Below are 57,550 nucleotides of genomic sequence, written 5' to 3' on the forward strand. Positions count from 1 at the left end.
AACCGGCCGATCTCGCGAATGAAACGCTGCTGCGCTCGTACCGCACCGACGAATGGCTCGGCTGGTTCGACGCCGCGCAGCTCGAGCCGTGGGCGGTCAACGGGCCCGTGTTCGATTCGTCACGGCTGATGGTCGAGGCCGCGATGCAGGGCGCGGGCGTCGCGCTCGCACCGGCCTGCATGTTCGCGCGCGAACTGCAGCTCGGCCTGCTCGCGCGGCCGCTCGACATCGACGTGCGCGCCGGCGGCTACTGGCTCACGTCGCTGAAGTCGAAACCGCTCACGCCCGCGATGACGCTCTTTCGCGACTGGATCGCGGCCGAGGCGGCCGACACGGGCGACACGGCGCCGGCCGAGTAACGCGGCATTTGTCCACAGAAAGTGTTGGCAAGGATGTGGATATCCTGGGTACCCGGGACCTAACTCCTTGATCGCGCACGAATTAGCGTGCCGACGCAGACTTCGGGCAGCCCGTATGCACGGGCTTCGCACGCCGGCCGCGGAGGGCCCGATCCTCAACTGTCGCGACGCAATCAATTGCAAGTTGTCCACAGATTTTGTTGGCAAGCCTGTGGATATCCCATCCGCCCGGCGCGTAACATCCTGATACAAAAGGAGATTTGATACGCGGACCTTGACCGGTCAACCGCGCGGCACCACAAGGCTTTCGCGCGGCACGCGCCGCGCACCCGGCCCAAGGCAGGCCGGTTCTCCACAGATTTTGTTGGCAAGCTTGTGGATATCTTGCGCAACAGATGCCTAACTCATTGAGCACACGGGGTTTTATGCTTCGTCCGCAGGATCGGGCAGCGCCGGCCCGTGCGGCAAGCGCCGGCGCAATCCGTGCATCAATGCCGGTCGAGCCCGCCGCGCAATTCGCTCGCCTTGTCGCGCAGCGCCTCGTAGCCCGAACGCGCATGCTCGGGCAGGTCGGGATCGCCGATCAGCGCGCCGAGCGTTTCGATCAGGCTGAACAGGATGCCCTTCGCCGCGCCGACCGCGATGCTCTGCGATTCGATCGACTTGTGCAGGTGGTCGACCGCCGCTTCCAGATTCTCGAGCTTCTGCTCGCCGTCGTCGGGCCGGTTGTCGGTCGTCATCGTCTACCTCCGCCATCGTCCAAGGGTCATGTCACGATTCTATGCCGCCGCGCGCGAACGTGGCGCGACATCGCGCCACGTTCGCGCAACGCCGCGCGGCACTACAGCACCGCGACCACCCTCACGCGGCCCGGCTGCTCCGCCGACGCGACGACCTGGCCGTCGACGCGGCGGAACGTCAGCGATACGGTTTCGTCGCCGACGCTCAGCGCGTCGATCCGCAGCCAGTCGACGCCTTCCGGCAGCGCCGGGCGCTCGACGCGCACCTCGTGGCGCGCCGCGTCGATGCTCACGCCGAGGCACGCCTGCAGCATCATGAACGGCGCACCGGCCGCCCACGCCTGCGGCAGGCAGGCCACCGGATACGCGGTCGGCGGTTCGCCGCGCCGGCGCGGGAACCCGCAGAACAGCTCGGGCAACCGCATCTCGAAGCTCACCGCCGCCTCGAACAGCGCGCTCAGCAGGTTCACCGCGGCCGTCTTGTCGCCGTAGCGCGCGAGCCCGCGTGCGATGAGCGCATTGTCGTGCGGCCATACCGAGCCGTTGTGATACGCCATCGGGTTGAAGCGCGGCTGGCCGGCCGCGAGCGTGCGGATGCCCCAGCCCGTCTGGAACAGCGCGGAGCCGAGCACGCCGGCGACCGCCGCGCCGCGCTCCGCGTCGGGCAGGCCGAACGCGAGCAGGTGGCCCGCGTTCGACGCAAACACGCGGCACAGGTCGCCATGACCGTCGAGCGCGATCCCGTAAAAATCGCCCTCCGGCATCCAGAACAGCGCGTCGACCTGGTCGCGCAGCGTCTTCGCGCGCGATGAATAGCGCGCGGCGTCGGCCGCATGGCCGCGCCGGTGCGAGCACGCCGACATCGCCTCGAGCGCCGCGCACGCATAGGCCTGCACTTCGACGAGCGCGATCGGCCCGTCCGGGAAGCGGCCGTCCGCATGGAACACCGAATCGTGGCTGTCCTTCCAGCCCTGGTTCGCGAGGCCGCGCTCCGACGTGCGCTGGTAATCGAGCAGTCCGTAAGGATTGCGGTCGCACTTGTCGATCACCCATTGCGCGGCGCGCTCGAGCGCGGGCCACAGCTCGTCGATCAGCGCATCGTCGCCGGTGCGTTCGACATACGCGCCCGCGAGCACGATGAACAGCGGAGTCGTGTCGACGCCGCCGTAGTACAACGCGAACGGCACCTCGCCCGTCGCGGCCATCTCGCTGCGGCGGAACTCGTGCATGATCTTGCCGGGCTCGGCATCGCGGAACGCGGAGGTCTCGCGCGCCTGATGCTCGGCCAGGAACCGCAGCACGCCGCGCGCGAGCGACGGCTGCAGCCACAGCATCTGCAGCGACGTGATCACCGCGTCGCGGCCGAACGGCGTCGAGAACCACGGGATGCCCGCATACGGGTACGGCCCCGTGTCGAGCTGCGTCGTGAGCAGCCCGAGATCCGCGAGCGAACGGTCGAGCCACGCGTCGAACAGCGGATTGCCGGTGTTCACGCGCGCCATCGATTCGCGCCGCGCGCGCATCTCGCGGTGCACGCCGACGAGCGCGGTGCGCAGCGCGACGCGGCCGCACCCCGGCCCTTCGCCGTGCGCCGGGCCGAGCGTCGCGTCGACGGTCAGGTAGATCGACACGCATGCCTGCGCGGCGATCGTCAACGTGTAATCGGCACGATCGACCGACAGCGCGTCGGGCGCCGGCGAGAAATGCACGGTCACGTTGCGCTCCACGCTGTCGAGGCCGTCGTAGCGCAGCCGCACCGCGCCCGCGTCGACGCGCGGCGCCACCACGGTGCCGCGCTTCGGGCGCGGCGTGCCGCGTACCTCGAACATGTCCTTGAAATCCGCCGCGAACGACAGCGACAGCGGCACCTCGGCTTCGCTCGAGCCGTAGTTCGTCAGCGTCAGCGCTTCGTAAAGCACGTCGCCCGCGAGCACACGCATCCGCTCGATATGGATCACGCCTTCGGGCGTTTCGTGGCCGCCGAGCGGCGGCAGCGGGCGGTTCGTCAGGTGCGCGGTGAACGATGCGTTGTCGGCGCTCGTCGCGCCCGACAGCAGCGACGGCGCGCGGCCGCCGAACGTCAGGCGCCACGTCGACAGCACGCGCATGTCGTCGACGAACAGGCCGTCGTCACGACCGCCGATGTCGCCGAGCGCGTCGCCGACCACGAACGCGTCGCCGGATTTCAGTACGTACTGGTTGTTGCGCGCGAGCGCCTGCGGATCGGCTTCGGGCGCGATGAATGCGGGACCCGATGCTGGGGTCGGGGAAACAGGCGCGACTTGCGGCGCCTGCGTCGTCGTGGCTTCGGCGTGATTCGGCATCGATGCTCCTGTGTCGAGGCGCAACGCGCGGCGCGCGTCGCGTGTTTCGCACAGGATAGGACAGAACGGGGGGCGCGCGCAGCGACGAAAAAGACGCGACACCCTGCGACGTTGCCGTCGCCGCATGGCGTCGCGCACAGGCACATCAGACGTCGGTCAGAACTTCCACAGGATATTGCCGAGGATCGCGTTGTCGCGCACGCCGCTGCCGTACTGGCCGCTGTACGTGAGGCCGAGCGTCAGGCGCTTCGTGATGTTCGCGTCGATGCCGGCCTCGAGCACCGCGCTGTCGCGAGCAATCGGCACGCCCGACACCTGGAACGACGTGCCGCCGTTCGCGAACGTGAACGCCGACGACGGCCGCACGTTGCCGAACGCATGGCGCCAGCCGACCGTCCCGCGCGCGGTGAATGTGCCGCTCCCGATCGAGCCGAGCTGCGACGCCGCGCGCAGGCCGAGCGTCGAGAAGCCGACGTGGGTCGTCTCGCCGCCGGCGCGCAGTGCCGCCGCACCGCCGCTTTCCGTATAGCCGTCGGTATGCAGGTTCACATACGCGAGGCCCGCGAACGGTTCGATCGCGACGGACCCGACCGGCAGTGCGTAGCCGACTTCGCCGAACACCTGCGCCGAATTCGCGTTGTAGCCGGCCGAGTCGTGATCGGAGAAGCCCGCGAAGCCCGGATACCGGTCGCTGTTGATCCGGTACCACGTGTACGACGCGCCCCCGCGCACGCCGAGCGCGCCGTACTGCGCGCCGCCGTACAGCGACAGGTAGTAGCTGTTCACCGCTGCCGACGAACTCTGGTCGTTGTCGAGCGAGCTGTGCGTGACGCCTGCTGCCAGACCCGCGCGCCACTTGTCGTTGAGCGCCATGTCGGCGCCGGCGATGAAGCCCGTCATGCTGCGCTTGATCGTCGATGCGTTGCCGTCGCCGGTGAGCCGGCTGCGGCCGCCGAATGCCTGCCCCCAGACGACCGGCTGGTACGGCGTGCCGCCGTAGCAACCCTCGCGCGAACCGATCCGGCGTTCCGGCGGCAGCGTCGGGTCGACCACGCCGGCCGTGTTGTCGCCGCACAGCGCCGCGCCGCCCGACGACAGTGCGGCGAGCGGGCCCGATCCGGGCGCGAGGCCCTGGCGGACGCGATCGGTCACTGCGTCACGCACATAACGGCTGTCGAGCAGCAGCATGCTCTTCAGGCTCGCCTGCAGTTCGCCGTCGAGCAGCCCGTACGCGCGGCGCGCGGTGGGCGCGTCGGTCGTCAGCACCGCGTCGTACAGCGGGTTGCCGGTGCCGAGGCCGCCGAGCGCGGTCGCGACCGAGCGCTGGTTCGGCGTCGTCGCGACCGAGGGCAGCGGGTTGCCGTTCGCGACCAGTTGCAGGTACACGTGATCCGGATCGTAGGTGAGCTTCGGCATCAGGAACGCGTAGTTCGCATTCACCTGGCTGAACGCACCCTGCACACCCGACGACGCGGTGAGGATCGTGTAGGTCGTGCTCGGCTGGTAGCCGCTCTGGTTCGCGAGCACCTGCACGGTGCCGCCGTTCAGCGTCGCCGTGCCGGTCGCCGCGAGGCTGCCGCTCTGCTGCGGCGTGGCTGCGACCTGGAACGTCGAACCCGGCTGGAACGTGACGTTGCCGCCCACGTTCAGCGCCGCGCCCGGCTGCGATGCGGCCGCCGTCGCGCCGCCCTGCACCACGAGGCCGCCGATCGTGCCGGTGCCCGTCAGCGTCGCGCCGTTCTGCACGGTCACGGTCGACTGGCCGAGCGAACCGTTGACGGCGAGCGTGCCCGCGCCGACCGTGGTCGGGCCACTCAGCGTGCTCGTGCCCGTCAGCGTCAGTTGCCCGCTGCCGGCTTGCGTCAGCGAACCCGTGCCGGACAGCACGCTCGCGATCGTCACATTGCCGGATTGATTGACGATCAGCGCGCCGTTGTCGACGACGTCGCCGGCGATGCTGCCCGACGTACCGCCGTTGCCGAGTTGCAGCGTGCCGCCGGCCGCGACCGTGGTGCCGCCCGTGTACGTGTTGCCGCCGGTCAGCACCTGCGTGCCGCTCGCCACCGTGACGCCGCCCGAGCCGCCGATCGTGCCACCGAACGTACTGTTGCCGCTGCCGTTCAGTGTCAGCGCATTCGCGCCCACATTGACGTTCGTGCCGGCCACGCCCGACAGCGCGCCGACCGTTTGTGCGCCCGTCGCGCCGCTTACGTCGAACGTCGCACCCGTGCCCGCGAGATTCACCGCGCCCGTCGATGCGAGGCTGCCGCCCGCGCCGAGGGCGAGCGTGCTGCCGCCGTTGATCGTCGTGCCGCCCGTGTACGTATTCGCGCCCGTCAGTGTCTGCGTGCCGGTACCGGCAACCGTCACGCCGCCCGCTCCGACGATTGACCCGCCGAACGTGCCATTGGTGCTGCCATTCAGTGTCAGCGCGTTCGTGCCGAGGTTCACGCTGGTGCCGGCCGCGCCGGCCAGCGTGCCGATCGTCTGCGCACCCGTCGCGCCGCTCAGGTTGAACGTCGCCCCCGTGCCCGCGAGATTGACCGCGCTGCCCGACGCGAGACTGCCGCCCGCGCCGAGGGCCAGCGTGCTGCCGCCATTGATCGTCGTGCCGCCCGTGTACGTATTCGCCCCCGTCAGCGTCTGCGTGCCGGTGCCCGCGAACGTCATGCCGCCCGTGCCGCCGATCGTCCCGCCGAACGTCCCGCTGCCGCTGCCGTTCAACGTCAGCGCATTCGCGCCGAGATTCACGTTCGTGCCGGCCGTGCCGGTCAGCGTGCCAAACGTCTGCGCACCCGATGCGCCGCTCACGTCGAACGTCGCGCCCGTCCCCGCGAGGTTCACCGCGCTACCCGACGTGAGGCTGCCGCCTGCGCCCAGCGCGAGTGTGCCGGCGTTGATCGTCGTGCCGCCGGTATACGTGTTCGCGCCCGTCAGCGTGGTGGTCGCCGCACCGTTCTTCACGAGCGCGCCCGCGCCGGAAATCGCGCCGCTCAGCCCGAGCGCGTTGCTGCCGCCAAGCGTCAGCGTCGCGCCCGTACCGACCGTCATCGCATTGCCGACCGTCAGGCTCGTATTCGTATCGAGCGTTGCCGCACCGCCGACGTTCACCGTGCCGGTGCCCAGCGCCGCATTGTTGCCGAGCACCACTTCACCGCTGTTGAGGTTCGTGCCGCCCGAATAGCTGTTCGCGCCATTCAGCGTCTGCGTGCCGGTGCCCGCGAGCGTCAGGCTGCCGGCGCCGCCAATCGCGCCGCTGAAGGTGCCGCTGGCGGTCCCGCCCAGCGTCAGCGCGTTGCCGCCGAGGGCGATGTTCGTGCCGGCCACACCGGACAGCGCGCCGAGCGTTTGCCCGCCCGTCGCACCGCTCAAGTCCAGCGTCGCGCCAGCGCCCGCGAGGTTCATCGCGCTACCCGACGCGAGACTGCCGCCCGCGCCCACCGCCAGCGTGCCGGCGTTGATCGTCGTGCCGCCCGTGTATGTGTTCGCGCCCGTCAGCGTGGTGGTCGCCGCACCGTTCTTCACGAGCGCGCCCGCGCCGGAAATCGCGCCGCTCAGCCCGAGCGCGTTGTTGCCGCCGAGCGTCAGCGTCGCGCCCGTGCCGACCGTCATCGCGTTGCCGACTGTCAGGCTCGTATTCGTATCGAGCGTCGCCGCGCCGCCGACGGTCAGCGTGCCGGTACCCAGCGCCGCATTGTTGCCGAGCACCACTTCGCCGCTGTTCAGGTTCGTGCCGCCCGTATAGGTGTTCGCCCCGTTCAGCGTCTGCGTGCCGGTGCCCGACAGAGTCAGGCTGCCGGTGCCGCCGAGCGCGCCACTGAACGTGCCGCTGGCCGTCCCGCCCAGCGTCAGCGCGTTGCCGCCGAGATTCACGTTGGTGCCGGCCACGCCGGACAGTGCGCCGAGCGTTTGCCCGCCCGTCGCACCGCTCAGGTCCAGCGTCGCGCCGGCGCCCGCGAGGTTCATCGTGCCGGTCGATGCGAGGCTGCCGCCCGCGCCGAAGGCCAGCGTCCCGGCGTTGATCGTCGTGCCGCCCGTGTACGTGTTCGTGCCCGTCAGCGTCGTGGTCGTTGCGCCGTTCTTCACGAGCGCGCCCGCGCCGGATATCGCGCCGCTCAGCCCGAGCGCGTTGCTGCCGCCGAGCGTCAGCGTCGCGCCCGTGCCGACCGTCATCGCGTTGCCGACTGTCAGGCTCGTATTCGTATCGAGTGTCGCCGCACCGCCGACGTTCAGCGTGCCGGTGCCGAGCGCCGCATTATTGCCAAGCACCACTTCGCCGCTGTTCAGGTTCGTGCCGCCCGTATAGGTGTTCGCGCCGTTCAGCGTCTGCGTGCCGGTGCCGGCCAGCGTCAGGCCGCCGGTGCCGCCGATCGTGCCGCTGAAGGTGCCGCTGGCCGTCCCGCCCAGCGTCAGTGCATTGCCCCCAAGGCTTACGGTCGTGCCGGCTGCGCCCGAGAGCGCGCCGATCGCCTGCGCGCCGCCCGCGCTGATGTCGAGCGCGGCGCCCGGATTGACCAGATTCACCGTACCCGTGGACGACAGGCTGCCGCCCGCGCCGATCGCCAGCGTGCCCGCGTTGATCGTCGTGCCGCCTGTATAGGTGTTCGTGCCCGTCAGCGTGGCGGTCGCCGCGCCGTTCTTCACGAGGCTGCCCGCGCCGGAAATCGCGCCGCTCAATCCGAGGTTGTTGCTACCGCCCAACGTCAGCGCGGCGCCCGTACCGACATCGATCGCGTTGCCGACCGTCAGGTTCGTGGTCGTATCGAGCGTCGCCGTGCCGCCGACGGTCAGCGCGCCGGTGCCGAGCGCCGAGCCGTTGCCGAGCACCAGGCTGCCGGCGTTCAGCGTCGTGCCGCCCGTATAGGTGTTCGCGCCGGACAGCGTCGCCGTCGCGGCGCCGTCCTTCACGAGGCCACCGCCGCCGGAAATCGTGCCGCCCAGCCCGAGACTGGTGCTGCCGACGAGCGTCAGTGTCGTGCCGGTGGCGAGGTTGACGCCGTTCGCGAGCGACACGTTGGTGGTCGCATCGAGCGACGCCGAGCCGTTGACGTTCACTGCGCCGAGGCCGAGCGCCGTATTGCTGCCGACCACGAGGTTGCCACCGTTCAGGTTCGTGCCGCCTGTATACACGTTGGCACCGGTCAGCGTTTGCGTGCCGGTGCCGGCCAGCGTCACGCCCCCCGCGCCGCCGATCGTGCCGGCGTACGTCGCATTGCCGCTGCCGTCGAGCGTCAGCGAATTGCCGCCGAGGTTCACGTTCGTGCCGGCCGCACCTGCCAGCGCGCCGATCGTCTGCGTGCCCGATGCGCCGCTCAGGTCGAACGTCGCGCCCGCGCCGGCCAGGTTCACCGTGCCGGTCGACGCAAGGCTGCCGCCCGCGCCCAGCGCCAGCGTGCCGCTGTTGATCGTCGTGTCGCCGGTGTACGTGTTCGCGCCGGTCAGCGTCGCGGTCGCCGCGCCGTTCTTCACGAGGCCGCCGTTGCCGTTGATGGAGCCGGCCAGCCCGAGATTGTTGCTGCCGCCGAGCGTCAGAGTCGTGCCCGTGGCGAGATTGACCGTGTTGTTGAGCGTCGTGTTCGTGCTCGTGTCGAGCGTGGCCGAGCCGTTGACATTCAGCGCCCCCGTGCCGAGCGCTGCATTGTTGCCGACCACGAGGCCGCCGGCGTTCAGGTTCGTGCCGCCCGTATAGTTGTTCGCGCCCGACAGCGTCAACGTGCCGCTGCTGTTCTTCGTCAGCGCGCCGCCGCCCGATACCGTGCCCGACAGTGTGAGCCCGGTCGAGCCCTGCACCGTCAGTCCGCCCGCGCCGAGGCCCACGTTGTTGCTGACGTCGAGCCCGGCTGCGCCCGCCTGCAGCGCGCCGCCATTGGCCGTGATGGTGCCGGTGCCGAGCGACGCGTTGTTGTTGATGATCGCGACGCCGCCCGACAGCGTCGCGTCCTGCGCTGTGGACGCGCCGTTGATCGTCCAGTTGCCGCTGTTGACGTCGAGGTGATTGAAGTTGATGTAGTTGTTGGCCGCGATCGTGCCGTTCGCGGAAACACCCTGCTGCAGGGTGAGTGTGTTGTTGCCGCCCGCGCCGCCGTCGACGACACCCGTCGCCGCGACGCCGAGCGTGACCGGACCGACCGTGATGTTGAACGCGCTGCCGGTCCCGCCGGCCGTATTGACCGACGAGCCGGTGACCGCATTGAACGTGTTGGTGCTGTTCGCACCCATCGACACGCCGCCGTTGATCGTGCCCGAGTTGGTAAATGTATTGCCCAGCCCGGGCGTGCCGTTCGAGCCGAGCGACACGCGGCCGGTGATCGTCCCGCTGTTCGTCATGTTGACCGTGCCGCCGCCGTACGCGGCCACCACGGGCGCATCCGCGCCGATGAGGGTCGCGCCGATCAGCCCGTTCGAGCCGATCGTGCCGGTGTTGTTGATCGTCGACGTGCCGCCCGTGCCGTTCTGGACCGACAGCGCCATGCCCGTCACGCCGCTGATCGCCACCCCGGTCGAGCCGTTCATCGTGCCGTTGTTGGTGACGGTGGCGTTGCTCGCCGCCGCGTTGCCGACGACCGCGCCGCTCGACAGCACGCCGAGCCCGGTGCCAAGTGCCGACGGGTCGATCGTGCCGTTATTGGTCAGCGTGGTGTTGCTGCCCGTCAGCGACATCGCGGTGCCGCCGACGCCGAGCAGCACGCCGACGCTCGCGCCCGGGTTGACCGTCACGTTCAGGTTGTTGGCGCTGTTCGAATAGTTCGGCGCAAGCGGGTTCGCGACACCGGAGCAGGTCACCGTGGTGCCCGCCGTGGAGCAGGTCGCATAGGCGGGAACGATGCCGGCGCCGGACAGCGCCAGGAAAACGCCCGTCGGCAACAGGAATCTCGGAAACTGCTCGCCTGCCTTTTTTGTGCGCGCAACGTTCATGCTTTCCCTCGTCATTGGAATTGGTATTGCCTCGGAATCGAACCAGCAGCCAGCAGCAGAAAATCACGGACAAAAGCGTCCACCCCGGCGGTCGCGATGCGACGTCGGCTTACTCATGAATGAATTGCTTAATCGGCCCTTGAAGGCAGGTGTGAAACTAGTCGAATGACATGTCGATGGCCCCTGTTTTTCCGCAGCGATTTTCTGGTTTGATTTGTTTACCGCCCTGCTTTTTTGTCAGACAAGGCTATATCAAAAAAACACGGTTTTCCAGTCGATCTTTTACCCATCAAATCAGGGGGCGGCGAGCGCGTATTTTTTACTTGAAGAGGCATTCCAGACGGGCTGGTCCGCATGATTTTCACCAGCCCGCCTTGATCTTTCTCAAAAACGTCGAAATCGCCACATCAGTGAAAACGCCAATACGGCGCATCAATTATGGCGATCGTTTTCTGCAGCGCAATATTTACATTCTTACGAAATATCGACGCAGATAATCGGCACCCGATTAATCGCCAGAGAAAATCAGGATTTCCAGGCACCCGGCAAATCGCCTTGATTTCCGCTTTGCACCAATCCTGAAACGCGAATCGTTATCGCTTGCCCGGCAACGACGGCATTCATGCGGCCGGCGGGAAAAGAAAGGACGCCGTATCCGGCGCGAAACGGCAGAAATCCGGAAGGATGGAGAAAATCACCCGCGCCGGAGGCGTTCGCCCCCGAGCGCCGCGTTACGAAAACAGGCTCATCAGGTAAAGCATCGGCCGGAACGACAGCGGCCGCGCATCGGGATTCGCCCACAGACGCACCGCATACACCGCATAGGCCGGCACTTCGCGCCAGCTCGAATAGACGTCGCGCAGCTGGAAGCGGCGCGGATACGCGGCATAGATGTTCTCCCGCGCGATGCCGACGCGCTCGAACGCGAGGCGTGCCCGCGCGAGGTGGTAATACTGGCTGACGATCAGCACGCGCGACTCGCGGTGCGCCTGCAGATACGCGAGCGTGTGCTGCGCGGTCGCGAGCGTGTTGTCGCCCTGGTCGTCGACGGCGATCCGGTCGGCCGGCACGCCGCGCGCCACCAGATAGTCGCGCATCGCGGTCGCCTCGTTCAGCCCGGGGCCGTCGATCGCGCCGCTGACCAGAAACGCCGGGCACTGCCCGGTGCGGTAACAGCGCACGCCGACGTCGAGCCGGGCCGCGAGCACGGGCTTCGGCGCGCCGGTATCGTCGAGCGCGTTGCCGAAGATCACGGCGACGTCGGCCGGCTCGCTCGGCATCCGCATCCCGTACGCGACGAGCGCGGCGGCCGCCGCGATCCAGAGGCACGCGAGGACGGCCAGCACGCGGCCCGTTCGGGCCGCAAAGCCCCGTTTGGTGTGGGTTTTCAACGGTTTCGGTCTCTCAGGTCGTCGGGCGTGTCGGCTGGCCCGGCCCCGGATGGGCGCGTAACGCTAGCACGGCGCGCGCTCAAGTGTCCACGCGACGGACCGATGAAGCATGCCCGGCAACGCGGGCGGCAATACGCGGATCGAAATTCGGAGATCGAAAGAATGCGCATGGCCGCGCCGTGACGCACGGCGCGACCCGGCCCGAATCAATCGACCGGGCACATCGCGAGCCGCCCCATCGCCTCGCCGGCGCCGCGCACCGCGCAGGTGGCCGGCTCGTCGGCGATCCGGGCGACCAGCCCCGTCTCGTCGTACAGCAGGCGTTCGAGATCGGCGAGCAGCGCGCCGCCGCCCGTCAGCACCACGCCGCGATTCGCGATGTCGGTCACGAGCTCGGCCGGCGCGTTTTCCAGCACCGACTTCACCGCGCCGATCACCTGCTTGAGCGGCGCGGCCAGCGCGTCCGCGACATCGTGGTTGGACAGCTCGACCGAGCGCGGCAGGCCGTCGCCGATGCTGCGCCCGACCGCGCGCGTCGACGTGCGCGGCACCGCGCTGGTGGCCGAGCCGATCGTCTTCTTCACGTGCTCGGCGGTCTGCTCGCCGAGCAGCACGCCGTACAGGTTGCGGACATGGTTGACGATCGCCGCGTCGAACTGGCTGCCGCCGACGCGGATCGCCTCGCGATAGACGATGCCGCCAAGCGCGATCACCGCGACTTCGGTCGTCCCGCCGCCGATGTCGACGACCATCGAGCCGACCGGCTCCGTCACCGGCAAACCCGCGCCGAGCCCGGCGGCCAGCGATTCCTCGATCAGTTCGACCTCCGACACACCTGCCGCGAACGCGGCGTCGCGGAGCGCGCGGCGCTCGACGGCCGTCGCATCGGACGGCACGCACAGCGTGACCTCGACGCGGCGGCCGAAGCGCGAACGCGTACGCGACATGTCGATGAAACTGCGGATCATCTGCTCGGCCGCGTGCGCGTCGGCGATCACGCCGTGCCGCATGGGCCGCACGGATTCGAGATGCCCCGGTTCGCGGCCGAGCAGCGCCTTCGCGAGCTCGCCGACCGCCTCCAGCGTCGGCCGCGCGTCGGTCGCGCCGGCCTTGCGGAAGCAGACGACCGACGGCTGGTTCAGCACCACGCCGCGTTCCTGCGTATAGATCTGCGTACTCGCCGTTCCAGGGTCGATCGCAACGGGTTGCGCAAACAACTTTCCGAACAGCGGTGTCGACATATCAAACCTTTGTGAGCGAACGGGCCGGGACAGCCGCGCCGCATTATTGCGGCGCGTCCATGCCGGCCCTTCACGAGCTTAGCGGCAAATCGTTCCGATACTTTAGACAATCCTGATGATTTTTTCGCGACGGAATTGCCGAAAACGCCGTTCCGGGCATGTCCTGCTCCACAACGGCCTCTCGCGTTGCCCCTGTAAAACACGGTAATCTCTCGGTCTTGCCTGCTCCCGGCAGGCCTCAGACGCCCGATCAAGCCAGGTATTGCCACCATGTCAGCGACCGTTTCCTCCCGCTGGGCGCGGGTGCGCCCGCTCTGCACGACGCTCGTCGCCTTCTGGTGCTGCACGGTCGCCGCGCAGCCGCTGCCGGCCACCGAACCCGCCGCCCCCCGGGTCGCCGCCGCCGACGCGCCGGCTGCCGCGCCCGCCGCGTCCACGCCGGCGTGCACGGCCGACGGCGGTCCGGCCGGCCGGCCGTCGATCGGCCTCGTGCTGTCCGGCGGCGGCGCGCGCGGCTACGCGCACCTCGGCGTGCTGAAGGTGCTGGAGGACAACCGCATCCCGATCGACTGCATCGCGGGCACCAGCATGGGCGCCGTGGTCGGCGGCCTGTATGCCAGCGGGATGGCCGCCGACGAGATGCGCAAGCGGCTGTCGGAGGTCAACCTCGCGGATATCGCGTTCGACGTGACGGAGCGCGCGGACCTGCCGCAAACCAGCCGGGAAGACGAGCGCCTGTACATCAACGGCCTGACGTTCGGCTTCGACAAGAAAGGCGTGAAAGCGCCGGTCGGCCTCGTGCAGGGCAACCGGCTGCAGGCGCTGCTCGCGAACTGGACGGCCGCCGTGCCGACCAACCAGCCGTTCGACCGCCTGCCGATCCCGTACCGCGCGGTCGCGACCGACCTGCAGACGGGCCAGATGGTCGTGCTCGATCACGGCTCGCTGCCGCTCGCGATCCGCGCGAGCATGGCGATGCCCGGCCTGTTCGCCCCGGCCGAGCTCAACGGGCGTGCGCTCGTGGACGGCGGCCTCGTCAGCAACCTGCCCGTCGACACCGCGCGGCAGATGGGCGCGAACGTCGTGATCGCCGTCGACATCGGCTCGCAACTGCGCCCCCTCGATGCGCTCGCGTCGCCCGCCGACGTGATGCAGCAGATGGTCGGCATCCTGATCCGCCAGAACGTGACCGCGCAGCGCAAGCAGCTCGACGCGCGGGACGTACTGCTCACGCCCGACCTCGGCTCGCTCGCGTTCACCGATTTCCAGAACGCGAAGCAGGCGATCGCCGCCGGCGCGGCCGCCGCGACCGCGGCGCTGCCGAAACTGCAGCGCTTCGCGCTCACGCCGGAACAATACGCGGCCTACCGGTCCGCGCACGCGCAGCCGCTGCCGCCGCCGATCCGGATCACGCGCATCGACATCCAGACCAGCGGCGGCGTGCCGAAGCAGGTCGTCAGCAACGCGCTGCACGTGAAGCCCGGCGACACCTACGATCCGAAGACCGTCAGCCAGGATCTGCTCGGGCTCACGACGGGCGGCAACTTCGAGAGCGTCACCCAGCAGATCGTGAGCCGCGGCGACGACAACGTGCTCGAGATCAACGCGCGCGAGAAGTACTGGGGGCCGAATTTCCTGCTGTTCGGGCTCGGCATGTCGAGCAGTTCGACCGACGAAGGCGGCTTCCGCCTGCGCGTCGGCTACCGGCGGCCGTGGCTCACCGAATCGGGGCTCGAATTCCGCGCGGACACGACGATCGGCAGCGACCTGCAATCCGCGCGCGTCGAGTTGCGCCAGCCGCTGTCGATGGCCTACGGCGTCTATCTGTCGCCCTACGCGGAATACCAGCGCCGCTACGCGAACCTGTACGACGACACCGGCGACGTGAAGATCACGCAGTACCTGATGCAGACCGCGCGCGCCGGGATCGACTTAGGCCTGCCGATCGCGCGGCTCGGCGATTTCCGGATCGGCCTCGGTTACGTGACCGGGCACGGCTCGCCGACCTACAACCTGCCGTTCGACGACGGCAGCGGCCAGACGTTGCTGTGGCCGAGCTTCACGTCACAGGCGCTGACCGCGCGCGCGCGGCTCGTCATCGACCAGCTCGACGATCCGATGTTCCCGCGCAAGGGCTATTTCACCGAATTGCGCATCGAACGCTCGCTGGTGTCGCGCAACGGAGGCTCGGCGCAGGCGTTCGACGACAGTATCAACACCGCGCCCTATACCGAGATCTACGGCAAGGCGATGCTTGCGCAGCAGTTCGGCCGGCACAGCGTCAGCGCGACGATCGAAGGCGGCAAGAGCATCGGCGGCACCAACCTGATCAACGCCTTCAACTTCACGCTCGGCGGCTTCCAGCATCTGTCCGCCTATGCGGCCGACCAGTTGAACGGCAACGAGCTCGCGTACGGTCAGGTGACCTACATGAACCAGTTGATGACGTTCAACGCGTCGCCGATCAAGGCGCTGTCGGTGGGCGCCAGCGCGGAAGTCGGCAACGTCTGGTCGAGCGGCCAGCAGATCGGCGGCGGCGCGCTCAAGCAGAGCTATACGTTCTTCACGAGCCTGTCGAGCGCGTTCGGGCCCGTCTACATCGGCGTTGCGCTCGCACCCGGTGGCCGCCGCAACTTCTACCTGCAGCTCGGCCGCACGTACTGAGCGTGAACGGATGCCGCTTCGGCGGCATCCGCGCCCGCGCTGCAAACGAATCTTCGTGCGAATCGCGGCATGGGAATGCATCGGCACGGGAAAGGCACGGCGGGGAATGTCGGCGACGCACCCGAAACCGGCGCGCGTGGCTATCGTTGCTGTCGAGGGCCGGGCCTCGTGCGGCGTATCGCTAGACCGGCCAGCTGATCTCGAACCGCGCGCCGCCGAGCTCGACCGGATCGACGACCGCGATCCGGCCGTTGTGCGCATGGAGCACCTGCCGCGTGATCGACAGGCCGAGCCCGTAGCCGCCGGTGCGGCGGTCGAGGCGCACGAATGCGTCGAAGATCCGCTCGCGCTCGCCCTCCGGCACGCCGGGGCCGTCGTCCTCGACGAAGATCCCGATGTTGCCGTGCACGAGCGAGATCCCGACGACGATCCGCGATTTCGCGTACTTGCTCGCGTTGCGCAGCAGGTTGCGCATCGCGTAAGACATCAGCCGCCGGTCCATCTTCACGCGCAGGTCCGATGCGATCGCGATGCGCGACTCGATCGTGCGCTCCGGATACAGCAGTTGCGCGTCGCTGACCTGATGCTCGAACCACGCGACGGGCGCGGTCATCTCGAGGTTCGACTGCAGCGAGCTGTATTCGAGCCGTGCATATGTGAGGCTCATGTCGATCAGTTCCTCGAGTTCGGTCACGTCCTGCGCGATGCTCTCGAGCGCGCCCTGGTATTCGGCCGCGGAACCCGGTTCGCGCAGCATTTCGAGTGCGAAGCGCACCCGCGCGAGCGGCGTGCGCAGCTCGTGCGAGATGCCGTTCGTGAGATCGCGCTGCGCGGCGATCAGCCGCTCCATGCGCATCGCGAGCGCATTCAGCGTCCGCGCGAGCGGGCCGATGATTACGCTGTGCGATTCGCGCGCGCGCGTGTTGAAGCGCCCGCCCGTGAAATCGATCGCGCGTTCGCGCACCATCACGAGATCCGACCAGACCGGCCGCATCCACCGGTACGCCGCGAGCGCGGGCGCGGCGAACACGAACGCGAGCACGATCCAGATGTCGCCCGGCAGCGAATCGAACGCATGCCACACGACCTGCGGCGACAATTCGACGCACAGCGCGAGCGCCGGCACGAGCGCGGTCAGCAGCACGAGGCCGAGCAGATGCAGGTAGGTGCGCACGTAAAGGCGCGACCAGCTCGGAATGCGGTCGGCGCGCGTGTCGGTCCACGCGCGACGGAAATGCAGCCAGCGCCATCGGACATAGCGCAGCGTCGGCAGCGGCGGCGCGTCGGGGTGCGAACGGGTTCGTCGGATCATCGCGGCTCCCGGCTGGCGGGCGGAATGCCCGCGCGGGACGTGACGGCGTCGCACGAAGGCGGCGTCATTCCCACGCGTGCTTGCTGAATTGATAACCCTTGCTGCGGATCGTCTTGATCCGCTGCGGGTTGCTCGCGTCGTCGCGCAGCTTGCGGCGCAGCTTCGAGATGCGCCCGTCGATCGTGCGGTCGAGGCCGTCGAATTCGACGCCGCGCAGTTGCAGCATCAGGTCGTCGCGGCTGACGACTTCGCCCGCATGGCACACCAGCGCCCACAGCAGGTCGAATTCGGCCGACGTCAGATCGGGCGTGCAGCCGTCGGGCAGCACGACGGTGCGGTCGGTGCGATCGATCGAGAACTTGCCGAACGCATAACGCTCGGGCTGCGGCGCGGCGCTTTCGGCCACGCGCGCGGGCGCGCGGCGCAGTTGCGCCTTGATCCGCGCGAGCAGGATGCGCGGCTCGACCGGCTTGTGCACGTAGTCGTCCGCGCCGAACTCCAGGCCGAGCAGTTCGTCGAACGGCTCGTCGCGCGCCGTCACCATGATGATCACGCCGTCGTACTGCTTGCGCGCCTCCCGGCAGATTTCGAAGCCGTCCTTGCCCGGCAGGTTCACGTCGAGAATGACGAGATCGGGGCGAATGGACAGGATCGCCGGCACCGCGGCGTCACCATGCAGCACAGTGTCGACTTCATAGTCGTTCTTGCGCAGGTAACCGGCGATCAGCGTGGACAGGCGAGTGTCGTCTTCGACGAGCAGGATGCGAAAAGGCATGGGCAACGGTCGGGTCATCGGGGAGGCCGAGGCAGCGCCGGCAGGTGCCGGACGCCGGCCATCGGCCAAAACGTACCGCATGATACTGCGCCCGCCGATTGCCTGTTTGCCGGTCTCGAAAATAAGGGTTCGATACCGGCCGGGCTTGACGAATCGGCGCCGGGACGGTTCCATACGGGCTCGCCGGAATCCGGCCGCGCCTCTACCCTGCCTGACGTGATGAATTACCAGAATTACCAGACGACCCTCGAACGCATCCACACCGAACTCGCCCCCTGGATCGGCCAGGGGCGGGTCGCCGACTACATTCCCGAACTCGCGAAAGTGCCAGCCGACAAGTTCGGGATGGCCGTCGTGACGCTCGACGGAAACGTTTACACGGTCGGCGACGCGCACGAGCGCTTCTCGATCCAGAGCATCTCGAAGCTGTTCGCGTGCACGCTCGCGTTCCAGTTGCTGGGCGACGCCCTGTGGGAACGGGTCGGCCGCGAGCCGTCCGGCAACGCGTTCAACTCGCTGGTCCAGCTCGAAAGCGAGCGCGGCAAGCCGCGCAATCCGTTCATCAACGCGGGCGCGCTGGTCGTCACCGACGTGCTGTGCCGCCGCTTCGTGAGGGCCGAGACGGCGCTCGTCGAATTCGTGCGGCGGCTGATCGGCGCGACCGACATCGACTACGATTCGCGCGTCGCGCAGTCGGAGCTGCAGCACGCGGAGCGCAATCGCGCGATGGCGCACTTCATGGCGAGCTTCGGCAACATGCAGATGCCGCCCGACACGGTGATCGATGCGTATTGCCGCCAGTGCGCGATCACGATGAACTGCGTCGAGCTCGCGCGCGCCGCGCTGTTCCTCGCGAACGGCGGCGTCGCGCCGGTGACCGGCGAGCGGATCGTCGATTCGAGCTCCGCAAAGCGGTTGTCCGCGCTGATGCTGACCTGCGGCACCTATGATGCGGCCGGCGATTTCGTGTACCGGGTCGGCCTGCCCGCGAAAAGCGGCGTCGGCGGCGGGATCGTCGCGGTGCTGCCCGGCGAGATGGCCGTGTGCGTGTGGGCGCCGGGGCTCGATGCGAACGGGAACTCGCTGGCGGGCACGCTGGCGCTGGAGTGGTTGACGACTTATACGGGAAGGTCGATTTTTTGAAGAGGCGAAGTTAGGTGTGCCTCACTTGGCGCGGCGGCGGCAGGTGAATATCGGCACACTCAATCGAGAATTCGTTATTCGGCAGCAATCGACCCCGTAGAGACATGCACCGGTTCACACAACAAAACCACGAAAAATGAAAATATTCCTTGCGGCTTCATTAGGCATGTCATTGCTTGCTCAAATATCACCTGCCTTCGCGGATAGCGATAACGGGAAAAAGATCTTCCTGGCGAGATGTGCCATGTGCCACGGAGCAGATGCCAGAGGAACGGGACCACTGGCGAATAAAAGCAACCCACCCACACCCGACCTTACGACGCCGGCCTTCAAGAAGCGACTCAACGATTATCCGGGCGTTATTGTCTCGTCAGTCATACTTCGTCCAAACGGGGATCTGATTCCAAAAACGTTGCGGGAAAATGGCGTAAAACTCCCACCCCATTCGTGGACAGTCAAAGATTTTCGAGATTTGAATCAATATATGAGCGGATTAATTTTAAAAAATTGAATACTTTGATTCTAGCTTATATTGCCGGAGTGCCAGCACGTTGGCGCTGGAGTGGTTGACGACTTGTTCGGGGCGGTCGATTTTTTAAGGTAGCGAAGCTAGGCGTGTCTCATCCGGCGCAACGGTGGCAGGGGAATATCGGCACGCTCTATGGGGAATGCGTCGTTCGGTAGTAATCGACCCGGAGCGGTCGGTCTGCATTTTCGAAAGCAGCCATTCGATGCAGTCGTAGATCACTATGATCCAACAGCAAAGGTGACTGCAGTCGATTAGATTTCCACTGCGGCTCTCGGCTCGTTCTCATAGCTGTGCCGAGATTCGTAAATGGCTATTCCAGTGCCAACTCAGTCATAGTACGACAGCGCGATCAAAGGGGGGCCTTGCTCGTGGGTTCGGCGCCAGTTCACAAATGCACATGCGTCTTGCAAAGCCGCGAATTGCTCCGGGCAGCGCTCCCTGAAATTATTGGCGGCACCGAGTTGTATCGCCAACGTGCGGCCCGGGAGAACGTGCACACTAGTCATTTCGGCGCCGGGTTCATCGAGATAACCAAAACAGTCAATCAATGCATTCATGTTGTTCCCATAGAATGCGGGAAATCCAAAGATCTGCGATAGGACCCGATGAAAGGATATCCAGTCTGTGATTTCAGTCGTGTCTACAAAAACTATCGTCATTACGCCTTTTCCTCACGTTCGTGTCCGGATTACTGATGAACCAATATGCAAATCGTCAGTGCCTTTCAAGCTGACGTCGAACGGCCGCTTCTGGCTGGCCGATGCGAATCGACTCAGAGGGACACCCAGTGGCAACAGGAATTCGGCCAGGCGGTTGGCAATCAACGGGAACGACTCACCTTCTTTGCGCGTGTTACGACGACCTGTGAATCCGAACGCTCGTCCAGTCGAGCCGAAGAAACCCAATTGAGATGGCAGGACCATCGATCGGGAGCAAACAATACTCTAAGCCACCAGGCGCATAACCCAGCGATCCCCAATCCATCGAGATAAGTTTCCCCCATGAATAGTGGTCGGTCTTCACGGCGTCTCGCACTATCCTTTCGGGCAATTGTGACGTATCGGGCTTCGACTGAAGGTGCGCCACGACCTCCTTCTCAACATAGAGATGCGGCAGCAGGACTTCAACCAAATGAGGACCATTTTGCGCAAAGCGTCCGGTTGTTCCGAACACCGTGGCCGACTGTACTGCCTGGACAATGTCAATTTCCTGCCGTGTATCGATCCATTCCTCGGTCATCCAGTCATAGTCGCCATTGCACGGCACCTTGATTACTGCTGCCTCGAAGTCAAGCCTCACGAGTCCTAGGTTGATGGAATACATGCGTTGTGCGAAATGATGTGATGCGATGACCGATTGTCGACGATTCGTGTTTCGATGTCGACTGCCCGTTGACGGCCGTACCGCGTCCCACGACTGCGCGCGACGGTCCGGATGCAGTCACCGTCGAAGCCAATCCTCGCGACCGATACCATAGACGCGACACATTCGTCGTATGCCTCTTCGAGTAACATAAATAAGTGATCCGAAGTCGGAAATGATGCGTACAGGGATTCGTACCGCTTCAGTAGAAAGCCCCCGTCTTCGAGTTGTTCGATCTCGACCTTCACGGTCGTGCCTTCACTTTCGCCTCGGCCATCAGGGGATTTCCGTGTTGGCGCCCAAATCAGCATAGGTGGCTCGTGTCCGTTGAACGTAGTGCTTTCAGATGCGTCGATCAGGGTTGTTCGCTTGCCTCACCGGGCATAGTCGACGATCTAGGCAATCGTGTCGAACGACCTGAACTGGCCGTAACGAACGCTTGTCGATCAGCCGGATTGAAGGTTCGCTACGCAGTCGAGTAGTGCTTCTGCGAAGTGCGGATGAGATAAATCGATGCCAACACGAGCAAGTGAAAGCAACAATTGCTCTACCCCTTCGACAACTCCGACAATGCGTCCATTTTCGACGGGGTCGTGAAAGTTGGGCAGCGCTTCCGGCAAGTGAGATTCGATACTCGCATTTCCGTGTTCAACCGTAAGTTCGATCCCGAACGGCAGCAAAAACTCTCGTTTTGCGTTCATCATTCTGATCCTGGTGCTGATCACAGCGGCGTTGTCAACGATCTAGCCTGTGGCGTCGAACGACTGCTGCTGGCCGCGCCCTGACGCCGGGGCATGTAACGGTCGCAAGCTCCCGTTGTCCATGCGCAGCCTCCCAATCATGAAGCGTAGCCACACCGGGGAGCCTCTTTCCGTTTGGCCCGGTGGGTTCAGAAAGTCGGCGGATAAGCTATCCGAAAACCCGAGCCCATACCGCCCGAAGGCGTCGCGCTCGGTCTTCGAAGAGATATGAGGCCGCCAGCGTCAAGAGACCTGAAATTGCCCCCGTCACGATGTGCTCGACATAGGGGATGCGGTAGTGACTCGTGTGCGAGTAGGCGTCGCCCAACGTTGTCAGGACGCCAACGACCAACGCATTGCCGTATCGATGCGCGTAGAGTTTCGCCGCAGGCGTGAAAGTCAAAAGTACAGCCAGGAGCCCAGTAAGCAGACCTGTATGAAGTGCAATAGTCCAGTGGGCAAGGCTCATGATATTGCCCCAGCTCCCCGGCATGCAGGTCATGCACGCACTGGTCGGCTGCCAGAAACGCTGGATAAACAGTCTGACGCGGTGCTTCCACTCGGTTGACATGATGCATTCCCATCAATGCCGTCGCCACGGCCGACGCCACCACACGTCTCGTTGAAGCAGTTTCCAAACCCCAGTTTCCAAACCCTTTAACGAGCTTGCCGCCCTCGTCACGGATAGGTTGACTGTGCGCCGTAGAGGCCGAGCAATAACCTGGACATGGGGGAATACTACTCCACGATCAGACGGCCGCTGTTTCGACCAAGACCGGGACTCAACTCTTGCGTCTATCGGTGCGGTCCCGTCCATGACGGGCATCGAACGATGCGCTTGCGCGCGAAGTCGACGTCCGGCATCGACCCTGAACTGCCCGTCGCAAGGCACTGACGGGAATGGCCGGTTTCTGACGCGGATGCTTCGCCGAGCGAGGGGCAGACGTGGCGATCAGCTACGTTGCGTCGGCCGACAAGAAACCGGATCGTTTGATGCCGGTAATTCAGCCGAGATCGACGTTGAAGGCGATGTCCCAGGTGCCGGCGCCGTTTTTGGCCAGGCCGATGAGCATCAGGCCAAGCGCCTCAAGCGTCTGGGCCATATGCAGGCCGCCTACGTCGAACGGGCGCAGCCCAAGACTCGAGATGAAAGTTGCGACGCGCGCCTTGGCCTCCGAATCATCGGCTGCGATAAACGCGTCGAGGCGCCCACCCCGCGCAAGTACGTGGCCAAAGAGCGTGTTGAACGCCTTCACGACATGTGCGCCGGCGGAGGCGCTCTTGGCGATTTCCTGCGCACCGGAACTGCCGTGGGGGGTAACGACGCCCTTGAGGTCGGGGGGAACCGGGTTGGTGATGTCGATGATCACCTTGCCGTCGAGCGCGTTCCCGTACTTGGCGACCACCGCCGCCGCACTGGTGTACGGCACGGCGAGGATGACGATGTCGCCCGCAGGCGCAGCTCCGTACGTCCCGGTGGTCGCTCCAGCGCCGAGCTGATCCGCCAGCGCCAGCGCCTTGGCGGAGTCGCGGCTGACCACCTCGACCGCGTGTCCAGCCTTGGCGGCACGGCCGCCGATAGCTGCAGCCATGCTGCCTGTACCGATGATGCTGATCGTGCCCATTGCAGTTTCCTCGTGAGTTGGGGTATCGCCCGTAGTTTCCAGACGGCCCCCCCCCCGTTGATATTCTTTGCGTGTTCGCAGCCGCGTGCGTCATCCGTCATGCCATTCACGGGTCGATAGCGTCTTTACCCATGCGGATAACGGCATCGCGACATTGCGGTCCGCCGGGCTCGTTGCGACCTGGTCCCTGTCTCGGCCCAACTCAGCGAGCCGGGAAGTAGTGGCCGTTATCCAGATCGGCGAGCAGGTTTGGCTGAGTGGGTTCCCAGCCGAGAACCTGGCGGGTGATGCGGTTGGACGCCGGGAGGTTTAGCGTGACCAAATTCGTCAGGAACCCAAAGTATCTAGGCAGCATCAGTACGTCCGCTGGAATGCTCACTGCCGACACGCCCAGACGGCGGCCAATCGCCTCGGCGATGTCGCGGAACCGGATACCCTCGCCCTCGACCCCGTGCCAATTTCTGCCAGCAGGACCCTTCTCCAGTGCGAGGCGGAACAAGGAAGCGAGGTCGCGGCTGTGCACGGCCGGCCACAGGTTCGTGCCGTCCCCAGGGTAGCCGATGACGCCCTTCTCTTTTGCGAGCCCGATTAGCAGGGAGAGCAAGCCAGCATCGGTCGTGCTGTGCGCGATGGGAGGGATCCGCACGATCGACGACCGTACGCCGCGCTCCGCAAGGCCGACGACGGCGAGCTCGACGACGTTGCGAACCCGCAGGGTGCCCTTGTACCGATCGCCGCCGGGAAGGGCTGGGTCCTCCTCGGTGGCTGGCCGGCCCAGATTTTCCCACCCGGGCGAGCCAATGCTCCCCGACACGACCAGCGGCTTTCCGGTTCCGGCCAGTGCTTCGCCGTATGCGAGCATGATCTGACGCTCCGCGGCGGCCACGGCGTCAATCCCGCCGGAGGGAAGCAGGTCTTGCCGGTGCGCGACGTGGATGACGCCATCCGACTCCGCCGCCGCGGCCTTGAGCCCATCGAGGTCGGAAATATCCCCGCGGCGCACCTTGGCGCCGAGCGCGGACACCGCCGCCGCGGACTCGTCCGACCTGGCCAGGCCGGTAACCTCGTGACCTGCGGCGATCAGATCGGGGATGATGTACGAACCAATATGGCCGGTCCCGCCAGTAACTAAAACGTGCATGTAACTGCTCCTTGTGGGTGATGTGGGCGATGTGACGCGAGAAGTGGTGGTGCCGATGCACTCAACCGAGCAGGCTGACGCCGATCGAGAAATTGGTGTGCTTGACGGAGTGGGTCAGGAGGCCCAGCGACAGCAGGCAGGCGTGCTCCAGCGTTCGCGCCATGGGCAGTTGCCCGACATCCATCGGGCGTAGTCCGAGGCTTTCGATGAACGCCGAGACGCGTGCCTGCGCCTGCGCGTCGTCCCCGGCGATGAACACGTCCAACGGGTGGCCCTTGGTGGAGCCGGCAGCCAAAACGTGGGAGAACAAGGTATTGAACGCCTTGACGACTTTTGCATCGGCAGGAGCGGCCTTGGCGATCTCGTTCGCGCCGGAACTGTCGCCAGCGGTCACTAAGCTTGTGTGGTCGGAGGCGACGGGGTTGGTGATGTCGACGAGGAGCTTGCCTGCTAGCGCTTCGCCGTACTGCTTCACCACGTCAAGGGCGGCAGAGTAAGGAATTGCCAGGATGACAATCTCCCCGGCCGGGACGTCGCCAAACGTTCCTGTCGTCGCACGGGCGCCGACCTGCTCCGCCAGTGCCCGTGCCTTCGCGGCGTCGCGACTCATCACCTCGACGGTATGCCCGGCCTTGGCGGCAAGGCCGGCGATCGCCATGGCCATGCCTCCTGCGCCGATGATGCTGATTGTGCTCATGTAATCTCCTGGTCAGTTGGAGGGCGCGCGTACTCGCGAAGAAGCCATGCCGCCATATTACTTGCAAAATACAAGTGATCAACAGAATTTAACTTGCACCATGCAAGCGATGTTAGGATATAGCTATGAAGACGACATCTAAAAAAGACGTGCGGTCACATTGCGCAGTGAACTACGGCGTAGAGGTTTTCGGCGACCGGTGGTCGCTCCTGATCGTTCGCGACATCGTTTTTGTGGGCAAGAGGACATATGGCGAGTTCCTGAAATCGGAAGAAGGAATCGCGACCAATGTCCTTGCATCCCGCCTTGCCTTTCTGGAGGAGCAAGGCATTCTCTCGAGAGCGCCCAGCCCCGACGACGGGCGTAAGGACTACTACACGCTGACCGAGAAGGGCCTGGATCTCATTCCGATTGTGCTGAACATTGTCCTTTGGAGCGCGAAGCACGATTCGAAGTCGTACGTGCGGCGTAGCAAAGCGTTTGCTGCTCGACTAAGTCAAAGCCCGATGGAGGTGAGCGAAGAGGTGAAGACGCTGGTCCGCAATGGCGGATGCATCTTTCCGGAGAGCCGGGAATGAGCAAGCCGGCAAGGGCACACTGTTACGTCGCAAGCCGAAACGGAAGTGACTCGGCAACATGGCGACGGCCCGGACCGATGGCCGAGACTACAGTCAACCGCAAATCGACTTGCACGTATCCAGTCGCGGTCGGCCGGATAGACGTCGATAACGGCTGAGTTCGCATCGCCCCGTGCGAACGGTATCAGCTCGGTTAGCTTCGCTTGGCCGAACATCGGGATCTCCGTTCCGGCTGGGCATTCGACGAGCGCGCGCCGTGCGAGGGGGCGATCCACGGCTGATCCACCGACTACCCGACCCGATGGCTGCGATGGCCAGCGCTACGCCGGCCCAGGCGCGTCGATCTGCGAGGCCCTTCCGTTGCATCGGATCGCGTGATGTCTGCGGTCATGACTCGTCAGTCGAACTTGACCAGGTCCTTGAAGATCAGTTGACCCCAGCTATTTCCGCGCGCCTGCACAAGCAGTCCACCTTCCGAAAGCCGGCCAAGCTTGATCGGCGAGAAACCGAGATTTCGCGCAAGCTCACCAATCTCCGTTGCCGCGTCGTCATTGTCGCTCGCCAGGAACACGACTCGCCTACCACCGTGTACGGCCGGACTTTGGTCAAGGACGGCAGCGCCCAAATGGTTGAAGCCCTTGACCAGTCTTCCTCCGGTGAAGGCCTGGGCGACGAACCTGGAAGAAGGCTGTCCTCCCAATTCCTCCGGGGGCACGCCGTAGGCATTGGTCACATCGACGATGGTCTTTCCCTGCCAGGTCGGCAGCGCCTTCGCGACATCCGGGTGCGACTCGAAACGGACAGCCAAAAAGATGATGTCCGCCTTGACGGCTTCCGTCAGTTTTTTGGGAATGATTTCAGGTCCGATCGCGGCCGCGGCGGACGCAAAGCTTTCCGGGTCGCGCGTGGTTGCCACGGAGACTTCGATGCCGCTTCGGGCAAACGCCTTGGCAAGAGCCTGGCCGATATTACCGAAGCCGATAATTGCGTAACTCATCTATTTTCCTTGGATTTTCTCCGCCCGACGGGCGCCGGATATCGAATGGAGTGACTGGCGGGGCATGAGGCGTCAGAGTTGCGCCAGGCCGCCGTCAACGGCGAGCTCGCTGGCTGTCATGAAGCTGCTGTCCGACGACGCGAGAAAGGCAGCTGCCGCCCCGATCTCCGCCGGATCGGCCATGCGCTGGAGCGGCGTCATCGACGCATAGATTTTCTGGCCCTCCTCGCCTAGCGCTTCCTTCGCGAGTTCGGTCGCAGTCGCCCCGGGCGACAGCACGTTGACCCGGATGCCGGTGCCCTTCAGGTCCTCCGCCCAGGTCCGCGCGAGGTTGCGCACGGCCGCTTTGCTCGCGCTGTAGGCGCTCATTCCCGGGGCACCCGTGGTGCCCGCGCTCGATCCAGTCAGGATGATCGAACCGCCGTTGCCCATCAGCGGCAACGCCTTCTGAACCGTGAAGATCGTACCCTTCACATTGGTATCGAAGGTTTCGTCAATGTGCTCGGCGGTGATCTTGCCGAGCGCAAGCTGGCTTCCCGCCCCGGCATTGGCGAAGACGACGTCGAGTGTTCCGCGCTCGGCCTTCACCGCCGCATAGAGTCGGTCGAGGTCGTCCAGATCGGAGACCGAGCCTTTCACCGCGCGGGCATTGGACCCAAGGTCGGCCACAGCGGCGTCGAGCGCTTCTTGCCGGCGGCCAAAAATGAAGACAAAGGCGCCCTCCTCGATGAAGCGCTTTGCTGCGGCGCGGCCTATGCCAGTCGCGCCGCCCGTGATGACTGCAACCTTACCCGCAAGCTTTCCCATGACCTCTCCTTTCGTGGCACCGGACAGCGCATCTGTTCCCATCTGCACCAATACGCTGTATCTTATGGATCACTGATCCACATCCCGATTCGAATATATGGATCACTGATCCGTTTGTCAAGAAAATCCATGCGAGCCGACGCCAGAAAAAATTACAGTCACCTTCTTGCTGTTGCCCGAGACGTCGTCACCGAACATGGTGCCGATGCGTCCATGCGAGATATCTCCCGCCGGGCCGAAGTTGGGTTGGCCACACTGTTGCGCCATTTCCCGACGCGGGAAGCCTTGTTCGATGCATTGCTGCGTGAGAATCTGGACGCACTGACGCAGAAGGCAGTCGAACTCGAAACGTCGTCACCACCAGACGAAGCGCTCGTCTCCTGGTTTCGCGAAGGGGTGGCATTCGTTCACAGCTATAGCGGCGTCACGGCCTTGATGGCCAGCGCCCACGAGGACCCGGACTCCGCCCTTTACGCTTCATGCGCAGCGGTGCACGAATCGGGCGCGCGACTACTCCTCCGCGCTCAGACCGAGGGAACGGCGCGCGCCGATATGGATGGGGTCGACCTGTTCGCCTTGATGTCGGCGCTCGGCTGGCTCGCCGACCAACCCTCGTTCGCGCCGCGGGGCGATCATCTCTTTGACGTTATTGCGAGTGCCATCCTGACAAATCGGCCTGGCAACGCTGCCAGGAAGGCAACGTGACGGCGTGCAACGAATCGTTGTCTGCATTGCGCCGGATGGCGTCCACAAGCCCGCAACATGACTGGATGCGCTGCCCGCGACGCTCGGCCAGGCAAGCTGCAGACATATGAATGCCTGCATGCTTAGGCGCTGCGGAGGCAAAGTCGGGAGGCGCCAGCTCAACCGCGCGTCAACGTAAAGCGGGTATCGCATGATGCGTCTCCACGGGCTCCTTTTCAGATACTCCACAGCCGTCGTCTATTCACGGCTTCTAGCGTCGCCCTGTGCTTCGAGCTTGAGTGCGACCTTCGCGATGTCTTCCAGAAGCTTTTCATGGGTGCGCCAGAAAATATCTGGCGCTGCCTGCGCCAACTCGATCCAGAGCGGCCCTTGCATCGTCTCTTCAGTCCAGAGGTGACAGCCGCGGGGTGTCGGGGTGATGATCCACGCGCGATAGGCCCTGGATTCTCTCGAAGCCTTCGGACCACCACCCCAGGCGATGCGGGCGATAGGGTCGAACTTCTGTACCGACACGAAGACGTCTTGGCCAGCCAGATTAGTTTCAAAGCGCGTGTCGGCTTGCAACAGCTCGTGTCCGTCTAACAGCTCGACATCCTTGACGCCTGGATAGAAACGAGGCCATGCCTTGGGATCAACAAGAAGGGACCAGATAGTTTCAGGCGAAACGGCTCGGCAGTGATTTGATCACGTTTCCGCTGCCTGGCGACGACCAGACGCCCGACTCACCGATCGAGTCGGTGCAGTACGCACGCAGTTGGCGGCAGCTACCCAATCGCTTAGGTTTACTCATCGTTTAGGCTTGTTCTCGACCCTCAACCGCCGTTCATCCCGGTGCGCTTGCATCGACCGGTTGAATCCGCCACCCTTCCCAGCCATTCGCTACGTCAACTTGACCGTCTCCAATGAAAACTACAGCGGCCATTGAATCTGTTGCGAAGAGACAGTCGATAGCTATTGGTTCGCGATGGGACGAAGCATTGCCTGCATGTCAGGCGTGGCCAGAAGTTTCCTGTACGCGGCCGGCGTCATGCTATTGATCATGAGACGCCCACTGATGTCGGCCTTGATGTACTCAACAGCAAGCAAAGCGATAACCGGGTTAGTGGTGAGGGTGGCTTGATCCGGCGTACGGTCACCGAACTCTGCCACTGCAGCATCGTTGTCGTCGGCGACCATCACGGCCAAGCGTCGGCCTGATAGTCTCAGCCTGGCACTGGCGCCGCATTCGGCCATGTCGTACGTATGGGGACCATTCAGGGCTTTAGTCCCATAGATGGCGACATGGGTGTCAATCCCTCGCGCGGCTGCCGCTTCAAGCAGCGGCCCCAACTCGTCGATTTCTTCATCCCAAATGCCCGCGAAGATACTCGCTTTCGCATTCGCGATGGTGCGGGCAAAGGCCTGAACGATGGGCTCCCTGCCGCTCAGTGACCAAACCAGACCGGGTTCCTGCTGCACCGGCAGGCGATCAAGCGCCGCCGCCGCCGAGTCGAGATCGGCATTGAAGCGCGTACGCAATTCATCCAGCAGCGCTGCGTGAGGCACGGCCGCATAGCGGACCGGTTCGGACCGATTGACCAGCACCGCCCCCCTGGCTTCAAGACGGGTCAGCGTCTCGTAGACCTTCGAGGGTGGCATGGCGGCCCTCCGACCCACCTCGGCACCGGTAATCGGAGTCTGGCCGACGAGCGCCGTGTACGCCTGCGCTTCGTATTGCGTGAAACCCAGACGGGTTAAGGAGGCGATCAGTTCGGAGTCTGCGGTCATGCGTTGATCTTTCCTGTTGGCTACCTGAATAACGACCATGGCACTTGATTAACTACCTCAGTAGTATACAATCATCGTCAACTACTACCCAAGTAGTTAGTCAGTCAAAACCATTGTGAGAGGAAGGTTCAGCATGCGTCAACTCATCAGCACGGGCTCCCCGTGGGAGCCCAAGGTCGGATATTCACGGGCAGTAGTCCTGAACGACACGATTTATATCTCGGGAACCGCAGGCCAAGGACCGGATGTGTATTCGCAGACCCGCGATGCGCTGGCAACCATCGAGAAAGTGCTCACCGACAGCGGTTTTTCCCTTTCCGATGTTGTCCAGAGTCGCCTGGTCGTCTCGGACTTCGAGCATTGGGAAGACGCAGCCCGCGCTCACGGTGAGGTCTACGGTGAAATCCGCCCAGCGTTCTCGCTAGTGCACGCCCTGCCTTTCGTGGAGGACACGATCCTGGTCGAAGTCGAAGCCGTCGCGGTCAGGACGAAGAAGTGAACGCCGGTGACAGGAATGCACGACTGTCGAGTACCGCAGTCGCGGTACTCGCCATTGCCGCTGGCGGAGCCATCGCGAACGACTACGCCATACAGCCGGCACTGTCCGATGTCGCACGCGACTTCAGCGTTCCCGTCACGCTCATCACCACGGTCGCGTCTTCAACGATGATCGGCTACCTCCTGGGGCTGGTGCTACTGGTTCCCCTGGTCGACAGGGTCAGCCCACGGGCACTCATCCCCGGACAGATGGGGGCACTCGCGCTTGCGCTGGTGCTCGCAGCCACAGCACAAAACCCGGCCGTGTTAATCGGTTGTTTCATCCTGGTTGGCGCAACCACGACAGTTGCGGCCCAGTGCAGCGCTGTCGTCGGCAAACACGCAGGACACGACAGGCGAGCACACAGTATGGGCACCATATCCGCTGGCATCTCGGCGGGAATCCTGCTCAGTCGGTTTGTTGGAGGACTTCTGACCCGGTGGTGCGGATGGCGCGGTGCGCTCCTCGTCTTCGCCGGGTTCGCGATTCTTGCCGCGCTGTGCTCGCGGTCTTTCCTGCCCGCAGAACGACCACACGGGCATGGCAGATACCTCGCCACACTGCGTACGATTCCATTGCTACTGCGCGAATCGGCACAACTACGCCGACGTACCTGCGCCGGCATGCTCTGGTTTTTCGCCTTCAACCTGATCTGGGTCGGCCTTGCTATCCGACTGGCTGCGCCACCGTATAGTCTGAGCGCTGCAGCCATCGGGCTCTACAGCCTTGCTGGCGTCCTCGGACTCTTCGTCACCCGCATAGCCGGTCGCCTCGCGGATCGTTTCGGTAGCCGTGCAGTCACGCTCATCGGACTGGCAGTAGCAGCGCTCTCGGCAATCTCGCTCACTGCGGCACTCGGCCACCCAGCCTGGTTGGCGACTGCGCTGGCTGTTTTCGATGCCGGATGCTTCGCTGCACAGGTGGCGAACCAGGCAAGCATCGTCGCCATCAACCCGGCACGCTCAGGCTCATTAAACGCCGCGTACCTCACGCTCTATTACGCGGCTGGCGCCATCGGCACGGCCATCGCGGGGACAATCGTAGCTAACGTTGGTTGGAGCGCTATCACCCTCATCGCGGCCACTGCGGCAGCGACCGCTGCGTCCATTAGCACCATCCCGTTGGAACCTCGCAGCCAATCACCCTGTAGCCCTCTATAGCGGAGACTTCGGCAACAACGTTACCGGTACGGCGCGCCCAATCACGCCCGCAGAGCTTGAGCATGCGGACGATTCGAAGTCGACGCTCGACGCATACCGGCGTGACCGTGTTGTACTTGCTTCGAGTATCTCGGCATGGGTGTGCGGGTGCCGAGTCGCCGCACCAAGGTCGACAGGAAAACCGCAAACGGCCGCACTCGGCTAGTCAGCAGTCGCTCGCGGGGTTACAGCGAACGCCTCGTCGTGGCCGAACCCGACCGTCGAAGGCCGCGCGGCGCTCGCCCGCTTGGTCGTCGCCGGGACGACATAGTCGGTTTATATTGCTGGAGTTCCAGCACGCTGGCACTGGCGTGGCTGACGACGTATACGGAACGATCGATTTTCTGACACCTCGCAGCGGTTACTGGAGAACGTCACGCATGAATCCGGACAACGCATCAACAGTCGCAATGGCACCCCGCACGAACGCCGACGGCGGCGCATCCGAGCCGATTCCCGCCATCGTCCCGTCACGAACCGCGCTGCTCGTCATGCATTACCAGACCGACATCCTCGGACTCTTTCCGTCGGTCGCGCCCGAGTTGCTCGCCAATACGCGCCGGCTGTGCGATGCGGCACGGGCCGGCGGCGTCGGCGTCTGGTTCGCGAATCTCCGGTTCAGCCCCGGCTATCCGGAAGTCAGCCCGCGCAACAAGAACGGCCAGGGCATCAAGCAGCTCGGCCTGTTCATCGATGACGGCCCGTCGCCGGAACTGGGCCGGCAGCCCGACGAGCCGCTGATCGTCGCGCACCGCGCGAGCGTGTTCTTCGGCACCGATCTGCAGGCAACGCTTGTCGCGCAGGGTATCGATACGCTGATCATGGTAGGCATCGCGTCGACCGGCGTAATGCTGTCGTCGATCGCCTACGCGAGCGATGCGGATTTCCGCCTGTATACGGTCAAGGATTGCTGCTACGACCCGGACCCGGTGGTCCACGAGCATCTGTTCGCCACCGCGTTCGAATCGCGCACGACGGTGCTGTCGCTCGCGGATGCGTTGCGGCTGCTGGCGTAACGGACAAGCCGCACCGCCCGGAACCCTCCGCCCGACGACGGCTTACCGCGCCGTTCCGATCCCCGCCAGAATGAGGTCGATGCCGGCCAGGGTCAGGCACGGCAAGGGCGTCCTGCTGGACTTCGATGCGGACCAGCCGCTTCAGGCACTGGCAAGCCGCTGGCACGACCGGATCGCGTATGTCGCGGGCGATGCGGAAGACCGGCTGGGATTGCGCGCGGTGCTCGTACGCCCCGACGGTTTCGTTGCATGGGCCTGTGACGAGGACGCGCGCGTCGACGCAGCAGCGCACGCGGCAGCACGATGGTTCGGCGAGCGCTGCCCGGCACATTGACCGCAGCCGCCCGTCACAAGAAACCGGTGTATATTGCCGACCGACAAGCCTGCATGCGCGCCGTCGATGGCGCGCCCGACACGATCGAATGCCCACGCCATCCACCCTGCCGACACCCGCCGAACTGAGCCGCACACTGCCGTTCGCGGCCGGCGCGCGGCCGTGGCGGCTCGTGCGCTATGCGTGCGTCGACTGGCTCGGCATCGTGCTGTGCTGGGCGGCGATCCGCTTCGTGCCGAATCCGTTCGTCTATGGCGCGGCCGTGCTGCTGATCGCGGGCCGGCTGCAGGCATTCGGCGTAATTTTGCACGACGCGTGCCATCTTCCCGTGCGGCGCATGACGCTGCCGCTCGCGCTCGTCGACGCGCTCGCCGGCTGGACCATCGGTTCGTCGATCGCCGCGATGCGCTATCACCACCTGCGCCATCACCGTGCAGTCGGCTCCGCCGAGGATCCGTATCTGCACCCGCTCGCCGCGCGCGGCGGCTGGGTGCAACGCGCGATGATGCTGCGCGGCGCGCTGCTGCCGGTCTGGTGGCCGCTGCGCGCGCTGATGGCGCCGCTCGCGCTCGCGTGGCCCGCGTTCCGGCCGTGGTACGCGCGCGGCTTCATGCAGGACCGCTCGCGCCAGGATTTGCGCCGTCACCCCGAAGTCATCGCGTGCGCGCGCGCCGACCTGCCGCATTGCGCGGGCTATCTGCTCGCGATCGCGGCCGTCGTGCACTGGAATCTGCCGTTCTTCACGTACTACGGACTGCCGTGGATCGTCGGCGGCATCATGAACGCGAACCGCGTGCTGCTCGAACACGATCACGTGGAGATCGGCGAACGCTCGCCGGAATCGATCTGGCGGATGACGCGCACGATGACGTTCGGCTGGATCGGCAAGCTCGTGCTGTATCCGCGCAACATCGGCTATCACCAGGTGCATCACGCGTATCCGGCGCTCGCGCTCGAGCATCTGCCGGCCGTGCATCGCCACCTGACCGACGGCACCGCATTCGCGCCGCCGCGGTCCGACGTGACCAGCCCTGCGCGCTAGACGCCCTTCCACGCGCTGCGCCCCATGCGGCGCCTATAGCTCGAACCGCATCACCTTCTCGCCGCACTGTTCGGCCGGCAGCGGCTCGCCGCGCTTCACCGCGTCGAGCAGCCGGTCGATTGCGACATGCACGATGTCGGCGCGCACGTTGTGCGGGCGAAAGCCCGGCGCGTTGTCGAGCCCCTGGCGGTGCGCGCGCATGATCCGCACGTCCTGCCGGATCACGAGGTGCGTGTACAGGTTCAGCAGCGGCCGCAGCGCGCGCAGCACCGGGCGCGGCAGCCGGAATCGATACGCGATGTACGTGTAGACGCGCGAACGGCGCGCATCGATCGGCGTGATCTGGCTGACGATCAGGAACCCGGAACGCTCGCCCCACAGGTAGTCGCAGCGCGTCACGTTCGGCGCGATGAAGCGGTCGACGTGTGCGAGCGGCACGCGATCGGGGTTCGTGAGCCAGTCCAGGCAGAAGCCGATCTTGTCGCCGCCGTCGTGGTACGTGACGGCGACGCTGTCCGGCGTCGCCGCGACCGTCGCTTCCATCGCCTGGCCGCGGCTGCTGCGAAAGATTCCGTCGTGCACGAATACCGTATGCGGCACGTCCATGAAGTTCTGCGCGAGCATCGCGATGTCGCCGTCGAACGTGTTGACCATGGTGTACGACTGCCACGGCGCGACGTCGCGGAACGGCATCCGGAAGATCGCGCGCGCCGACGGGTCGCCGGCGCCGAGATACACCCACACGAGCCCGTCGAGCAATTGCACGGGCAACGTGCGCTGCCGGAACGGATAGCGGCCGGGCATGCCGGTCGGCCGCGTGCCGTCGATGCTCGGTACATGGACGACCTGCCCTTCGCCGTCGTAACGCCAGCCGTGATACGGGCACACGAGCGTGTCGCTGTCGACCTTGCCGGCCGACAGACGCGTGCCGCGATGCACGCACTGGTCGATCAGCGCGGCGATCCGGCCGTCGCGCTGCCGGAACAGCGCGATGCCGGTGCCGAGAATCCGGACGCCGAGCGGCTTGTCGCGCGGGAGTTCGCGCTCGGTGCACGCGACAAACCATTGCTCGTGAAGGCCGTCGGCCGGCGGCGCGGGTTCATGCGCATGTGCCGCATCCCGCGATGGGCAATCGTGCCCGCATCCGCGTGGTTCGTTCATGTCGTTCATCGCGTCATTCATCCGTCATCGCCAGCAGCGCGTCCGCCATCGGCAGCCGCGTCACGAGCGCACACGGCTTCACGTCGCCCGCGCGAATGCCGGCCCGTTCGGCCGCATGCTGCAGCAGATCGCCGAGCCGCGCCGGCGATCGGCCCAGCCGTCGCACGCGCAGCGGGCCGAGCTGGCCGAGGCGGCATGCATGCGCGTAGTGGAACGCCTGCGCCAGTTCGGCTTCGACGGCTGCGCGCATCGTGTCGGCTGCGTCGTCGCCGATGTCACCGGCGACGCACAACACGTAGTGCGGCAGCCCTTCTCGCACCGCGCATGGCACGATGCACGCACTGACTTCGCCGTGCTGCCCGCGCGCGCGGTTCAGCGCATCGGCCGCGATCCGTTCGTCGAGCTTCTCGCCGACGAGATCGACGCTCGCCGCCGCACGCCCGACGAATGCAATGCGCGGCGTGCGTTCGGTCATGCCGACCACGCGCACGCGATCGCCGAGTGCATAGCGATATAGCCCGCCGCCCGTGGTCAACAACACCTGTACGTCGTCACCCGGTCGCAGCGCTTCGGCACCGCACACGCTGCCGTCGTCGCGCACGAATTCGAGGTAGTGGCTGCCGATCGCGAGCGGGCAGCCGTCGCCCGCGCCGAATGGAATGCTGGCAACGCCTTCGGTCGCGAACAGCCCCTTCGGCAACCATTGCACGTTCGGGAACCGCACGCGCAACGCGTCGGCGTAATGCCGGCTCGGGCCGTCCAGCCAGCAGCTCACGGCGGCCAGACGCGGCCACAGCGCACGGCAATCGGCGTCCGCGATCGCTCGACGCAACGCAGCGCGACGATCGGCCGGCAGCGACGCGTCGACCCACGCGAGATCGCGCGCGCCGTCGGCATCGTCGCGATCGAACAGCGGACGCAGCACGCTCGTCAGGAACGTCGGGCTCCACACGCTGATGAACGCGAGTGTTTCGTCGGCAACGAGCGTGCGCAGGGTCTCGCGCCGCCACGTCGACGCGTCGCCGGTCAGCGGCGGCACGAGCAGCGTCGACGCGAGTGCGGCCGCGCTGCTATCGCCGAGGTAATCGAGATCGCTCGCCGACCCGACCGGAATCCCGTTCGGCGCGACGCCGGGCGCCTGCAGCGGCGGCGACATCGACCAGTACGCGCGCCCTTCGCCGAGCGCGGGACACGCGCGAACCATGTCGGCCAGCCACACGATCATCGCGGCCTGCAGTTCGCGCAGGAACGCGGGCGTGTACGGAATCAGCTTCTGGCGCGCGGTGCTGCCGCTCGTCCGTTCGAGGAACAGCGGGCGCTCGGCGGTCAGCACCGGTTCCTGTTCGTGCGACACGCGATCGAGCCATGGCAGGAAATCGGCGGCCGCCTGCACGGGCACCCGCTCGCGAAACTGCGCGGGGCTGTCGATCCGGTCGAAGCCGAACCGGCGGCCGAACGCCGTGTCGCGGTTCGCGGCGAGCAGCGCCATCAGCCGCCGCGCCTGCGCATCGCCCGGCGCTTCGAGGCCGGCCTGCCAGCGATCGACGTCCGGCTGCGCGGCGCACGCGAACGCGCGCCATGCGGCGGCCGGGCTGCGGGCGGAAGCGTCCATCAGAAATAGGTCTTGTCGAGTTGCGCGAGATCGTCGGGCAGACGGCGCGGCGGCACGAAAATCGTGAGCCAGCCGTACCACAGCGGCCGCGTCTCGCGCAGGTCCGACGCCGCGTGCATATCCTGCCAGCGCAGCGCGGGCCGACGATGATGCGTCAGGTTGTAGTTGAAGTTCAGCAACAGCCAGCGCACGGGTGCCGGTGCGCGCATGTTGTACGTGCCCTCGACGACGTCGAGCGGCGTACGCATGTGGTACACCCATTGCAGCGACGACCACGAGAACGCGAACGCGACATACGCGGCCAATACTGCCGACACCGACCAGTCGAGCAGCCAGCCGGCCAGCAGCCACGCGCCGACTGCGGCGAGCGTTTCGTAGCGGATGCGGCGGAAGTCGGCCGTCGTGAATTCCTTGAAAGCAGCCGCATAGGTGTTGTCGTCGCCGCGCGCGGCGAGCCGCTGCATCGTGCGGCCGGGCACCAGTGCCAGCACGAAGCTGCCGATGAAACTGCCGAGCCAGATGCCGCCGAGGATCGCCGCGTAGTATTCGATCCGCTTGCGCAGCAGCGATTCGTCCGCGGTCGCGAAATCCGCGCGCTCGGCGCGCGTGCGGTTGCGCACGTGATGGCCGAGATGGTTCACGTGAATGAGCGTCGCGGCCGTGCCGAACATCGTGGACGCCCACCACATCATCATATAATTCGCGATCGGCCGACGATGCCCGAACCCGTGAAAGGATTCGTGCATCATCGAGAATACGCCCTGCATCACGAGGCAGAACGGCACGAGCACGAGCCACTTGATCGCGCCGGCGCCGGTATGCGACAGCCATGCAAGCGTGCCGGCCCACACGATGCTCTGCAGCGCGAGCACCAGCAGGTTGGTGCGATCGTAACGTCGGGTTTGCGCCGCAGCGGCTTGCGCGCTCGGTCGGTTCATGGCTCGGAATGGCTCGAAATGGTGGTTGTTTGCACGGGAGAATACAACAGATGCGTCAGCCGCCGGTAACGGCCCGCACCCCGCTCATGACGGGGCCGAACTAGCATGCGGCCGTTTCGCCGCGCGCCCGCCGCGAGCACCGCGTCGCGCATGCCGTCGCGCGATGTGCGCTTCGCGATCGACGGGCGCATTCCACGCTTCTGGTATCGCGGCACCTGCCATGTCACGCGTTTCTTCGACGCGTTTTCCGTGATGTTCCCGCTCGGCGAGCGCTTCTTCATCGAAAGCGTGCAGCCGTTTCGCGACCATGTCGGCGGCGATGCGGCGCTCGCGGCCGATGTCGATGCGTTCGTGCGGCAGGAAGCATCGCATATCCGCGTGCACCGGCTCTACAACGCGCGCCTCGCGTCGCAGCGCGTGCCGGTCGACGCGCTCGAAGCGCTGCTCGAAAAGCGCCAGCGCAATGCCGCGCGGCAGGTATCGCCCGTCACGCGGCTCGCACTGACGGCGTGCCTCGAGCACTACACGACGATCCTCGCGCACCGCCTGCTGAGCGACCCGGCGATCCTCGACGGCGCCAATCCGACGATGGCGGCCGTGTGGCGCTGGCATGCGATCGAGGAAACCGAACACAAGACCGTCGCGTTCGACGTGTTTGCCGCAGCCATGCCGAACGCGGCGCGACGCTATGTCGTGCGCTGCGCGGCGATGCTCGGGATCTCCGTCTACTTCGTGATCGACCTGGTCTATTTCGTGCACCGCCTCGTCGCGGTCGACGGGCAGACGTGGAACCTGCGCGGCTGGCTGCAACTGCTGCGCTGGCTGTTCATCGCGCCGGGGATCTTCACGCGCGTGATGCCGATGTGGCTGTTCTGGTTCTCGCCGCGTTTCCATCCCGATCGCCTCGATAGCGACGCGGCGCTGCGTACGGCCCGCGCCGCGCTCGAACCGTATCTGGCCACCGCCGAACGCGAACCGGAGTCGCACGCATGACGCGCGCGCCGTGGACACCCGACGGATTCGACGACTGGCGCCACCACTATCCGGCGACACCGTTCGCACGGGCCGCCCCGAACCTCGACCTGACCGACGCGTTCGTCGGTGGCTGGACGCGACGCACCGCCCGCCTGCCGCTGACGACAACCGTCGTGTTCGTCGCCGGCCTTTACTCCGAATGGCTGCCCGGCTGCAATCGCGGCGCACGGCAGACGCTCGGCGCGGCCGGCTATCGTGTCCTGACCGTGCCCGTGCGCTCCGCGCGCGGCGTGTTCGATCAAGGTGCGCATATCGGCGCATACCTGCGCGCGCATCTGCCGGCCGGCGGCGAATTTGTCGCGCTCGCGCACAGCAAGGGCGGCATCGACACGCTCGCCGCGCTCGTCGGCAATCCGGTGCTGGCCGCGCGTTGCACGGGAATCGCGCTCGTGCAGCCGCCGTGCGGCCCGTCCGCGATCGTCGATACGATCTTCCGCCACGGCGCGCCGCCGCACGTGGCCACGCCGTGGCCCGACCGCATCGCACGCCGCATGTTGCGCACGCGCTGGGCGGATGCCGGCACGCGCGACATCAGCAGCCGGCGCGACCCGCGTGTCGGCGCGATGCTCGCGGCACTGCCGCGCGATCTGCATCTCGTGCACGGCGTGAGCTGGTCCGTCGAAGCATCCACGCGCTTCGATTCGCATCATGGGCGGCTGAACGGCCATCGTCCCGGCTGCGCGCATGACGGGCAGTTCTATCTCGAACACCAGGTGATGGCCGGCATCCCGCAGGTCTGCCTGCCGCGACTCGATCACGGCCAGCCCGTACTCGGCGGGCTCGGCTTCGACGCCGGCCGCTTCTGGCTCGCGTTCGCCGACCTGCTGCACGTCACGCGCGGTCAGACCAGGTAAATCTCGAACCCCGGGACGCGGCCGGCCAGCAGGCCGTCGATCGGCTCGGCCGGCGCGTCGGTCGACAGCGTATAGAGATCCATCGGCGTACGTGCCGCGTAATAGCGCGCGAGCGCCGGCCATAGCGAATCGCCGTCGTACAGGCACAGCTGCATCAGCGCATAACGACTGCGTACGCGCAACCATGCGGCATCGAGCAGCGCCGCGAATACGGACGGATCGCGGTCGCGCACCTGCAGGTGCGTCAGGTAGACGTCGCGCAGCGGCTCGCCGGGCGCCGCGATACGCGGGCGGCGCAACACGGGCGCGAGCGCGTTGAACGCGACGCGGATCGTCTGCAGCGGCAACGGCAGCCGTTCGAGCACGATCCGCTTGATGTCGCCCGCATCCCACGGCGCAACGCAGCCGAGCAGGTTGCCGCGCGCATCGAGCGCGAGCAGGAATGAACCGATGCCGAACGTCGGCCACGTGTCGAGCCGGCGCGCAAACTCGTCCGCCGAGAACACGCCGCCGAACGGCTGGCGGCGCGACTCGGCATCGAGAAACGCGCGCAGCGCGTCCGTGTGATGCAGCTGTGCGTCGACGATCCGGATGCCAGGCACGCCGCGCGGCGCGGACGACAGCCCGCGCTGCGCGTAGATCGACACGTTCTCGTAGCCGTGCCAGTGCGAGAAACGCAGCCGGTTCTCGCGCCGCGACCGCGCAAGCGACTGCACCGCGAGCCGGTTGTCGCGGATCATGCAGCAATACGCATGGTGCACGCCGGCTTCCGCACGCAGCGTCGCGAAACGTTCGCGCACCGAATCGGTCCACTCGCGCGACAGACGCCGGTCGGGCATCACGCGCAGATCGCCGAGATAGGCGACCGGCTGCGCACGTTCGCCGAGATAGCCGTCACGCACGACGAGGCTCGCGAGCCCCTTCAGCGACGCCTGCTCGCCCTCCGCGAGCCACACCTCATGATGCTGCGCGTGGCAGCGATGCAGCGCGAAGTAATCGGGCGCGCGGTCGAAGCGCAGCGGCAGGCTGCCCTGCATCGCGTGGCGCGCCTGGAAATCGAGGATGCGCGCGTTGTCGGCCGGTTGTGCGAGACGGATCCGCATGTGCACCGCTCACGCGCCGTCGAACAGCCGGCGCGCGAGCGGCCGCAGGTTCGACGCCGACAGTTCGCACAGGCACACGAGCTCGTCGCCGCGTGCAAAGCCGGGGTTGCGCGCGAGGAAGTAGTCGACGTCGGCCAGCCGCCGGTGCGCGACCGGCACTTCCGCGAGCGTCGGCGTGAGCCGGCCCTGCGGCGTGCCGAACGACAGGATGCCTGTGGCGGGATCGTACGCGTGCCCGTAACGGCTGGCGGCCAGGTAATCCATCAGGTCCTGCGTCGCGGGGGCGGTGACGTAGTCGACGCGCGGCGTGTAGTCGCGCGCGAACGCGCGCAGGTAGCGATAGGTGCGATGCCCCTTGCAGATCAGGAACCAGTACAGCGGCACGGCCGGCGCCTGCCGCCACACATCGCCCGCATGACGAATCCACGCAAACGCGAGATGCTGCGTGCCCCAGTGCGCGGGGTCGATGATCGTATCGCCGGAAAAGATCACGCGGATCGGCGCGTCGCGCCAGTGCGCATCGTACTGCTTGAGCGTCGAAAAGCCCTGGATCGCGCCGCCGCCGTCGCGCAGCACAATGCAGTGCGTCTTGTCGCCGAGGTCGCGGTCGAACTGCGCGCGGCCCGTGTCGCAATAGGACGCCGCATACAACGAGAACATCCGTTCGATGTCGTCCTGGCCCAGGGCCGCACATTCGACGGCGGTGGCACGCAACTCCATCGGGTACTCCTGCAAGACTGAACAGCTTGCTATGATAGCCCGTTACCCGCCCGCTCCCGCCATGTCCAACGCCGTTTCCCGCCAGGATGCGAACGACACGCCAATCGCCCGGCCATGGCTGCTGCTCGCCGCCTATCTCGTCGTGACGGGCGTGTCCTACTCCTTCGTCTCGCACCTGCCGCTCGGGCCCGTCACGGTCATTCCGGCGAGCGCGCTCGATCGCGCGATTCCGCTGCTGCCCGGCACCGTACCGCTTTACCTCAGCTACCTGTTCGCAATGCCCGCGCTCGTCTGGCTCGGGCGCGGCCGCGCATGGCTGCTGCCGGCATTCTTCGCCGGTGCGCTCGCGGCCGGATTTTGCCTCGTGAGTCATCTGCTGCATCCGACCGCTGTGGTATGGCCGGCTGCCGAACGAGGCTGGATCGCGTGGCTGCAGCGGATCGACTCGCCGCTCGCCGCATCGCCGAGCGGGCACGTCGCGCTGCCGGTCGCCATCGCGATCGTGTTGCTGGCGCGGCGGCAGCGGTGGGCCATGCTGTTCGTCGCGTGGAGCGCGCTGCTGATGGCGACGGTGCTGACCACCGGCCAGCATCGCGTTGCGGATGTCGCATGGGGCAGCGTGGTTGGCATCGCGGCCGGCACGGTGACGCTCACGCTGCTGCGCGCAACAGTCGATCTGCGCACGGTAGCCGTGGCGTTGCTCGAATGGGCGTGCATCATCTTGGCGATCCGCGTGGCCGTCGCGCTCGGCGCGTGGTACCTGTATGCGCTCGCCGTGCTCGTCGTCGCGACGCGGCAGCATGCGCTGTTCATCCTGTATCACGACGCGGTCCACTATCACGTCACGCGCCGGCGCGGCCTCAACGACTTCCTGGTCAACGTGGCGATCGGCGTGCCGGGGCTCGTGCCTGTCGAGTTCTACCGGCCGCTGCATCTCGCGCATCACCGCCATCTCGGCACCGCGCAGGATCCCGAGCGCCAGTTCCTCTATCACGACCAGCCGTGGCAGTTCCGGCCGCTCGATGCGTGGCCGCTCGCGCGGCAGTTCCTCGGCGACCTGTTCGTGCTGAACATGGTGCGCAACATGGCTGCTTTCCGGCGCGCGGGCGGGCGGAACGCGCGGCCCGGCCGGCCGTTCCAGGCGGCCGCGGCGGTGTGGGTGGCGATCGTCGTGCTGCTCGTATGGACCTGTTCCGCGCGGACGATTCTGCTGGTCGCGGCGCTGTGGTTCGTGCCGCTGCTTACGCTGTCGGTGCTGCTGCAGAAGATCCGCAGCATGGCCGAGCACAGCGGCGGCCCGCATGCGACGCCGGGCTGGGCCGACTGGACGTATTCATGGCGAACGGGCTGGATCGGCCGCGTGTTGGTGTGGCCGTATCACATCAACCTGCATCTGCAGCATCACCGGAATCCGGCGGTGCCGTGGCATGCGCTGCCCGACGCAATCGAGGACGACGAGCACCAGCTCGACGCGCCGGAACTGGCCAGACTGCTGTGGTCGGGCATCCCGCCGAAGCCGTGACCGGCGACGACGTGCGCGATACCGCACACGTCGCCCTTTCCCCTTACTTCGCGATATACACGCCCGACGTCGGGCACGTGCCCTGCGTATTGCCGTCCGTCACGAGCGACGCGGCGCTCGGGAACTGCTCGGCCGCATTCGTCTTCACCGCGATCCACGCTTCGGTGAAATAGCTGACGCCATTCGTCTTCGTGCACTTCAGCGACACCGCGCTGCGCGTATTGCTGCCGAACGCGCCTTCGAACGCGGACAGCAGCTGGTTGCGCGTCACCGTCTTGCCCGCGTTCGCCTGCAGGAACGTGTTGAACGACGTGTTGCCGAGCCGGCTGATCATGCCCGACGCCTGGTTCCAGTACGCATCGGCCGATGCCGAGTTCGAGCAGGTGCCGTGCTTGAACCACTCGTGCTTGTCGAGGCACGACGCGACGCCCGGCATGTACGTCGACAGCGTGTTGCGGGTCGCGCCGCTGATCGGGTAGGCGTCCATGCTGCACCACTGGTGCGCGTTGTCGAGGTTGATGTCGTTCTGCGGCACGCCGCAGTAGAACGGCTGGTTGCCGTCATAGCGGTTCGGCCACAGGCCATGCAGCGACAGGCTCGTCGCCGCGTACGAGCCGGCGAGGTTCGTACATTCCGGTGTGTCGTGCGACACGCAGAAGCCGGGCTCCCACGACGCGGCGAGCAACAGGTAGTCGTAGCTGTTCTGCGCGGTGGCGTGCAGCGAAGCGGAAGCGACGGCGAATGCGGCAGCGGCGCGGGCGAGCGTCTTGAGCATGGCGTTTCCTCGGAAAAGGCTTGCGGTCGCGGGATGCGCCGCAAGATTGTCGAATGTCTGTCCGCGATTGTTGCCGACGCAACATGGCACGAATGTGAAGGTAGACGAAAGAATTCGCGGTGCGGCGCCGAACCCGTTACAACCGGTACCGGTACCAACGGCTGCCTTCCGCCGCATGCGACGCCGGCGTACCCTGTCGCCACCTTCATCGTGCGTCCGCCTGTACGGCGGACGTGACCATCGACCGCCTCGATCGCGAAACGGGCTTCGACATCGCGCTGCGCTTCACGGCGCCGCTTTCGCAGACGCAGCAAAAACTCCGTGCGCGGCGCAGTGCAGCCCTCTCCGGTCGCCCGCACGCCGAGCAAGCCGGTACGGGTCAGGCCGGCCACGATCGCAAGCGGCTGACCGTCCGGGTCCGCCAAGGAAGCCGCACTATCGACGCAGGCTCGTCGACGATCGAACGCCACACGCCAATGGCTTGCCGTCGCTCACGATCCGGCGCCGAGCTGCGTGCACGCGCGCGCCACCGACTCGGGCCCTTCGAGCGCGAGTATCTGCCACACGCCGATGCTCACTCGCTGGCGCGCCGCCGTCGACGCATCGGCCAGCAGCGCCTCGACGCGCGGCACGGCGTCCGGCGCCTGCTGCTTCAGCGCCGCGTGATGCCGCGCGCGCGGTGCCGGCCCGGGTTCGTACACGTCGCAGAGGCGCACCATGCCGGCCAGGCCCGCAAGGTCGTCGTCCTTGTCGATCGGACCCGGCTCGACGGGCGCGAGCCCCTCGCGCTCCGCAGCCGGCAGCTTGTTGCGTGCGCCTTCGTCGATCGACGTGGCGGACGCCGGCGGCAGGCCGCCGATCGCCGCGACGATCCGGCTGCCCGCGGCGATCATGTCGCCCTGGCACTCGATCTTCTCGGCGGCCGCGACTTTCGAGCAGAACGACACCGAGATCCGGTACACGTCGTTGCTCATGCGCGGCACTTCGTCCGCGCTCGCCTGCGCGAGACCGGCGCACGTCAGCGCCAGCGCAGCGGGAATCAGGATGCGGAAAGCGCTCGTCTTGTTCATTGTTTTGCTCGCTTGCGGGTTGTTGTGGCGGGCAGCCTCGCCGGGCCGCGCGGCGGCGGCCCATGTGACGCCGGGCCCTCGTCCGGCGCCACGCGTTTCACTTCATCGACGCGGCCTCCGGTCCACCAGGCGACAGCGCCGCGCTGTCCTGCTCGCGCCATGCGCGGCGCGACGCCATGATCGCCTTCACCGCCGAGCGCGCGACCTTCCACCACGCGAACGGCCGCGGATCGGCGAGCATGCTGAGCGCGCGCGCATAGTCGAGCGTGAGCCCGGGCGTCCAGGCCATCGTCACCGCGCGCTTGCGGATCTGCGCGGCGACCCACAGCTCGGGCGTGAGCAGCAGCCGCACGAATGCGCCCCAGCCTGCATGCGCGCCCTTCAGCCGCCACACCGCGCCGTCGAGCGCGGCTTCGAGCGCGTTCGACACGGTGCTCGAACAGTTGCGGTACGTGAGGTTGTACGTCTCGTTCTGCCGGTACGACGACCAGAATGCGTCCAGCTTTGCCGGATCGTAATTCCGGATGCGCACGCGCACGGTCGACGGACACCACGCGTTCGACTCGGTCGCGTAGTCGGGCTGGAACAGGCCCGGCACGTCGTTTTCGCGCGTCGCGCGCAGGATGCGCGTGAATTCATCCGGAGAACGATCGATTTCGACGCCCGGATACAGGCTGATGTAGATGCCCTCCGGCGACTCCAGCGCCGCGTGCCCGGTCGAGATCACGCCGTTGGCGTCCACCGCCGCGATATAACGGTCGATCACCGGATAGCGCTGCGCTTCGGCCTTCGACGTGCCGGTCGGCGTCCACACGTGCACGGTAAGCGCATGCTCGCCGTCGGCCGGCGGGCCGTCCCATTCGGACTGCGAGAAATGCGGCAGGTCGCACGCATCGTCGAGGTCGGGCGCAATCGCCGGCGCGGGCGACGTCGCGAACGCCGGATTGCGCGTCAGCCGCCGCACGCGCGCGGCGATGCTCAGCATGTGCATCCCGCCGAACATCAGCAGCAGGCCGAGGCAGTACGGCACGGTGCCTACGTAGTGCGTCGGGTACGGCTGAAAGAAGAAGATCGCCAGCAGGATCTCGACGACACCCCACGCGAACGCGACGTTCCAGCGGCGGTAGCGCACCATCCACGCGGACGTGCACTGCAGCAGCCCGTCGACGAGGAACAGCGTGCCGAAGATCATCGACAGCAGGAAGTGGCCATGGTGATGCCCCGCGAACACGAGCCCGGCGGCCACCACGACCACGATCCCCTTCACGTAGCGCAGGACACGCTGGCCGCCGACGCCGCTGCCGGCCACCGCAAGCGTCGCGAGCCCCTCGATCAGGAACAGCCACGCAAAGATCTGGATCGGAAAGTGCAGCGCGCCGTCGAGCGCATCGACGAAGATCACGATGCCCGCGACGACCCACAGCCAGCCAAGCACGGTCAGTCCGCGCCAGCGGGTACGCAGATATTCGATGCCCAGCAGCAGCAAGACCAGTCGTACCATCGCGCCCTCGTTGTCATTTTTCGGGATACGCGCGGCCACGCGTCTCCTGTCATTTCGGCCGCGCATCATGTGACGCACCGGTCGGAAGGCGGCAATCGTTGCCGGCGCGTCATGCCTCGACATGACCGATGGCGGCCGGCTCGCGCCGCTCTCGCCGAATAATAAGATATGACGGAGCCGGTTGAAAGCCTGTTGAAAAGCCCGCTGAAAACGTCTTCGGCGCGGCGCGGGCGGGGCCGCCCCTCGCTGCCACGGCAGATTTCCCGTTCGACAACGTGCGGCGGATACGCGAGAATCCCCTTCCGAGGGCACCAGCCACCGCACCGCACAAGACGGAAACAACAACAAATGAACGTATCGATCACGCGCCGGCGCCTGCTGGCCGCCGCCATGGCCGCAAGCAGCCTCGCGCTGTCGGGCTGCTTCACGCCGAAGCTGTACAAGGACGACGCCTACAGCGAAGGCGTGTCCGGATTCATGATTACCGAGGACGGCAAGAAGCTGGTCGTCCTGGGCACGCGCTACCATTACATCTTCGATCTGCCGGCCCAGTTGCGGCCGGTACTGCAGTCCGGCTACCGGAAATCGCTGCGCACGACGTTCATCGGCTTTCATGCGAGCGGCGGCAGCGTCACCGGCCACTACCGGATCGTGTTGCCGAAGGACGCGTCGGACGACGATCGGCAGGCGGCCGCCGCCGACGGCTTCACCGCCGCGCAAGCCGGTCTCGTGCTCGAAGGCGACATCGGCGGCAAGCGCTATTCGACGGAAGGCTTCGCCGGGAAAGACAAGGCGGCCGCGCAGCCGTTCAACCGGCCGTATTCGATCTACATCAAGCAATCGCCGTCCGCCCTCGGCATGGGGCTGCGGATTCTCGCCACGCCGGTCACGGTTGCCGCCGACGGCGTGCTCGTGCTGGGCGGCGTCATCCTGGTTCCCATCGCGCTCGTCGTGCTCGAAGCGCAAGGGGGATTCCACCTTCATCCGTAACCGCCGCGGCACGCGCGACGGCGCGGCGGCCGCACCGACCGGAGCATCGCCATGACCGCTTCACCGCTTCACACGCCACCGCTCGGCCCACAACTGAAGCGCTGGCGCCTGCTGCACCGCGTGAAGCAGAGCCATGCCGCCGAACTGTTCGGCGTCGCGCAATCGACGATCTCCCGCTGGGAAGCCGGCCTCCAGCAGATGTCGCCCGCCGAGCGCGCGACGGCCGAGCGGCTGCTCGCCGCGCGCGTCGACTCCGCGGGCGACCACGCGCTCGCGCGGCTCGTCACGGGCAGCGCGGGCCGCATGCATCTCGTGTGCGACCTCACGCACCGCCTGCTCGCCTGTTCGCCGGCGCGCGCGGCCGAATTCTCGCAACCGCTGCCGGTGCTGCTCGGCACGTCGCTGTGGCGCTATGCGACACCGGAGATCGTCCGCATGGAAGCCGCGCTCGACACGCTCGGCTGGCATGACCGCGCAGGGCCGCCGAGCGTGGAGTTCGACACCGGCGCGAATGCGTCGCGCGTCGTGCCGATCCGCGGCAGCACGTGCCGGTGGACGCGGATGACGCTGTCGGACGGTTCGGCCGTGCGGCTCGTGGAAACGCTCGCAACGTGCTAGTGTCCTGTTCCACTGATTCGGGAACAAAGTCGATGTAGCTTTTCGAGGATGGAGTCGGCTGACGCGGTCCAGACGAACGGCTTGCAGTTTTCGTTGTAGTGGGAAACGAATTGATCGATACGCTTGATCAGTTGCTTGACCGAGCCGAACGAGCCTCTACGGATCGCCTTGTCGGTGAGCTGGCGCGCTCATCAGCGCGGAAATGTGCCGAAGTCGACTTTCACCGGCGGCGGTAACGTCCTGAACTGCTCAGCGAGGTAGTTGCCGCGATCCGCCGCCGCCGCCCTTGCACGCTCGGCGGCAATGTGCGAGGCATTGTCTTTCAGGCCGAGCGATCGAACGCGCCTGTCGTCGCCGACGAAAACCGTCCGTGCCCAACCGTAACCGCCGGGTGCATATTCGTGGAAATAGGGCACGCGAAACCATGCGCGGCTATCGTGAACATAATCGTCGAGCAAGCGGATCGCGGCACGAGGCAGCTTTCGCACGGCCTCGTCAGACGTGTGCTTAAGCAGGAACGGCAGCATCTCCGGCCTCGGCGTGAGAACAAAATCCAGTATCGGCTGATACGGGGCGACGGCGCCGAGCAATTGCATCACCCGATCACGTTCCCCCATCCATGCAGTCGCCGACCCTTGCCTACGGTGCGAAACGACATCCTTTCGTTCGACCGTCAGGTAATACGCATTGGCGTTCTGCTCCAAGGGAATTGCCTTTCCGATCGGCCCCTTCTTTACCTTCACCGTGTCTGCCGGTGGGAGTGCCCAGTACACCTGCCAACGCCATCGCTGATCGGGATACAGGTACGCCAGCAAGAGCCGGAACTCTTCCGCGGCTTCCAGAAGGTCGGTCTTGTCGTTCGTCATCACGTCCGTTGTGCCCTCGCCAGGGCGAGGCGGTTTCCCCGCTGCGGCCGCGAGGATATCGGCATCTTTTTTCTTGATTTGCTCGTCAAGTTCGGCCGCCTTTTTCTTGAACGGATTCGCGAGGGCCGGAATCGCAGGCATGCTGAGCGCAGCAGCTTCAAAATCTGCCTTTTGCTTCTCGAGCTGGTGCTTCTCACGTTTCAAGTCGTCAAGCCGCGAAGTCGATGTGGCCTTGCTCCCGATTCGCGTTTCCAGTCCGTACGGCGTGACCTCGTTTTCAGGCGCATGACGGAAGAATTCCTGCGACGTGATGTAGGCCTGAGGATTTCCATAATCCGCGCGCAAGGTACGCCACGCGAGCGACTGGCCCATGCCAATGCGAAGTGCCGATTCGACGCTGTCGAGGGGCTTTTGATTGACGGTCGAGAGCCAGTCGTTAAAGGCGCGGGCAACGCTTGAAGATATACGGAAATCCTGCTCCACGATCTTCGGAAGTGGAGTTTTACCAGTCTTTACTGCTAACGGCACTCCGGCCTTTAGTGCCTCGATATACATGTTGTGCAAGGCGATCTGACTCAGCTTGCTACTATCACCGTCCCGCGACTTGCCTTCTTCGTTGAACGCATAACCGCCCCCCACATCCGAATGCACTCCCGGGTAGGCCATTTCAACCCTGCGCGGTGCACCGGCCGGATAGTCTTGCTTTTCCCGAATGGAATCGAGCGGAAAGCTCATCCGCTGTTCGTGAATCGAGAAATAATGCACACACTTTTTGACCGACGCAGGGATGTTGAGGGCACCTCCTGCTGTCCATGCCCAGTGCCCGTCAAGGTCCGCCAAATTGATCGCCGCGGTAACGGTGTCCGGCAGTCCGACCGATGCCACCGTGTCGAAAATTCCGAGGAAATTGACCTCGAACGGAATCGCCCCGGCAATCATTCCATCCGGTGCCCAGATGCTGATGAGGCGGTTGACAAATACACGCGCGCTCGCCGCACCGCGCGAGAACCCAAAAACGTTCACCCATACTTTCTTGATCGAACGATTGAGTTGACCGCCGGGCCCGCTATGCTTCTTCTGAAGCGCTGACAGTTCCCCGTGGAGACGCTCCAGCTTCGCCCGAGTCTTGTATCCGTAATACTTCCGTGAAGCGGTTGCGAGAGGCCCCGCCACAGGAAAAACCGTGGACATCCTTCCAACGCCCCGGGTCATCGTGTCGTTCGAGGCGATGACATCAGCGTCGATCGATGCACACAGGGCGCGGGCTTCCGTGTGATCCAGCAGCGCGCTACCTGTCATTGCCTGATGCAGCGCGTTCAGCAAGCGGGTGTACCCCCACGCCACGCGCATGCCGAAACCAAGAGCAAATGCCTTGCCTTCCGACGAGAAGGCTGTTTCACCGATTTCAGGAAACGGAGTTCCAACGCCGGGGACGTATTCGGAGAAAATTCCTATCGACTCGTTTCGAGGGCAAGCACGAAACAATCTGGCGACGTTGCTATGCGTGGGTTTTTCCGCGCTCTCCGCGTCCCATTTCATATTGTTATTCGTACCATCGAAGAACAGATTAACCCGCAGCGTCTGCGGGCAGCCTGGCTTCTCTTCTACCAGGGTACTTTCCCCCGTCAGTCGGGCAGTTTCCCCTTCGGACAAACGTCCTTGCTCATTGAATGGTTCAGGCCAGCGGATTACGTTCATCACACTTCTCCTTATTTCTTGCTCAATTCAGGGTCCAGCACACCCTGCACGATGTAGGGATCCTGCTCAGCTGGTTTAACTGGCATTGGTGGCTTATCCTGAATTTCAACGCGAATACGGTCGCCTGAAAGGAAATGCACCCAAAAGCCATAGGTCCGTGGCCCATACGGCGGCACCTCCGTCGTTGCAGTAAGCCACTGGTCACCGCTACGATCGTCGTCGTAAGGGCGCGTGTCCCGTCGCCACTTGACGACCAGCTTCATGCCAGGCCGCCATTTGGAAGGAATACCGATACAGCACATACCGCCACTTTCCGAGCGCTCCTGCCCTGCCTCCTTCGGAAACATGTTTGCCCCCCCCGCGGACAGTTGTTGGCCCTCGTTGGTAACGTGGAATTGGTCGATGTAGTAGTCGGTATAGTTATAGCCACCCACACTGGACGGATTGCTCTCGTTTTCATCCGAGCAACCCGCCAATGTCAACAACCACCCAACGACGAATAGCGTAGCGAAACGCTTCCAGACAAACACGGTCATTTCCCAACCTCCTGTTTTTGGAGTGCCTTCCCGTAGATCGGCAGCGCTGCGCCCTTGAGTGAAAGCGCGCGGGATTGAGTCAACATCACCATTTACCTTGCCTCCATTGTTCGCGGACCGATGACGGTCGCGCCGCAACCGGTCTTGTCGCCGCGATTGCTGACGCCTCGGCCGCGATGCGTGCGCAGGCCGCTTACCAGCTGCGGAAACACGCCGCCGCATCGAGGGGCACCTCACCCCGTGGCCGTCGAGCGCGACGGGAATTCCCCCATGCTTCAACTCGCCGGCCGCCTCGATGACTTCGCCGCCGTGGTCGGTGATATCGCCCAGACGGATCACGTCCCATCCGTGTTGGTCTTTCACGCCCTCTCCTGTTGTTTTGTCACAAAGAGATAGATGAGATGCCCTTACGGCATCCTGTGACACGAGCGGAAAAACTCTACAGCGGTTCGCTCAAACCCTTTCTCAAAATTGGATCGCGGTGATTTCAGGCAAGAGGGAGAGAGAAGGAATTGCGCGGAATCGCAACGGTGTGCAATGGGCTGGGCGACGCGTTTATTCCGTGCACCGCCCTTTTTATAGTCGAAAAACCTCGCGGCCACCTGTCCCGGAAACCGCTCGGCACCTGAACATTTATTCTCGGCAAGCACGGACAACATCGATGCCGCGTCGTCAACACGACATCGACCATGTTCGCCTCGGTTCACTTGTTCTTGCCGAGTAAGTTGGACGACAAGTGGAGCTCATTTGCGTGGATCATGTGCTGCTCCTGTCAGCCGTGCTGAACACGGTGCACGTCGCCGCCTCCGCTTGCACATCGGCCAGCCGTGCCCGGAAGTACGCAAGATTCGGCAGCAGGTCGGATAGCGGGCTGCCGCCCATCCCTCGACGTGGGCAAGCTGCTCGATCAGGTCGATGACTTCGGCGCGTAGTTGATCACCCTCGGCGGCTGACGGCGAACCCAACAACGTGATCGCGCAACGCCTGCAACTCACTCGCGCCACGGTGGGCAAATGGCGTGTGCGGTTTCTGGAGCAGCGCATCAGCGGGCTCTATGACGAAGGTCGTCCCGGCAAGCCACGCTCGATCAACGATGAGCGACTCGCTCAACTGATTCACAAGACCCTGCACACGAAGCCTGCGGATGGCTCCACGCACTGGAGCGTGCGCACGATCGCCGCCGAAACCGCCATTTCGCCAACAAGTGTGCATCGTTACTTCAAGCTGCTGGGCCTGCAGCCGCATCGCAGCGAAAGCTTCAAGCTCTCGACCGATCAGTTCTTCATCGAGAAATTGCGCGATGTAGTCGGCCTGTACCTGAGCCCACCGGAGAACGCCTTGGTGTTGTGCGTGGACGAGAAGAGCCAGTGCAAGGAGTTGCATCGTCGACAACTACAGCAGTCACAAGCATCCGAAGGTAAAGGCGTGGCTGGCGACACGCCCCCGCTGGCACATGCATTTCATTCCCACCTACAGTTCGTGGCTCTACCAGGTCGAACGCTTCTTTGCGTCGATCACCGACAAGGCGATCCGTAGAGGCTCGTTCGGCTCGGTCAAGCAACTGATCAAGCGTATCGATCAATTCGTTTCCCACTACAACGAAAACTGCAAGCCGTTCGTCTGGACCGCGTCAGCCGACTCCATCCTCGAAAAGCTACATCGACTTTGTTCCCGAATCAGTGGAACAGGACACTAGCGCACCGCGCATATTTCATGCGTGGACGAACCGCGACCGGCCGCATTACGCTTGACCGCTCATCGCAAGGACGCCGACCATGAACCCCGATACGATCCACGCGCGGCTCGATTTCCTGCGCGAAACCGAACGGCTGAAGGACGTGCTGCGCAGCGGCCACACATCGGGCGGACGCCCAGAAAGCACCGCCGAGCACAGCTGGCGGCTGTGCCTGATGGCGCTCGTGTTCGCCGACGCGCTGCCCGGCATCGACACGCTGAAGCTGCTGAAGCTGTGCGTCGTCCACGATCTCGGCGAGGCACTGCACGGCGACATCCCCGCAATCGAGCAGGCCGCGCACCCGGACAAGAGCGCGCACGAACGCGACGACCTGCTGACACTGACCGCATCGCTCGATCCCGCGCAGCGCGACGAGATCGTCGCGCTGTGGGACGAATACGAGGCGGCCGCGTCGCCGGAAGCCCGCGCGGCGAAGGCGCTCGACAAGCTCGAAACGATCCTGCAGCACAACCAGGGCAACAATCCGCCCGATTTCGACTACGCGTTCAATCTCGGCTACGGTCGACGCTATACCGACGCCGCGCCGCTGTTCAGCGCGATCCGCGATATCGTGGACGCCGATACGCAACGCCGGATCGACGCGGGCGTACAGCGCGCGTAAGCTCGCGGGATCGGGCGTGGGATCGGCCGCGCCCCCCTTCCCCGCCGCTTTCACAGATCGCAACAATGACGCCGCCCGGCATTCGCTCCGGTGCGGCGTTCGCACAATTCAGCACAATTCCCACACGATTTGACGCGAATTCCTCGCTTACCATGAGCGCCTGATTCGACTCGGCACGCCCGCGCGATGCGTACGCGGATGCCGTCGCGGGCAACACGCCCGGCATGCGAAGCCGATCGGATCGTCCCGCCCGGCCGCACGCATTGCCGGCGCCCGCTTCATCCTCGCTGCGTTCTCATGACTCAGAAGACCCATCGCCGCCGGCGCATCGTGCTGGCCACCCTTGCCGTCGTCGCGATCGTCGCCGGCGTCACGCTGAAGGCCTGCGCGCCCGACAAGCATCCGCAATACCTGTCCGCACCCGTCACGCGCGGCGATCTCGAGAACGCGGTGCTCGCGACCGGCGCGCTGCAGGCGTTCAAGCAGGTCGACGTCGGCGCGCAGGTGTCCGGGCAGTTGAAGACGCTGAAGGTCAAGCTCGGCGACAAGGTCACGAAGGGCCAATGGCTCGCCGAAATCGATCCGGTGATCTCGGAAAACGCGTTACGCCAGGCGCGCGCCAGCGAAGAAAGCCTGCGCGCGCAGCAGCAATCGACCGCCGCGCAACTGACACAGGCGGAACTCGCGTTCCGCCGCCAGCAGGCGATGCTCCCCGACGATGCGACGTCGCACGAGTCGTTCGAGGCCGCGCGCGCGACGCTCGACGTACAGCGCGCGACACTCGCTTCCTTCGCCGCACAGATCCGTTCGGCCCGCATCCAGATCGAGACCGCGCAGGCCAACCTCGGCTACACGCGCATCGTCGCGCCGATCGACGGCGAGGTCGTCGCGATCGTCACGCAGGAAGGCCAGACCGTGATCGCGCAGCAGCAGGCGCCGGTGATCCTGAAGCTCGCGGATCTCGACACGATGACCGTGAAGGCGCAAATATCGGAAGCCGACGTGATCCGCGTGCGTGCCGGCCAGACCGCGTTTTTCACGATCCTCGGCGAACCGGACAAGCGCCACTACGGCAAGCTGCGCGCGATCGAACCGGCGCCGCAGAACTTTGCGGAAGCGCAGAGCGCGCTCGGCAGCGGCACGAAGCCGAACAGCGCCGTGTTCTACAACGCGCTGTTCGACGTGCCGAATCCCGAGCATCGGCTGCGCATCTCGATGACCGCGCAGGTCAGCATCGTGCTCGACCGTGCGCGCAACGCGCTCAGCATGCCGGCCGCCGCGCTCGGCGAGAAGCGCAAGGACGGCACGTATACCGTGCGCGTGCTGCGCGCCGACGGCAGCACGGAAACGCGCAACATCCGCATCGGCATCAACAACAACGTGCGCGTCGAAGTGCTGGCCGGCCTGAAGGACGGCGAACGCGTCGTGATCGGCGAAGCCGCCGCGGACGAGCACGCGCCGCTGGCGGACGTGGTGTGACGATGAGCCAGCCCCTGCTGAAACTCGCTGCCGTCACGCGACGCTTTCCGGCCGGCGACAAGGACGTCGTCGTCCTGAACAACGTCAACCTGTCGATCGACGCGGGCGAGATCGTCGCGATCGTCGGCGCGTCGGGTTCCGGCAAGTCGACGCTGATGAACATCCTCGGCTGCCTCGATCACCCGAGCGAAGGCACCTACACGGTCGGCGGACGCGACACGCAGATGCTCGACAGCGACGAACTCGCGCAGTTGCGCCGCGAGCACTTCGGCTTCGTGTTCCAGCGCTATCACCTGCTGCCGCACGTCGACGCGGTCGCGAACCTCGAAATGCCCGCGATCTATGCGGGCACCACGCGCACGGAGCGGCATGAACGCGCCCGCGCGCTGCTCGCGCGCCTCGGGCTCGCGGATCGCGCGCACCACCGGCCCGGGCAACTGTCCGGCGGCCAGCAGCAGCGCGTGAGCATTGCGCGCGCGCTGATGAACGGCGGCCAGGTGATCCTCGCCGACGAACCGACCGGCGCGCTCGACACGAAAAGCGGCCAGGACGTGATTCGCATCCTGCACGAGCTGAACGCGCTCGGCCACACGATCGTCATCGTCACGCACGACAAGGATGTCGCGCGCCATGCGCGGCGCATCATCGAGATCAGCGACGGCGAGATCGTCGCCGACCGGCCGAATCGCCACTATGCGGAAGCCCTCGTTGAAGCCGGCACCGACGTGGCAGAAGCGGCAGCCGGCGCGCCGTCCGAACGCGATCGCCACGGTCGCCACGACACGCCGCCGCCCGCCGATGTCGATGTCGATGTCGATGCCGATGCCGCCGCCAATACCGGCACGCGCGCGCGGCGCTTCGCGGCCGGCACCGGCCGCTTCGCCGAGGCCTGCCGGATGGCATGGATCGCGCTCGTGTCGCACCGGCTGCGCACGCTGCTGACGATGCTCGGCATCATCATCGGCATCACGTCGGTCGTGTCGATCGTCGCGATCGGCGAAGGCGCGAAGCGCTACATGCTCGACGAGATCGGCAGCATCGGCACCAACACGATCAACGTCTATCCGGGCACCGACTGGGGCGACAGCCGCGCGGACGCGATCCAGACGCTCGTGCCCGCCGATGTCGCCGCGCTCGCCGAGCAGCCGTACGTCGACAGCGCGACGCCCGAAACGTCGCGCACGCTGCTGCTGCGCTACCGCAACATCGACGTCAACGCGCTCGTGAGCGGCGTCGGCGACCGCTTCTTCCAGGCGCGCGGGATGCGCTTCGCGCTGGGCGTCGCGTTCGACGAGGACGCGGTGCGCCGCCAGGCGCAGGTGGCCGTGATCGACCAGAACACCCGCCGCAAGCTGTTCGGCGCGACACGCAACCCGATCGGCGAAGCGATCCTGGTCGACAACGTGCCGTGCGTCGTGATCGGCGTCACGGCCGACAAGAAGAGCGCGTTCGGCAGCGTGAAAAGCCTGAACGTGTGGGTGCCGTACACGACCGCGAGCGGCCGGCTGTTCGGCCAGCGCCATCTCGACAGCATCACCGTGCGCGTGCGCGACGGGCAGCCGAGCGCCGCCGCCGAGAAAAGCCTCGAGAAGCTGATGATCCAGCGCCACGGCCGCAAGGACTTCTTCACGTACAACATGGACAGCGTGGTGAAGACCGTCGAGAAGACCGGCCAGTCGCTGACGCTGCTGCTGTCGCTGATCGCCGTGATCTCGCTCGTCGTCGGCGGGATCGGCGTGATGAACATCATGCTCGTGTCGGTCACCGAGCGCACGCGCGAGATCGGCATCCGGATGGCGGTCGGCGCGCGCCAGTCCGACATCCTGCAGCAGTTCCTCGTCGAGGCCGTGCTCGTCTGCCTGCTCGGCGGCACGATCGGCATCGCGCTGTCGTTCGGGCTCGGCGCCGTGTTCTCGATGTTCGTCGCGCAGTGGAAGATGGTGTTCTCCGCCGGCGCGATCGTGACGGCGTTCGTCTGCTCGACGCTCACCGGTGTGATATTCGGTTTCATGCCCGCACGCAACGCGTCGCGGCTCGATCCGATCGATGCGCTCGCGCGCGACTGACGAAAGGCCTGCCATGACGCATTCCTCACCGCTGCGCCGCCTGGGCGCATTCGCGTGCGCCGCCGCGCTGCTGGCCGGCTGCGCGGGCGCGCGCCACGAGCCGCTGCCCGCCGTCGCGATGCCCGCCAACTGGGCGGCGCCGGTCGCGGCCAACGCGCCGGCCACGACGCGCGACTGGTGGCGCAGCTTCGGCGATCCGCAACTCGACGCGCTGATCGACGACGCGCTGCGCGCCAACAACGACCTCGCGATCGCGGCGATCCGCGTGTATCGCGCGCAACTGCAGGCCGGGCTCGCCGACACGAACCTGACGCCCTCCGTGTCGCTCGGCGCGAACGGCGCCGTGTCGCGCACGCTCGATACGCATCGGACTAGCCGCTCGAGCGGCGTCAACGGTTCGCTCAGCTATGAAATCGACCTGTGGGGCCGGCTGGCCGCGCTGCGCGATGCCGCGCGCTGGGAGGCCGACGCAACGGCCGCCGATCTCGAAGCCGCGCGGCTGTCGCTGATCGGCACGACGGCGTCGCTGTACTGGCAGCTCGGCTATCTGAACCGGCAGATCGCGCTCGGCGACGCGAACATCGCGTATGCGGTGCGCACGCTCGCGGTCGTGCGGTCGCGCCACGCGGCCGGCGCCGTGTCGGGGCTCGATCTCGCGCAGGCCGAACAGAGCCTGTCCGAGCAACGCGCCGCGCAGACGCGCCTGAT

47 protein-coding genes and 4 pseudogenes (2 of these 51 only partly in view) are annotated in these 57,550 nt (G+C 65.7%); 21 read left to right on the forward strand and 30 right to left on the reverse strand.

Annotation, left to right across the window (positions count from 1 at the left end; genetic code table 11):
• Nucleotides 1-359: the final stretch of a beta-lactamase transcriptional regulator PenR gene (penR, locus tag BFF94_RS12055; RefSeq protein WP_128847595.1), read on the forward strand. It extends 541 nt beyond the left edge of the window; 359 of the gene's 900 nt are visible here — the last part of the coding sequence; its start codon lies beyond the left edge, outside the window; it ends in the stop codon at nt 357-359.
• A gap of 488 nt (nt 360-847) precedes the next feature.
• Here the strand turns inward: penR and BFF94_RS12060 are convergent, their stop codons facing one another.
• The 5 genes from BFF94_RS12060 to BFF94_RS12080 all read right to left on the reverse strand — a co-directional run bounded on the left by BFF94_RS12060 (nt 848) and on the right by BFF94_RS12080 (nt 12,970).
• Nucleotides 848-1,099: a hypothetical protein gene (locus tag BFF94_RS12060; protein WP_034180596.1), complete on the reverse strand. Its 252-nt coding sequence runs from the start codon at nt 1,097-1,099 to the stop codon at nt 848-850.
• A 101-nt stretch (nt 1,100-1,200) separates the two neighbouring features.
• Complete coding sequence (locus BFF94_RS12065) at nt 1,201-3,423, reverse strand: amylo-alpha-1,6-glucosidase (protein ID WP_219139376.1); 2,223 nt, start codon at nt 3,421-3,423, stop codon at nt 1,201-1,203.
• Nucleotides 3,424-3,579: 156 nt separating this feature from the next.
• Entirely contained in the window at nt 3,580-10,338 is a 6,759-nt protein-coding gene (locus BFF94_RS12070) for an autotransporter-associated beta strand repeat-containing protein (RefSeq protein ID WP_219139377.1), read from the reverse strand.
• A gap of 731 nt (nt 10,339-11,069) precedes the next feature.
• Nucleotides 11,070-11,729 (reverse strand): YdcF family protein, encoded by a 660-nt coding sequence (locus BFF94_RS12075; RefSeq protein WP_128847593.1) that lies wholly within the window; start codon nt 11,727-11,729, stop codon nt 11,070-11,072.
• Nucleotides 11,730-11,935: 206 nt separating this feature from the next.
• Entirely contained in the window at nt 11,936-12,970 is a 1,035-nt protein-coding gene (locus BFF94_RS12080) for a rod shape-determining protein (RefSeq protein WP_219139378.1), read from the reverse strand.
• A 270-nt stretch (nt 12,971-13,240) separates the two neighbouring features.
• Between BFF94_RS12080 and BFF94_RS12085 the strand changes: the two genes are divergently transcribed.
• Entirely contained in the window at nt 13,241-15,634 is a 2,394-nt protein-coding gene (locus tag BFF94_RS12085) for a patatin-like phospholipase family protein (protein WP_219139379.1), read from the forward strand.
• A gap of 181 nt (nt 15,635-15,815) precedes the next feature.
• On the opposite strand, the gene BFF94_RS12090 is transcribed toward BFF94_RS12085, so the two are convergent.
• Together BFF94_RS12090 and BFF94_RS12095 are read right to left on the reverse strand one after the other, a co-directional pair.
• Nucleotides 15,816-16,946, reverse strand: coding sequence for an ATP-binding protein (locus tag BFF94_RS12090; protein WP_128846028.1), 1,131 nt, complete (start codon nt 16,944-16,946; stop codon nt 15,816-15,818).
• A 64-nt stretch (nt 16,947-17,010) separates the two neighbouring features.
• Nucleotides 17,011-17,721: a response regulator gene (locus BFF94_RS12095; protein ID WP_128846026.1), complete on the reverse strand. Its 711-nt coding sequence runs from the start codon at nt 17,719-17,721 to the stop codon at nt 17,011-17,013.
• 219 nt (nt 17,722-17,940) lie between these two features.
• Between BFF94_RS12095 and BFF94_RS12100 the strand changes: the two genes are divergently transcribed.
• Nucleotides 17,941-18,864, forward strand: coding sequence for a glutaminase (locus tag BFF94_RS12100; protein ID WP_128846023.1), 924 nt, complete (start codon nt 17,941-17,943; stop codon nt 18,862-18,864).
• Nucleotides 18,865-19,000: 136 nt separating this feature from the next.
• Nucleotides 19,001-19,375, forward strand: a complete 375-nt coding sequence (locus BFF94_RS12105) for a cytochrome c (protein WP_128846020.1) — start codon at nt 19,001-19,003, stop codon at nt 19,373-19,375.
• Between the two features lie 344 nt (nt 19,376-19,719).
• On the opposite strand, the gene BFF94_RS12110 is transcribed toward BFF94_RS12105, so the two are convergent.
• The 7 genes from BFF94_RS12110 to BFF94_RS12135 form a co-directional block, all read right to left on the reverse strand.
• Nucleotides 19,720-20,052 (reverse strand): barstar family protein, encoded by a 333-nt coding sequence (locus BFF94_RS12110; protein ID WP_128846017.1) that lies wholly within the window; start codon nt 20,050-20,052, stop codon nt 19,720-19,722.
• A gap of 193 nt (nt 20,053-20,245) precedes the next feature.
• Nucleotides 20,246-20,716 carry a hypothetical protein gene (locus BFF94_RS12115; RefSeq protein WP_128846014.1) on the reverse strand — a complete coding sequence of 157 codons (471 nt, stop codon included), beginning with the start codon at nt 20,714-20,716 and terminating at the stop codon, nt 20,246-20,248.
• Nucleotides 20,717-21,201: 485 nt separating this feature from the next.
• Nucleotides 21,202-21,456 (reverse strand): hypothetical protein, encoded by a 255-nt coding sequence (locus BFF94_RS12120; RefSeq protein ID WP_128846011.1) that lies wholly within the window; start codon nt 21,454-21,456, stop codon nt 21,202-21,204.
• Between the two features lie 208 nt (nt 21,457-21,664).
• Nucleotides 21,665-22,066 carry a hypothetical protein gene (locus tag BFF94_RS37840; RefSeq protein ID WP_128846009.1) on the reverse strand — a complete coding sequence of 134 codons (402 nt, stop codon included), beginning with the start codon at nt 22,064-22,066 and terminating at the stop codon, nt 21,665-21,667.
• A 433-nt stretch (nt 22,067-22,499) separates the two neighbouring features.
• Nucleotides 22,500-23,120 (reverse strand): NADPH-dependent F420 reductase, encoded by a 621-nt coding sequence (locus BFF94_RS12125; RefSeq protein WP_128846006.1) that lies wholly within the window; start codon nt 23,118-23,120, stop codon nt 22,500-22,502.
• 202 nt (nt 23,121-23,322) lie between these two features.
• Entirely contained in the window at nt 23,323-24,261 is a 939-nt protein-coding gene (locus tag BFF94_RS12130; protein WP_219139380.1) for an SDR family oxidoreductase, read from the reverse strand.
• Nucleotides 24,262-24,322: 61 nt separating this feature from the next.
• A complete protein-coding gene (locus BFF94_RS12135; RefSeq protein WP_128846003.1) occupies nt 24,323-24,958 on the reverse strand; it encodes an NADPH-dependent F420 reductase in 636 nt (211 codons plus the stop codon).
• Nucleotides 24,959-25,083: 125 nt separating this feature from the next.
• Here BFF94_RS12135 and BFF94_RS12140 point away from each other — a divergent pair, with 125 nt between their 5' ends.
• A complete protein-coding gene (locus BFF94_RS12140) occupies nt 25,084-25,536 on the forward strand; it encodes a winged helix-turn-helix transcriptional regulator (RefSeq protein WP_128846001.1) in 453 nt (150 codons plus the stop codon).
• Nucleotides 25,537-25,933: 397 nt separating this feature from the next.
• On the opposite strand, the gene BFF94_RS12145 is transcribed toward BFF94_RS12140, so the two are convergent.
• Both BFF94_RS12145 and BFF94_RS12150 read right to left on the reverse strand, forming a co-directional pair.
• The gene (locus tag BFF94_RS12145) at nt 25,934-26,533 is read right to left on the reverse strand and encodes an NADPH-dependent F420 reductase (RefSeq protein ID WP_128845998.1); all 600 of its coding nucleotides are present in this window, start codon (nt 26,531-26,533) and stop codon (nt 25,934-25,936) included.
• Between the two features lie 72 nt (nt 26,534-26,605).
• Entirely contained in the window at nt 26,606-27,340 is a 735-nt protein-coding gene (locus BFF94_RS12150) for an SDR family NAD(P)-dependent oxidoreductase (RefSeq protein WP_128845996.1), read from the reverse strand.
• Between the two features lie 129 nt (nt 27,341-27,469).
• On the opposite strand from BFF94_RS12150, the gene BFF94_RS12155 reads away from it, so the two are divergent.
• Nucleotides 27,470-28,045, forward strand: a complete 576-nt coding sequence (locus BFF94_RS12155; protein WP_128845993.1) for a TetR/AcrR family transcriptional regulator — start codon at nt 27,470-27,472, stop codon at nt 28,043-28,045.
• Nucleotides 28,046-28,282: 237 nt separating this feature from the next.
• On the opposite strand, the pseudogene BFF94_RS12160 reads toward BFF94_RS12155, so the two are convergent.
• Both BFF94_RS12160 and BFF94_RS12165 read right to left on the reverse strand, forming a co-directional pair.
• Nucleotides 28,283-28,702: pseudogene (locus BFF94_RS12160) on the reverse strand (SRPBCC family protein); the annotation flags it as partial.
• Between the two features lie 294 nt (nt 28,703-28,996).
• Nucleotides 28,997-29,812, reverse strand: a complete 816-nt coding sequence (locus tag BFF94_RS12165; RefSeq protein WP_128845988.1) for a TrmB family transcriptional regulator — start codon at nt 29,810-29,812, stop codon at nt 28,997-28,999.
• A 133-nt stretch (nt 29,813-29,945) separates the two neighbouring features.
• On the opposite strand from BFF94_RS12165, the gene BFF94_RS12170 reads away from it, so the two are divergent.
• The 5 genes from BFF94_RS12170 to BFF94_RS12190 all read left to right on the forward strand — a co-directional run bounded on the left by BFF94_RS12170 (nt 29,946) and on the right by BFF94_RS12190 (nt 33,941).
• Nucleotides 29,946-30,311 (forward strand): RidA family protein, encoded by a 366-nt coding sequence (locus BFF94_RS12170; protein ID WP_128845985.1) that lies wholly within the window; start codon nt 29,946-29,948, stop codon nt 30,309-30,311.
• The gene (locus BFF94_RS12175; RefSeq protein ID WP_128845983.1) at nt 30,308-31,510 is read left to right on the forward strand and encodes an MFS transporter; all 1,203 of its coding nucleotides are present in this window, start codon (nt 30,308-30,310) and stop codon (nt 31,508-31,510) included. The genes BFF94_RS12170 and BFF94_RS12175 overlap by 4 nt, the downstream gene beginning before the upstream one ends.
• A gap of 419 nt (nt 31,511-31,929) precedes the next feature.
• Nucleotides 31,930-32,565, forward strand: coding sequence for a cysteine hydrolase family protein (locus tag BFF94_RS12180; protein WP_128845981.1), 636 nt, complete (start codon nt 31,930-31,932; stop codon nt 32,563-32,565).
• A gap of 79 nt (nt 32,566-32,644) precedes the next feature.
• Nucleotides 32,645-32,899, forward strand: a complete 255-nt coding sequence (locus BFF94_RS12185) for an aromatic-ring hydroxylase C-terminal domain-containing protein (RefSeq protein WP_201260427.1) — start codon at nt 32,645-32,647, stop codon at nt 32,897-32,899.
• A gap of 88 nt (nt 32,900-32,987) precedes the next feature.
• Nucleotides 32,988-33,941 carry a fatty acid desaturase family protein gene (locus BFF94_RS12190; RefSeq protein ID WP_128845978.1) on the forward strand — a complete coding sequence of 318 codons (954 nt, stop codon included), beginning with the start codon at nt 32,988-32,990 and terminating at the stop codon, nt 33,939-33,941.
• 33 nt (nt 33,942-33,974) lie between these two features.
• On the opposite strand, the gene BFF94_RS12195 is transcribed toward BFF94_RS12190, so the two are convergent.
• From BFF94_RS12195 to BFF94_RS12205, 3 genes are read right to left on the reverse strand one after another with little or no spacing between them, the layout of a single operon-like run.
• On the reverse strand, nt 33,975-35,102 hold the full coding sequence (locus tag BFF94_RS12195) for a Rieske 2Fe-2S domain-containing protein (RefSeq protein WP_246637283.1): 1,128 nt from the start codon (nt 35,100-35,102) through the stop codon (nt 33,975-33,977).
• A gap of 13 nt (nt 35,103-35,115) precedes the next feature.
• Nucleotides 35,116-36,714 (reverse strand): GH3 family acyl-acid amido synthetase, encoded by a 1,599-nt coding sequence (locus tag BFF94_RS12200; protein WP_219139381.1) that lies wholly within the window; start codon nt 36,712-36,714, stop codon nt 35,116-35,118.
• On the reverse strand, nt 36,714-37,652 hold the full coding sequence (locus BFF94_RS12205; RefSeq protein WP_128845974.1) for a fatty acid desaturase: 939 nt from the start codon (nt 37,650-37,652) through the stop codon (nt 36,714-36,716). Before BFF94_RS12205 ends, BFF94_RS12200 begins: the two co-directional genes overlap by 1 nt.
• A 105-nt stretch (nt 37,653-37,757) precedes the next feature.
• Here BFF94_RS12205 and BFF94_RS12210 point away from each other — a divergent pair, with 105 nt between their 5' ends.
• The gene (locus BFF94_RS12210) at nt 37,758-38,645 is read left to right on the forward strand and encodes a metal-dependent hydrolase (RefSeq protein WP_128845971.1); all 888 of its coding nucleotides are present in this window, start codon (nt 37,758-37,760) and stop codon (nt 38,643-38,645) included.
• Nucleotides 38,642-39,541, forward strand: a complete 900-nt coding sequence (locus tag BFF94_RS12215) for a hypothetical protein (protein ID WP_219139382.1) — start codon at nt 38,642-38,644, stop codon at nt 39,539-39,541. Before BFF94_RS12210 ends, BFF94_RS12215 begins: the two co-directional genes overlap by 4 nt.
• Here the strand turns inward: BFF94_RS12215 and BFF94_RS12220 are convergent.
• Nucleotides 39,529-40,644: a hypothetical protein gene (locus BFF94_RS12220; protein WP_128845969.1), complete on the reverse strand. Its 1,116-nt coding sequence runs from the start codon at nt 40,642-40,644 to the stop codon at nt 39,529-39,531. The genes BFF94_RS12215 and BFF94_RS12220 overlap by 13 nt on opposite strands.
• Nucleotides 40,645-40,653: 9 nt before the next feature.
• Nucleotides 40,654-41,364, reverse strand: a complete 711-nt coding sequence (locus tag BFF94_RS12225) for a hypothetical protein (protein ID WP_128845967.1) — start codon at nt 41,362-41,364, stop codon at nt 40,654-40,656.
• A 61-nt stretch (nt 41,365-41,425) separates the two neighbouring features.
• Between BFF94_RS12225 and BFF94_RS12230 the strand changes: the two genes are divergently transcribed.
• Nucleotides 41,426-42,886, forward strand: coding sequence for a fatty acid desaturase (locus BFF94_RS12230; protein ID WP_128845964.1), 1,461 nt, complete (start codon nt 41,426-41,428; stop codon nt 42,884-42,886).
• A 43-nt stretch (nt 42,887-42,929) separates the two neighbouring features.
• Here BFF94_RS12230 and BFF94_RS12235 read toward each other — a convergent pair whose 3' ends face one another.
• The 3 genes from BFF94_RS12235 to BFF94_RS12245 form a co-directional block, all read right to left on the reverse strand.
• Nucleotides 42,930-43,661 carry a ribonuclease T2 gene (locus tag BFF94_RS12235; protein WP_128845961.1) on the reverse strand — a complete coding sequence of 244 codons (732 nt, stop codon included), beginning with the start codon at nt 43,659-43,661 and terminating at the stop codon, nt 42,930-42,932.
• A gap of 491 nt (nt 43,662-44,152) precedes the next feature.
• Nucleotides 44,153-44,731, reverse strand: a complete 579-nt coding sequence (locus tag BFF94_RS12240; protein WP_219139383.1) for a hypothetical protein — start codon at nt 44,729-44,731, stop codon at nt 44,153-44,155.
• A gap of 97 nt (nt 44,732-44,828) precedes the next feature.
• On the reverse strand, nt 44,829-46,232 hold the full coding sequence (locus BFF94_RS12245) for an HdeD family acid-resistance protein (protein ID WP_128845959.1): 1,404 nt from the start codon (nt 46,230-46,232) through the stop codon (nt 44,829-44,831).
• A gap of 348 nt (nt 46,233-46,580) precedes the next feature.
• Here BFF94_RS12245 and BFF94_RS12250 point away from each other — a divergent pair, with 348 nt between their 5' ends.
• Nucleotides 46,581-47,222, forward strand: a complete 642-nt coding sequence (locus BFF94_RS12250) for a hypothetical protein (protein WP_128845956.1) — start codon at nt 46,581-46,583, stop codon at nt 47,220-47,222.
• A 51-nt stretch (nt 47,223-47,273) separates the two neighbouring features.
• Nucleotides 47,274-47,840 carry a helix-turn-helix domain-containing protein gene (locus tag BFF94_RS12255; protein ID WP_219139384.1) on the forward strand — a complete coding sequence of 189 codons (567 nt, stop codon included), beginning with the start codon at nt 47,274-47,276 and terminating at the stop codon, nt 47,838-47,840.
• Here the strand turns inward: BFF94_RS12255 and BFF94_RS12260 are convergent.
• The 4 genes and pseudogenes from BFF94_RS12260 to BFF94_RS38440 all read right to left on the reverse strand — a co-directional run.
• A pseudogene (locus BFF94_RS12260) lies at nt 47,837-48,019 on the reverse strand (IS630 family transposase); the annotation flags it as partial. The gene BFF94_RS12255 and the pseudogene BFF94_RS12260 sit on opposite strands and share 4 nt — an antisense overlap.
• A 12-nt stretch (nt 48,020-48,031) precedes the next feature.
• A complete protein-coding gene (locus BFF94_RS38555) occupies nt 48,032-50,404 on the reverse strand; it encodes a T6SS phospholipase effector Tle1-like catalytic domain-containing protein (protein ID WP_128847085.1) in 2,373 nt (790 codons plus the stop codon).
• 11 nt (nt 50,405-50,415) lie between these two features.
• Complete coding sequence (locus BFF94_RS38435; RefSeq protein ID WP_128847083.1) at nt 50,416-50,940, reverse strand: DUF3304 domain-containing protein; 525 nt, start codon at nt 50,938-50,940, stop codon at nt 50,416-50,418.
• Nucleotides 50,941-51,032: 92 nt separating this feature from the next.
• A pseudogene (locus BFF94_RS38440) lies at nt 51,033-51,303 on the reverse strand (PAAR domain-containing protein).
• 579 nt (nt 51,304-51,882) lie between these two features.
• Between BFF94_RS38440 and BFF94_RS12280 the strand changes: the two are divergent.
• From BFF94_RS12280 to BFF94_RS12300, 5 genes and pseudogenes are all read left to right on the forward strand, one after another.
• Nucleotides 51,883-52,636 (forward strand): annotated as a pseudogene (locus BFF94_RS12280) (helix-turn-helix domain-containing protein); the annotation flags it as partial.
• Between the two features lie 79 nt (nt 52,637-52,715).
• Nucleotides 52,716-53,297, forward strand: a complete 582-nt coding sequence (locus BFF94_RS12285) for an HD domain-containing protein (protein WP_128847313.1) — start codon at nt 52,716-52,718, stop codon at nt 53,295-53,297.
• 297 nt (nt 53,298-53,594) lie between these two features.
• The gene (gene macA, locus BFF94_RS12290) at nt 53,595-54,776 is read left to right on the forward strand and encodes a macrolide transporter subunit MacA (RefSeq protein ID WP_128847310.1); all 1,182 of its coding nucleotides are present in this window, start codon (nt 53,595-53,597) and stop codon (nt 54,774-54,776) included.
• Nucleotides 54,777-54,778: 2 nt separating this feature from the next.
• Nucleotides 54,779-56,842 (forward strand): MacB family efflux pump subunit, encoded by a 2,064-nt coding sequence (locus BFF94_RS12295; protein WP_219139385.1) that lies wholly within the window; start codon nt 54,779-54,781, stop codon nt 56,840-56,842.
• A 13-nt stretch (nt 56,843-56,855) separates the two neighbouring features.
• Nucleotides 56,856-57,550, forward strand: the 5' portion of a protein-coding gene (locus BFF94_RS12300) for an efflux transporter outer membrane subunit (protein ID WP_219139386.1). It continues 679 nt past the right edge of the window; only the first 695 of its 1,374 coding nucleotides appear in the window; its start codon is at nt 56,856-56,858; its stop codon lies off the right edge, out of view.

The organism is Burkholderia catarinensis (assembly GCF_001883705.2).
Lineage (GTDB): Bacteria > Pseudomonadota > Gammaproteobacteria > Burkholderiales > Burkholderiaceae > Burkholderia > Burkholderia catarinensis.

Bases quoted from the DNA above. Each gene is read 5' to 3' on its own strand.
- BFF94_RS12060 (WP_034180596.1), bottom strand. From the start codon at position 1,099: ATGACGACCGACAACCGGCCCGACGACGGCGAGCAGAAGCTCGAGAAT.
- BFF94_RS12065 (WP_219139376.1), bottom strand. From the start codon at position 3,423: ATGCCGAATCACGCCGAAGCCACGACGACGCAGGCGCCGCAAGTCGCG.
- BFF94_RS12070 (WP_219139377.1), bottom strand. From the start codon at position 10,338: ATGAACGTTGCGCGCACAAAAAAGGCAGGCGAGCAGTTTCCGAGATTC.
- BFF94_RS12080 (WP_219139378.1), bottom strand. From the start codon at position 12,970: ATGTCGACACCGCTGTTCGGAAAGTTGTTTGCGCAACCCGTTGCGATC.
- BFF94_RS12085 (WP_219139379.1), top strand. From the start codon at position 13,241: ATGTCAGCGACCGTTTCCTCCCGCTGGGCGCGGGTGCGCCCGCTCTGC.
- BFF94_RS12090 (WP_128846028.1), bottom strand. From the start codon at position 16,946: ATGATCCGACGAACCCGTTCGCACCCCGACGCGCCGCCGCTGCCGACG.
- BFF94_RS12095 (WP_128846026.1), bottom strand. From the start codon at position 17,721: ATGCCTTTTCGCATCCTGCTCGTCGAAGACGACACTCGCCTGTCCACG.
- BFF94_RS12100 (WP_128846023.1), top strand. From the start codon at position 17,941: ATGAATTACCAGAATTACCAGACGACCCTCGAACGCATCCACACCGAA.
- BFF94_RS12105 (WP_128846020.1), top strand. From the start codon at position 19,001: ATGAAAATATTCCTTGCGGCTTCATTAGGCATGTCATTGCTTGCTCAA.
- BFF94_RS12110 (WP_128846017.1), bottom strand. From the start codon at position 20,052: ATGACGATAGTTTTTGTAGACACGACTGAAATCACAGACTGGATATCC.
- BFF94_RS12115 (WP_128846014.1), bottom strand. From the start codon at position 20,716: ATGTATTCCATCAACCTAGGACTCGTGAGGCTTGACTTCGAGGCAGCA.
- BFF94_RS12120 (WP_128846011.1), bottom strand. From the start codon at position 21,456: ATGAACGCAAAACGAGAGTTTTTGCTGCCGTTCGGGATCGAACTTACG.
- BFF94_RS37840 (WP_128846009.1), bottom strand. From the start codon at position 22,066: ATGTCAACCGAGTGGAAGCACCGCGTCAGACTGTTTATCCAGCGTTTC.
- BFF94_RS12125 (WP_128846006.1), bottom strand. From the start codon at position 23,120: ATGGGCACGATCAGCATCATCGGTACAGGCAGCATGGCTGCAGCTATC.
- BFF94_RS12130 (WP_219139380.1), bottom strand. From the start codon at position 24,261: ATGCACGTTTTAGTTACTGGCGGGACCGGCCATATTGGTTCGTACATC.
- BFF94_RS12135 (WP_128846003.1), bottom strand. From the start codon at position 24,958: ATGAGCACAATCAGCATCATCGGCGCAGGAGGCATGGCCATGGCGATC.
- BFF94_RS12140 (WP_128846001.1), top strand. From the start codon at position 25,084: ATGAAGACGACATCTAAAAAAGACGTGCGGTCACATTGCGCAGTGAAC.
- BFF94_RS12145 (WP_128845998.1), bottom strand. From the start codon at position 26,533: ATGAGTTACGCAATTATCGGCTTCGGTAATATCGGCCAGGCTCTTGCC.
- BFF94_RS12150 (WP_128845996.1), bottom strand. From the start codon at position 27,340: ATGGGAAAGCTTGCGGGTAAGGTTGCAGTCATCACGGGCGGCGCGACT.
- BFF94_RS12155 (WP_128845993.1), top strand. From the start codon at position 27,470: ATGCGAGCCGACGCCAGAAAAAATTACAGTCACCTTCTTGCTGTTGCC.
- BFF94_RS12165 (WP_128845988.1), bottom strand. From the start codon at position 29,812: ATGACCGCAGACTCCGAACTGATCGCCTCCTTAACCCGTCTGGGTTTC.
- BFF94_RS12170 (WP_128845985.1), top strand. From the start codon at position 29,946: ATGCGTCAACTCATCAGCACGGGCTCCCCGTGGGAGCCCAAGGTCGGA.
- BFF94_RS12180 (WP_128845981.1), top strand. From the start codon at position 31,930: ATGAATCCGGACAACGCATCAACAGTCGCAATGGCACCCCGCACGAAC.
- BFF94_RS12185 (WP_201260427.1), top strand. From the start codon at position 32,645: ATGCCGGCCAGGGTCAGGCACGGCAAGGGCGTCCTGCTGGACTTCGAT.
- BFF94_RS12190 (WP_128845978.1), top strand. From the start codon at position 32,988: ATGCCCACGCCATCCACCCTGCCGACACCCGCCGAACTGAGCCGCACA.
- BFF94_RS12195 (WP_246637283.1), bottom strand. From the start codon at position 35,102: ATGAACGAACCACGCGGATGCGGGCACGATTGCCCATCGCGGGATGCG.
- BFF94_RS12200 (WP_219139381.1), bottom strand. From the start codon at position 36,714: ATGGACGCTTCCGCCCGCAGCCCGGCCGCCGCATGGCGCGCGTTCGCG.
- BFF94_RS12205 (WP_128845974.1), bottom strand. From the start codon at position 37,652: ATGAACCGACCGAGCGCGCAAGCCGCTGCGGCGCAAACCCGACGTTAC.
- BFF94_RS12210 (WP_128845971.1), top strand. From the start codon at position 37,758: ATGCGGCCGTTTCGCCGCGCGCCCGCCGCGAGCACCGCGTCGCGCATG.
- BFF94_RS12215 (WP_219139382.1), top strand. From the start codon at position 38,642: ATGACGCGCGCGCCGTGGACACCCGACGGATTCGACGACTGGCGCCAC.
- BFF94_RS12220 (WP_128845969.1), bottom strand. From the start codon at position 40,644: ATGCGGATCCGTCTCGCACAACCGGCCGACAACGCGCGCATCCTCGAT.
- BFF94_RS12225 (WP_128845967.1), bottom strand. From the start codon at position 41,364: ATGGAGTTGCGTGCCACCGCCGTCGAATGTGCGGCCCTGGGCCAGGAC.
- BFF94_RS12230 (WP_128845964.1), top strand. From the start codon at position 41,426: ATGTCCAACGCCGTTTCCCGCCAGGATGCGAACGACACGCCAATCGCC.
- BFF94_RS12235 (WP_128845961.1), bottom strand. From the start codon at position 43,661: ATGCTCAAGACGCTCGCCCGCGCCGCTGCCGCATTCGCCGTCGCTTCC.
- BFF94_RS12240 (WP_219139383.1), bottom strand. From the start codon at position 44,731: ATGAACAAGACGAGCGCTTTCCGCATCCTGATTCCCGCTGCGCTGGCG.
- BFF94_RS12245 (WP_128845959.1), bottom strand. From the start codon at position 46,232: ATGGTACGACTGGTCTTGCTGCTGCTGGGCATCGAATATCTGCGTACC.
- BFF94_RS12250 (WP_128845956.1), top strand. From the start codon at position 46,581: ATGAACGTATCGATCACGCGCCGGCGCCTGCTGGCCGCCGCCATGGCC.
- BFF94_RS12255 (WP_219139384.1), top strand. From the start codon at position 47,274: ATGACCGCTTCACCGCTTCACACGCCACCGCTCGGCCCACAACTGAAG.
- BFF94_RS38555 (WP_128847085.1), bottom strand. From the start codon at position 50,404: ATGAACGTAATCCGCTGGCCTGAACCATTCAATGAGCAAGGACGTTTG.
- BFF94_RS38435 (WP_128847083.1), bottom strand. From the start codon at position 50,940: ATGACCGTGTTTGTCTGGAAGCGTTTCGCTACGCTATTCGTCGTTGGG.
- BFF94_RS12285 (WP_128847313.1), top strand. From the start codon at position 52,716: ATGAACCCCGATACGATCCACGCGCGGCTCGATTTCCTGCGCGAAACC.
- macA (WP_128847310.1), top strand. From the start codon at position 53,595: ATGACTCAGAAGACCCATCGCCGCCGGCGCATCGTGCTGGCCACCCTT.
- BFF94_RS12295 (WP_219139385.1), top strand. From the start codon at position 54,779: ATGAGCCAGCCCCTGCTGAAACTCGCTGCCGTCACGCGACGCTTTCCG.